Annotated in this window: 57 protein-coding genes, 1 tRNA gene and 1 pseudogene (1 of these 59 running past the window's edge); 39 read left to right on the top strand and 20 right to left on the bottom strand. The window is 43.0% G+C overall.

Going from position 1 to position 57,671, the window contains the following annotated elements:
- Positions 1-172, bottom strand: partial view of a helix-turn-helix domain-containing protein gene (locus LPW36_RS04930; RefSeq protein WP_230608325.1) — the 5' portion only. It extends 86 nt beyond the left edge of the window; 172 of the gene's 258 nt are visible here — the first part of the coding sequence; it begins with the start codon at positions 170-172; its stop codon lies off the left edge, out of view.
- A gap of 605 nt (positions 173-777) precedes the next feature.
- Between LPW36_RS04930 and LPW36_RS04925 the strand changes: the two genes are divergently transcribed.
- Both LPW36_RS04925 and LPW36_RS04920 read left to right on the top strand, forming a co-directional pair.
- On the top strand, positions 778-1,158 hold the full coding sequence (locus tag LPW36_RS04925) for a DNA-binding protein (RefSeq protein WP_230608324.1): 381 nt from the start codon (positions 778-780) through the stop codon (positions 1,156-1,158).
- A gap of 28 nt (positions 1,159-1,186) precedes the next feature.
- Positions 1,187-1,510, top strand: a complete 324-nt coding sequence (locus LPW36_RS04920) for a DNA-binding protein (protein WP_230608323.1) — start codon at positions 1,187-1,189, stop codon at positions 1,508-1,510.
- A gap of 105 nt (positions 1,511-1,615) precedes the next feature.
- Here LPW36_RS04920 and ispB read toward each other — a convergent pair whose 3' ends face one another.
- Entirely contained in the window at positions 1,616-2,587 is a 972-nt protein-coding gene (ispB, locus tag LPW36_RS04915; protein ID WP_230608322.1) for an octaprenyl diphosphate synthase, read from the bottom strand.
- A 271-nt stretch (positions 2,588-2,858) separates the two neighbouring features.
- On the opposite strand from ispB, the gene rplU reads away from it, so the two are divergent.
- From rplU to amyA, 5 genes are all read left to right on the top strand, one after another.
- Entirely contained in the window at positions 2,859-3,170 is a 312-nt protein-coding gene (gene rplU, locus LPW36_RS04910; RefSeq protein ID WP_130590252.1) for a 50S ribosomal protein L21, read from the top strand.
- A gap of 19 nt (positions 3,171-3,189) precedes the next feature.
- Positions 3,190-3,447, top strand: coding sequence for a 50S ribosomal protein L27 (gene rpmA, locus LPW36_RS04905; protein ID WP_230608321.1), 258 nt, complete (start codon positions 3,190-3,192; stop codon positions 3,445-3,447).
- Between the two features lie 202 nt (positions 3,448-3,649).
- Positions 3,650-4,612: a DMT family transporter gene (locus tag LPW36_RS04900; RefSeq protein ID WP_230608320.1), complete on the top strand. Its 963-nt coding sequence runs from the start codon at positions 3,650-3,652 to the stop codon at positions 4,610-4,612.
- A gap of 86 nt (positions 4,613-4,698) precedes the next feature.
- A complete protein-coding gene (gene cgtA / locus LPW36_RS04895) occupies positions 4,699-5,880 on the top strand; it encodes an Obg family GTPase CgtA (protein WP_230608319.1) in 1,182 nt (393 codons plus the stop codon).
- A 146-nt stretch (positions 5,881-6,026) separates the two neighbouring features.
- Complete coding sequence (gene amyA / locus LPW36_RS04890) at positions 6,027-7,523, top strand: alpha-amylase (RefSeq protein WP_230608318.1); 1,497 nt, start codon at positions 6,027-6,029, stop codon at positions 7,521-7,523.
- Positions 7,524-7,577: 54 nt separating this feature from the next.
- On the opposite strand, the gene dacB is transcribed toward amyA, so the two are convergent.
- Positions 7,578-9,017, bottom strand: coding sequence for a serine-type D-Ala-D-Ala carboxypeptidase (dacB, locus tag LPW36_RS04885; RefSeq protein WP_230608317.1), 1,440 nt, complete (start codon positions 9,015-9,017; stop codon positions 7,578-7,580).
- Positions 9,018-9,395: 378 nt separating this feature from the next.
- Between dacB and greA the strand changes: the two genes are divergently transcribed.
- On the top strand, positions 9,396-9,872 hold the full coding sequence (greA, locus tag LPW36_RS04880; protein ID WP_230608316.1) for a transcription elongation factor GreA: 477 nt from the start codon (positions 9,396-9,398) through the stop codon (positions 9,870-9,872).
- A gap of 86 nt (positions 9,873-9,958) precedes the next feature.
- Here the strand turns inward: greA and yhbY are convergent, their stop codons facing one another.
- Complete coding sequence (yhbY, locus tag LPW36_RS04875; protein ID WP_130590258.1) at positions 9,959-10,252, bottom strand: ribosome assembly RNA-binding protein YhbY; 294 nt, start codon at positions 10,250-10,252, stop codon at positions 9,959-9,961.
- 115 nt (positions 10,253-10,367) lie between these two features.
- Here yhbY and rlmE point away from each other — a divergent pair, with 115 nt between their 5' ends.
- The 15 genes from rlmE to LPW36_RS04800 all read left to right on the top strand — a co-directional run bounded on the left by rlmE (position 10,368) and on the right by LPW36_RS04800 (position 23,218).
- Positions 10,368-10,997 (top strand): 23S rRNA (uridine(2552)-2'-O)-methyltransferase RlmE, encoded by a 630-nt coding sequence (gene rlmE / locus LPW36_RS04870; protein ID WP_130590259.1) that lies wholly within the window; start codon positions 10,368-10,370, stop codon positions 10,995-10,997.
- Positions 10,998-11,044: 47 nt separating this feature from the next.
- Positions 11,045-12,997 carry an ATP-dependent zinc metalloprotease FtsH gene (gene ftsH, locus LPW36_RS04865; protein WP_168189577.1) on the top strand — a complete coding sequence of 651 codons (1,953 nt, stop codon included), beginning with the start codon at positions 11,045-11,047 and terminating at the stop codon, positions 12,995-12,997.
- A gap of 191 nt (positions 12,998-13,188) precedes the next feature.
- Positions 13,189-14,136, top strand: a complete 948-nt coding sequence (locus LPW36_RS04860; protein WP_230608315.1) for a hypothetical protein — start codon at positions 13,189-13,191, stop codon at positions 14,134-14,136.
- Positions 14,137-14,299: 163 nt separating this feature from the next.
- Positions 14,300-15,133, top strand: coding sequence for a dihydropteroate synthase (folP, locus tag LPW36_RS04855; protein ID WP_108901286.1), 834 nt, complete (start codon positions 14,300-14,302; stop codon positions 15,131-15,133).
- A gap of 7 nt (positions 15,134-15,140) precedes the next feature.
- Positions 15,141-16,481, top strand: a complete 1,341-nt coding sequence (gene glmM, locus LPW36_RS04850; protein ID WP_230608314.1) for a phosphoglucosamine mutase — start codon at positions 15,141-15,143, stop codon at positions 16,479-16,481.
- A gap of 96 nt (positions 16,482-16,577) precedes the next feature.
- A complete protein-coding gene (locus tag LPW36_RS04845; protein ID WP_230608313.1) occupies positions 16,578-17,306 on the top strand; it encodes a glycoside hydrolase family 25 protein in 729 nt (242 codons plus the stop codon).
- 98 nt (positions 17,307-17,404) lie between these two features.
- Positions 17,405-18,229: a hypothetical protein gene (locus LPW36_RS04840; RefSeq protein WP_230608312.1), complete on the top strand. Its 825-nt coding sequence runs from the start codon at positions 17,405-17,407 to the stop codon at positions 18,227-18,229.
- A 281-nt stretch (positions 18,230-18,510) separates the two neighbouring features.
- A complete protein-coding gene (gene secG / locus LPW36_RS04835) occupies positions 18,511-18,840 on the top strand; it encodes a preprotein translocase subunit SecG (protein ID WP_130590265.1) in 330 nt (109 codons plus the stop codon).
- Between the two features lie 51 nt (positions 18,841-18,891).
- Positions 18,892-18,978, top strand: a tRNA-Leu gene (locus LPW36_RS04830).
- Between the two features lie 178 nt (positions 18,979-19,156).
- Positions 19,157-20,455: a tyrosine-type recombinase/integrase gene (locus tag LPW36_RS04825; RefSeq protein WP_230608311.1), complete on the top strand. Its 1,299-nt coding sequence runs from the start codon at positions 19,157-19,159 to the stop codon at positions 20,453-20,455.
- A 157-nt stretch (positions 20,456-20,612) separates the two neighbouring features.
- Positions 20,613-21,626, top strand: a complete 1,014-nt coding sequence (locus tag LPW36_RS04820) for a hypothetical protein (protein WP_230608310.1) — start codon at positions 20,613-20,615, stop codon at positions 21,624-21,626.
- Between the two features lie 213 nt (positions 21,627-21,839).
- Positions 21,840-22,037: a helix-turn-helix transcriptional regulator gene (locus tag LPW36_RS04815; protein ID WP_230608309.1), complete on the top strand. Its 198-nt coding sequence runs from the start codon at positions 21,840-21,842 to the stop codon at positions 22,035-22,037.
- Complete coding sequence (locus LPW36_RS04810) at positions 22,037-22,450, top strand: hypothetical protein (protein ID WP_230608308.1); 414 nt, start codon at positions 22,037-22,039, stop codon at positions 22,448-22,450. Before LPW36_RS04815 ends, LPW36_RS04810 begins: the two co-directional genes overlap by 1 nt.
- Positions 22,451-22,463: 13 nt before the next feature.
- Positions 22,464-23,033 (top strand): hypothetical protein, encoded by a 570-nt coding sequence (locus LPW36_RS04805; RefSeq protein WP_230608307.1) that lies wholly within the window; start codon positions 22,464-22,466, stop codon positions 23,031-23,033.
- Positions 23,030-23,218, top strand: coding sequence for a DUF4222 domain-containing protein (locus tag LPW36_RS04800; protein ID WP_230608371.1), 189 nt, complete (start codon positions 23,030-23,032; stop codon positions 23,216-23,218). The genes LPW36_RS04805 and LPW36_RS04800 overlap by 4 nt, the downstream gene beginning before the upstream one ends.
- A gap of 171 nt (positions 23,219-23,389) precedes the next feature.
- Here the strand turns inward: LPW36_RS04800 and LPW36_RS04795 are convergent, their stop codons facing one another.
- On the bottom strand, positions 23,390-23,563 hold the full coding sequence (locus tag LPW36_RS04795; protein WP_230608306.1) for a YlcI/YnfO family protein: 174 nt from the start codon (positions 23,561-23,563) through the stop codon (positions 23,390-23,392).
- Positions 23,564-23,755: 192 nt separating this feature from the next.
- Between LPW36_RS04795 and LPW36_RS04790 the strand changes: the two genes are divergently transcribed.
- From LPW36_RS04790 to LPW36_RS04765, 6 genes are read left to right on the top strand one after another with little or no spacing between them, the layout of a single operon-like run.
- On the top strand, positions 23,756-23,947 hold the full coding sequence (locus tag LPW36_RS04790; protein ID WP_230608305.1) for a hypothetical protein: 192 nt from the start codon (positions 23,756-23,758) through the stop codon (positions 23,945-23,947).
- Entirely contained in the window at positions 23,940-24,128 is a 189-nt protein-coding gene (locus LPW36_RS04785; RefSeq protein ID WP_230608304.1) for a hypothetical protein, read from the top strand. Before LPW36_RS04790 ends, LPW36_RS04785 begins: the two co-directional genes overlap by 8 nt.
- A complete protein-coding gene (locus tag LPW36_RS04780) occupies positions 24,121-24,405 on the top strand; it encodes a hypothetical protein (protein WP_230608303.1) in 285 nt (94 codons plus the stop codon). The genes LPW36_RS04785 and LPW36_RS04780 overlap by 8 nt, the downstream gene beginning before the upstream one ends.
- Positions 24,395-24,580: a hypothetical protein gene (locus tag LPW36_RS04775; RefSeq protein WP_230608302.1), complete on the top strand. Its 186-nt coding sequence runs from the start codon at positions 24,395-24,397 to the stop codon at positions 24,578-24,580. The genes LPW36_RS04780 and LPW36_RS04775 overlap by 11 nt, the downstream gene beginning before the upstream one ends.
- 50 nt (positions 24,581-24,630) lie before the next feature.
- Positions 24,631-24,978, top strand: a complete 348-nt coding sequence (locus LPW36_RS04770; protein ID WP_230608301.1) for a hypothetical protein — start codon at positions 24,631-24,633, stop codon at positions 24,976-24,978.
- The gene (locus tag LPW36_RS04765; protein WP_230608300.1) at positions 24,971-27,703 is read left to right on the top strand and encodes a TOPRIM and DUF927 domain-containing protein; all 2,733 of its coding nucleotides are present in this window, start codon (positions 24,971-24,973) and stop codon (positions 27,701-27,703) included. The genes LPW36_RS04770 and LPW36_RS04765 overlap by 8 nt, the downstream gene beginning before the upstream one ends.
- 535 nt (positions 27,704-28,238) lie before the next feature.
- On the opposite strand, the gene LPW36_RS04760 is transcribed toward LPW36_RS04765, so the two are convergent.
- On the bottom strand, positions 28,239-28,547 hold the full coding sequence (locus LPW36_RS04760; RefSeq protein ID WP_230608299.1) for a hypothetical protein: 309 nt from the start codon (positions 28,545-28,547) through the stop codon (positions 28,239-28,241).
- Between the two features lie 76 nt (positions 28,548-28,623).
- Complete coding sequence (locus LPW36_RS17835) at positions 28,624-29,187, bottom strand: BRO-N domain-containing protein (protein ID WP_338085963.1); 564 nt, start codon at positions 29,185-29,187, stop codon at positions 28,624-28,626.
- A gap of 636 nt (positions 29,188-29,823) precedes the next feature.
- Here LPW36_RS17835 and LPW36_RS04750 point away from each other — a divergent pair.
- Together LPW36_RS04750 and LPW36_RS04745 are read left to right on the top strand one after the other, a co-directional pair.
- Complete coding sequence (locus tag LPW36_RS04750) at positions 29,824-30,390, top strand: hypothetical protein (RefSeq protein WP_230608298.1); 567 nt, start codon at positions 29,824-29,826, stop codon at positions 30,388-30,390.
- A gap of 7 nt (positions 30,391-30,397) precedes the next feature.
- On the top strand, positions 30,398-30,586 hold the full coding sequence (locus LPW36_RS04745) for a hypothetical protein (protein ID WP_230608297.1): 189 nt from the start codon (positions 30,398-30,400) through the stop codon (positions 30,584-30,586).
- A 124-nt stretch (positions 30,587-30,710) separates the two neighbouring features.
- Here the strand turns inward: LPW36_RS04745 and LPW36_RS04740 are convergent, their stop codons facing one another.
- A complete protein-coding gene (locus LPW36_RS04740; protein WP_230608296.1) occupies positions 30,711-31,187 on the bottom strand; it encodes a chondroitinase family protein in 477 nt (158 codons plus the stop codon).
- Between the two features lie 263 nt (positions 31,188-31,450).
- Here LPW36_RS04740 and LPW36_RS04735 point away from each other — a divergent pair, with 263 nt between their 5' ends.
- The 4 genes from LPW36_RS04735 to LPW36_RS04720 all read left to right on the top strand — a co-directional run bounded on the left by LPW36_RS04735 (position 31,451) and on the right by LPW36_RS04720 (position 35,677).
- A complete protein-coding gene (locus tag LPW36_RS04735; RefSeq protein WP_230608295.1) occupies positions 31,451-32,665 on the top strand; it encodes an anaerobic sulfatase maturase in 1,215 nt (404 codons plus the stop codon).
- Positions 32,666-33,199: 534 nt separating this feature from the next.
- On the top strand, positions 33,200-34,054 hold the full coding sequence (locus LPW36_RS04730; RefSeq protein WP_230608294.1) for a tagatose bisphosphate family class II aldolase: 855 nt from the start codon (positions 33,200-33,202) through the stop codon (positions 34,052-34,054).
- Positions 34,055-34,157: 103 nt separating this feature from the next.
- Positions 34,158-34,736, top strand: a complete 579-nt coding sequence (locus LPW36_RS04725) for a DJ-1/PfpI family protein (RefSeq protein WP_230608293.1) — start codon at positions 34,158-34,160, stop codon at positions 34,734-34,736.
- Positions 34,737-34,777: 41 nt separating this feature from the next.
- Positions 34,778-35,677 (top strand): polysaccharide lyase family 8 super-sandwich domain-containing protein, encoded by a 900-nt coding sequence (locus tag LPW36_RS04720; protein WP_230608292.1) that lies wholly within the window; start codon positions 34,778-34,780, stop codon positions 35,675-35,677.
- 86 nt (positions 35,678-35,763) lie between these two features.
- Here LPW36_RS04720 and LPW36_RS04715 read toward each other — a convergent pair whose 3' ends face one another.
- The 9 genes from LPW36_RS04715 to agaR form a co-directional block, all read right to left on the bottom strand.
- Positions 35,764-36,834 (bottom strand): glycoside hydrolase family 88/105 protein, encoded by a 1,071-nt coding sequence (locus LPW36_RS04715; protein ID WP_230608291.1) that lies wholly within the window; start codon positions 36,832-36,834, stop codon positions 35,764-35,766.
- Positions 36,835-36,875: 41 nt separating this feature from the next.
- Complete coding sequence (gene nagA / locus LPW36_RS04710) at positions 36,876-38,066, bottom strand: N-acetylglucosamine-6-phosphate deacetylase (protein ID WP_230608370.1); 1,191 nt, start codon at positions 38,064-38,066, stop codon at positions 36,876-36,878.
- Positions 38,067-38,069: 3 nt separating this feature from the next.
- A complete protein-coding gene (agaF, locus tag LPW36_RS04705) occupies positions 38,070-38,513 on the bottom strand; it encodes a PTS galactosamine/N-acetylgalactosamine transporter subunit IIA (protein WP_230608290.1) in 444 nt (147 codons plus the stop codon).
- 179 nt (positions 38,514-38,692) lie between these two features.
- Complete coding sequence (locus tag LPW36_RS04700; protein ID WP_230608289.1) at positions 38,693-39,577, bottom strand: PTS system mannose/fructose/sorbose family transporter subunit IID; 885 nt, start codon at positions 39,575-39,577, stop codon at positions 38,693-38,695.
- A complete protein-coding gene (gene agaW / locus LPW36_RS04695; protein ID WP_230608288.1) occupies positions 39,567-40,337 on the bottom strand; it encodes a PTS N-acetylgalactosamine transporter subunit IIC in 771 nt (256 codons plus the stop codon). Before agaW ends, LPW36_RS04700 begins: the two co-directional genes overlap by 11 nt.
- A gap of 42 nt (positions 40,338-40,379) precedes the next feature.
- Positions 40,380-40,880, bottom strand: a complete 501-nt coding sequence (gene agaV, locus LPW36_RS04690) for a PTS N-acetylgalactosamine transporter subunit IIB (RefSeq protein ID WP_230608287.1) — start codon at positions 40,878-40,880, stop codon at positions 40,380-40,382.
- Positions 40,881-40,892: 12 nt separating this feature from the next.
- A complete protein-coding gene (locus LPW36_RS04685) occupies positions 40,893-42,056 on the bottom strand; it encodes an SIS domain-containing protein (RefSeq protein ID WP_230608286.1) in 1,164 nt (387 codons plus the stop codon).
- A gap of 10 nt (positions 42,057-42,066) precedes the next feature.
- On the bottom strand, positions 42,067-43,353 hold the full coding sequence (kbaZ, locus tag LPW36_RS04680) for a tagatose-bisphosphate aldolase subunit KbaZ (RefSeq protein WP_230608285.1): 1,287 nt from the start codon (positions 43,351-43,353) through the stop codon (positions 42,067-42,069).
- Positions 43,354-43,423: 70 nt separating this feature from the next.
- Positions 43,424-44,212, bottom strand: a complete 789-nt coding sequence (agaR, locus tag LPW36_RS04675) for a transcriptional repressor AgaR (RefSeq protein WP_230608284.1) — start codon at positions 44,210-44,212, stop codon at positions 43,424-43,426.
- Between the two features lie 447 nt (positions 44,213-44,659).
- Here agaR and LPW36_RS04670 point away from each other — a divergent pair, with 447 nt between their 5' ends.
- Together LPW36_RS04670 and LPW36_RS04665 are read left to right on the top strand one after the other, a co-directional pair.
- Complete coding sequence (locus LPW36_RS04670) at positions 44,660-46,225, top strand: sulfatase family protein (RefSeq protein ID WP_230608283.1); 1,566 nt, start codon at positions 44,660-44,662, stop codon at positions 46,223-46,225.
- Positions 46,226-46,264: 39 nt separating this feature from the next.
- Positions 46,265-46,978 (top strand): oligogalacturonate-specific porin KdgM family protein, encoded by a 714-nt coding sequence (locus LPW36_RS04665; protein WP_230608282.1) that lies wholly within the window; start codon positions 46,265-46,267, stop codon positions 46,976-46,978.
- 135 nt (positions 46,979-47,113) lie between these two features.
- On the opposite strand, the pseudogene LPW36_RS17945 reads toward LPW36_RS04665, so the two are convergent.
- A pseudogene (locus tag LPW36_RS17945) lies at positions 47,114-47,329 on the bottom strand (integrase core domain-containing protein); the annotation flags it as partial.
- Positions 47,330-47,397: 68 nt separating this feature from the next.
- Positions 47,398-47,544 (bottom strand): transposase, encoded by a 147-nt coding sequence (locus LPW36_RS17940; protein ID WP_420844721.1) that lies wholly within the window; start codon positions 47,542-47,544, stop codon positions 47,398-47,400.
- Between the two features lie 579 nt (positions 47,545-48,123).
- Between LPW36_RS17940 and LPW36_RS04655 the strand changes: the two genes are divergently transcribed.
- Positions 48,124-54,300 (top strand): Ig-like domain-containing protein, encoded by a 6,177-nt coding sequence (locus tag LPW36_RS04655; RefSeq protein WP_230608281.1) that lies wholly within the window; start codon positions 48,124-48,126, stop codon positions 54,298-54,300.
- A 218-nt stretch (positions 54,301-54,518) separates the two neighbouring features.
- Here LPW36_RS04655 and LPW36_RS04650 read toward each other — a convergent pair whose 3' ends face one another.
- Entirely contained in the window at positions 54,519-57,488 is a 2,970-nt protein-coding gene (locus LPW36_RS04650; RefSeq protein WP_230608280.1) for an autotransporter outer membrane beta-barrel domain-containing protein, read from the bottom strand.
- Between the two features lie 107 nt (positions 57,489-57,595).
- On the opposite strand from LPW36_RS04650, the gene LPW36_RS04645 reads away from it, so the two are divergent.
- On the top strand, positions 57,596-57,671 hold a 76-nt coding region (locus LPW36_RS04645; protein WP_338085967.1), incomplete at its 3' end, for an IS1 family transposase.

Raw genomic sequence — 57,671 nt, 5'->3', positions numbered from 1 at the left:
CCAATGCATCTGCGATGAGCCTTTCTCCCTTGGGCCATGGACGGACAAGAGCATTGGCTAAAGTAGATGAACTTAGACCAGATTGGCGTGATAAAGCTGCTAATGTTGTGCCTCTTTTACGTAAGGCGGCAATGATATCTGCAGAATGCCAATCTTCTTTCCTTGAAATCATTCAACGTCTCCTTTTAAAGTCAGTATAAACTTGTTGTTTATAATGGGATGGATTACACAATATCTCTTGACGATATTGATTTTTTAATAAAATTAATGTCAACAAATTTCTCAATATAATTCAAATGATTTATTTTTATTGAACGGGGAATATTTTATTATGATTGGCGGGGCGCATGATTTAGTGACTTGTTTTTTAACATAATTAAACCTGAACTTTTTTTATTTTCTTAACTTGTTTATTAAAAATAATTTATTGATTCAATTAAATTGTTTTTAAATAAGACTGTTATGTCTTTTACGGTCACAAATATCATAAAAACACCATTTTTTAAAATATTTCGTTTATTATCAGTTTGTTGAAAAAATGAAAGCAACGCATAAGATGCATGTTTGCAACGCATGTTTTCGTATTAAAATACAAAGCCCAACATTAAATAAACTATTCTTTTATTTAATCAACTAACATAAACTACTTACTAGTTTATATACTCTGATTGAGATTTATCAGAGATATGGATTTGTTTACTTCTTTATTGTTTTTTTCAGGAGAGTAAGAAGTAACTGGGACCAGTAGGAATATTGGAATAAAGGGATGGTTTTTTTATGAAAAAAGAATGGTTTTCAACAAGTGAGTTAACCGGAATAGCTGGGCTACCCTCAACCATTCAGGGAATTAATCAAAAAGCACGCCGTGAGCAATGGAAAAGTCGTAAACGCACCGGCGTACAGGGTAAGGCTCTTGAGTACCACATTGATAGCATTCCGGATAAAGTCAGGATTGTGCTTCGTAGCCATGAGGAAGGCGCGAAGTATAGTGCAATGGTTAATGATCCTTTTGCCATTTGGGTGACTGCCTACAACCAACTGACGCCGACCGAACGTGAAAGAATTATCTCTTTGATTGTTCGTCATGGAATTTCAGGGTTAATGGATAAAGTGAATATGTATACCGTTGAGCCTGTTGAAGTAGAAGAAGTTTGCTGAGTTAGCACTTTTGATATTAGGTGGCGCAATGAAGAAAGAATGGTTTTCGACCAGAGAATTGGCTGGCGTAGCTGGATTACCTGGCACCATTCAGGGTATTAATCAAAAAGCCCATCGGGAGAAGTGGGAAAGCCGTAAACGCACGGGCGTTCAGGGCAAAGCTTTGGAGTATCATATCAATAGTGTCCCTGAAAAGGTTCAAATTGCATTGCAGGCTAAAGAGAATGGAATGCAATTTGATGCTATGGCAAATGATTCCTTAGCGATCTGGATAAGTGCGTTTCACCAGTTAACGCAAACAGAGCGGGAGATTATTATCTCTCTGATCATGAGGCAGGTATCGCTGGATTAATGGCGAAAGTTAATTTGGATAATGGCAGTGATGATGCCCCGCAGAGCTGATATAACCAACCGGTTAAATCAGCTCTGTGAATCGTTGAGGTTATCTGGTGTTAAATCAGGTGTCCCGGTGTACGGACAGGCGAGCCAAAGATTCCAGCGCTGTTTTATAAGGTGTATCCGGCAAGCAGGCTAAGGCAGCAATGGCTTTATCAGCTTCTTCTTCAGCACGTTGTTGCGTATAAGTCAGCGAACCACACTGGTTCATCGTCTCCAACACTGATTCTAATAAATGACGTCCATTTCCCTGTTCAATGGCTTCACGAATTTGAGCTGCACTTTCGGTTGGTCCATTGCGCATAGCGTGAAGTAACGGCAATGTTGGTTTGCCTTCGTTCAGATCGTCTCCCAGGCTTTTGCCCAGTTTTGAGCCGTCCGCGCTGTAATCCAGCAGATCATCAATCAACTGGAATGCGGTACCAATATAACGTCCGTAGTCCTGTAGTGCCTTTTCCTGTTCTGGCGTTGCGCCTGCCAGTATTGCTGAAGCCTGAGCTGCGGCCTCAAAAAGCCGTGCAGTTTTGCTGTAAATCACCAGCATATAGTTTTCTTCGGTAATATCAGGATCGTTACAGTTCATCAATTGCATGACTTCGCCTTCAGCAATGACGTTAGTCGCTGATGACATCAACTTTAAAATTTCTAATGAACCAAGGCTGGTCATCATTTGAAAAGAACGGGTATAGATGAAATCGCCGACTAATACGCTGGCAGCATTACCAAATGCCGCATTGGCCGTAGCTTTCCCTCTGCGAAGATCGGATTCATCAACCACATCATCATGAAGCAAGGTTGCGGTATGAATGAACTCAATTAAAGCCGCAGAAGTGATATGCCCATCCCCCTGATAACCCAACGCGCGAGCAGCGAGAACGGCAATCATAGGACGAATGCGCTTCCCACCACCACCGATAATGTAATGCCCGAGTTGATTGATTAACACAACGTCGGAATCTAACTGGGCTAGTATTGCGGCATTGACTGCAGCCATGTCCTTTTCTGCTAACTGGGTGATTTTTTCAATATTCATAGCGTCAATTGTAATATTATGATTTTGATAGTAAGAGCCATCCACTAGCGCAGCAAAATGAACGCAGGGTCGGGGAGATTGTACTCGAAAAATAGCATAGATGAATGCCATTAAAAGTGCTTATTTATTTTCTTCTAATTCTTCTCTTATTCTGAGCTTGTAAACGGTAAGTTTTTTGCGTAGAATTCGCGCCCTATTATGAATATTTTATAGCGCACTCTAATAACACTATATTTAGCTGGAAGTGAGTGTGCGGAAATGCGGAGTTAATATGTACGCGGTTTTCCAAAGTGGTGGTAAACAACACCGAGTAAGCGAAGGTCAAACTGTTCGCTTGGAAAAGCTGGACATCGCAACTGGTGAAACTATTGAGTTTGATCAGGTGATGATGATTGCTAATGGTGATGACGTTAAAATCGGCGTTCCATTTGTAGATGGCAGCAAAATTAAAGCAGAAGTTGTGGCGCACGGTCGTGGCGATAAAGTTAAAATCGTTAAGTTCCGTCGTCGTAAACACTACCGTAAGCAGCAGGGCCACCGTCAGTGGTTTACTGATGTTAAAATCACTGGTATCAGCGCTTAAGGTTTAGGAGAGCGGATAAATGGCACATAAAAAGGCTGGCGGTTCCTCACGAAATGGCCGCGATTCTGAAAGTAAACGTTTGGGCGTAAAACGTTTCGGCGGTGAATCAATTCTGGCAGGTAACATTCTGGTTCGTCAACGTGGTACTAAATTCCACGCGGGTACCAATGTTGGTTGTGGTCGCGACCACACCCTGTTTGCTTTAATTGACGGTAAAGTCAAATTTGAAGTAAAAGGCCCAAATAATCGTAAATTTATAAGCATCGTTGCTGAATAATTTTTCGATAGCTAAATCGATCCAAGCCCTGCAATGATTATTGCGGGGCTTTTTATTTTCAAAATGTGTTACTTTATACAGGCAGCTAAAGTAGCTGGTGAGGATTTGGTTAGCTAAAGCGCCGTACCTGATAGATTATCAAGCGTCCATCGGTTAGATACAGTTAAGAGCAGAAGTGCTGCTCTGGAGCCTCCGGAAAGAAATGTCGCAAGTTAAGCAGAGTATGGCATTAGGCATAACATTTGCCCTGATCACCGCCGTGTTATGGGGTGTAGTGCCTATCGCGATGAAACAAGTTCTTCCGGTAATGATGCCTTATACCCTGGTATGGTATCGCTTCTCAATTTCAGCACTGGGATTAGGGCTAATATTAGCGATGCAGCGAAAGTTGCCTCGTTTAAGTCTGTTTCGTCGTCCCCGCTGGTTGGTGTTGCTGTTAATAGCAGCGGTAGGGTTGGCTGCTAACTTTGTTTTCTTTAGCTCGGCGTTACAGTATTTGAGTCCGACTGCTTCGCAGGTAATAGGCCAGCTTTCCCCGGTTGGGATGCTGTTTGCCAGCGTACTTATTCTTAAAGAGAATATGCGGGTCACTCAGATTATTGGTGCCGCTATGCTGATTGTGGGTTTGATACTGTTTTTTAATACTAACCTGATTGAGATTTTTACCCGCCTGACGGATTACACCCGGGGAGTTTTATTAGGCGTGTGCGCATCTCTGGTTTGGGTGAGTTATGGTGTTGCGCAAAAGGTATTACAGCGGAGGCTATCGGCCTCTCAGATTCTGTTTTTACTCTATGTGTTAAGCACTATTTTTGTGACTCCGTTGGCGGATCCGGCGGAGATTTATCAACTGAATAGTTGGCAACTAGCCTGTTTAGCCTTTTGTGGCTTAAACACGCTGGTTGCTTATGGTGCGCTGGGCGAGGCGATGGCGCGCTGGCAAGTGGCTCAGGTGAGTGCATTGATCACCCTGACGCCGCTGTTTACTTTATTATTTTCTGATTTATTAGCGTTGATGTGGCCGGATATGTTCTCCAGCACCGTGCTAAATATACTTGGATATAGCGGCGCATTCATTGTAGTAATGGGCGCCATGTTTTCCGCTGCGGGTCATCGATTATTTCCCCGGCGGTCAGAGAAAAACTCCGGTTTACCCCTGAAATAATACATTTTTTATCTATCAGACAAGCACAGGCTTGTTGATGGGAAAGTGTGTGGATAAACCAAACTGATAAATTACGGAGACAGTGAATGAAATTCGTTGATGAAGCCGTCATTCGCGTTGAAGCTGGCGATGGTGGTAATGGTTGTGTCAGTTTCCGCCGCGAAAAATATATACCTAAAGGCGGACCAGACGGCGGCGACGGCGGCGACGGCGGCGACGTTTTCATGATAGCTGATGAAAACCTGAACACCTTGATTGATTATCGCTTTGAAAAATCATTTCGTGCCGAGCGCGGGCAAAATGGTCAAAGCAAGGCCTGTACCGGCCGCAGAGGTTCCGACATCACCATTAAAGTGCCTGTCGGTACACGTATTCTGGATCAGGGAACGGGAGAAGTGCTGGGTGATTTAACGCGTCATGGGCAAAAACTGATGGTAGCCAAAGGGGGGTTCCATGGGTTAGGGAACCTGCGTTTTAAATCTTCGGTGAACCGTACTCCGCGTCAAAAAACCAGCGGTACGCCGGGTGATAAGCGTGAGCTATTGCTGGAACTGCTGCTGTTAGCTGACGTAGGAATGTTAGGGTTACCTAATGCCGGTAAATCGACGTTTATTCGAGCGGTTTCTGCTGCCAAGCCGAAAGTGGCTGATTATCCGTTTACCACGCTGGTACCTAGTCTGGGCGTTGTACGTATGGATAGCGAACAGAGCTTTGTGGTGGCAGATATCCCCGGTTTGATTGAAGGTGCTTCCGATGGTGCCGGTTTAGGCATTCGTTTTCTTAAGCATCTTGAGCGTTGTCGGGTATTGTTACACCTGATTGATATTGCTCCCATCGATGAGTCAGACCCGGTAGAAAATGCTCACGTTATTGTCAATGAACTGAATCAGTACAGCGAAAATCTGGCGGATAAACCGCGTTGGTTAGTGTTCAATAAAGTGGACCTGGTTGACGAAGAAGAAGCACAGCAAAGAGCTAAAACTATTGCGGATGCATTAGGTTGGGAAGGTAAATATTATCTGATCTCTGCTGCGAATCGCGAAGGCACTACGGCACTTTGTTGGGATGTCATGTCATTCCTGAATGCACATCCTAAAACAATGGCTATCGAAGAGAAATCGCCGGAGAAAGTCGAGTTTATGTGGGATGACTATCATCGTACTCAGTTGGAAGAACCAAAACCTCATGTAGATGACGAGGAAGACTGGGATGACGACGATTGGGATGAAGAAGACGATGATGGTGTTGAAATCGTTTATGAACGCTGATTAATCTTCTGCTAAACCTATAAAGGCTGCCTGTTACGGCGGCCTTTTTTACATCTGAACTAAAATTGTCTATGGTTTAAACAGCCGTTTGCTAAATCGATTCTATGATTTGGCCGTTGTTTTATCAGTCGGAGAATCGGACAGCCATGAAGAAAGCGACCATATTGCAGTTTTTCCACTGGTATTATCCAGATGGTGGCAAATTGTGGCCAGAAGCGACGGAGCGGGCATCCGCGCTGGCAGAGATGGGAATTACAGCCGTATGGTTGCCTCCGCCTTATAAAGGGGCTTCCGGTGGTTATTCGGTTGGTTATGACAGCTATGACCTGTTCGATTTAGGTGAGTTTGAACAGAAGGGAAGTCGTGCAACCAAATACGGTGATAAAGAGGAACTGCTCAAGGCGGTTAATACGCTGAAAGAAAATGGGCTGGAAGTGTATCTTGATGTGGTGTTAAACCATAAAATCGGCGCTGATGAAACTGAACAGATACAGGTTTCCCGGGTGGATCCTGACGATCGAAATATTATCTCTTCTGAAGTGATAGAAGCGCGCGCCTATACCCGTTTTACCTTTCCCGGCAGAAAAAATACCTACTCAGAATACATATGGGATTTCCACAGTTTTAACGGCGTGGACTACCTTGAGGAGCCCAGAGAAGAGGGAATCTTCAAAATTGTTAATGATTACACTGACGATGGATGGGGCGATGAGGTCGACAGTGAAAACGGTAACTATGACTACCTGATGGGTGCCAATATTGAATTTCGTAATCCGGCGGTGATGGAAGAACTTAAACGCTGGGTAACCTGGCTGATGGAAACCGTTCCCAGCGATGGTTTCAGATTAGATGCGGTTAAGCATATTCCCGCATGGTTCTTTAAGCAGTGGCTGGACCATGCACGCGGAACGGTTCAGCGGGATTTATTTACCGTAGCGGAGTACTGGTCTCACGATCTGGCAACATTGCAGAACTATCTGGAACTGGTTGACGATAAGCTGATGCTGTTTGATGCCCCACTGCATCTTAATTTTCATCATGCATCGCAGCAGGGGAAGGCTTTCGATCTCAGTAAAATCTTTGTTGATACGCTCACTGAAGCGGATGCAGAACATTCAGTCACTTTGGTTGCTAACCATGATACCCAGCCTTTACAGGCGCTGGAAACGCCGGTTGAGCCATGGTTTAAGCCATTAGCCTATTGTTTAATTTTATTGCGGGAACAGGGGGTACCTTGCATTTTCTATCCTGACCTGTTTGGTGCCAGTTACCGGGATAAAGGTCATGATGGCAAAATGTGCCGGATTGAGATGCCTGCAATTCGCGAAATTCCTCTGTTGATTCGCGCCCGCCAGCGTTTCGCCAATGGCCAACAGACGGATTATTTTGATGCTCCGGACTGTATTGCATTTGTCCGTGAAGGGACGGCTGAAGAGCCGGGCTGTATCGTAGTGCTGTCAAATAGTGCTGAAAACAGTAAATCAATAGAACTGGGTGAGAAATTAGCCAATAAACAGTATCAGGATTATCTCGGCATTCGACAGGAGATTGTAGTCACTGATGAGCAGGGAAAGGCCGTATTTCCGGTTAATGCCAGTAGCGTTAGCGTTTGGGTATTAAAAGAGTTTATGGGAAAAGAGTGAAGCAATCCGCCTGCTTGTGATTCAGGCAGGCGGGTTTAGCGTGATAAAAATTGGCTAGTTGCTATTGTACAGATCCCGATATAGCGTACTTTCAAAGTTTGCCAGTGTGGCTTTGCGGCCGGAACGATCTTGTGGTGACATGGCATAACTGGAAAGGAACTGAACAAAAGCGACTTTTTCTCCATTGGCGGTAGTCATAAACCCGGCCAGATTATAAACACCCTGTAATGCCCCCGTTTTGGCTGACACTTTACCTTCCAAACCTGCATCTTTAAAACCGCTGCGTGCGCGTAACGTTCCATCCTGCCCTGCGGTTGGTAGCATAGAAATAAAATCCAGTTGCTTATCATTACGGGCAATGTACTGCAAAATTTGCATCATGGTATCTGCTGAAATCAGATTATGGCGTGACAAACCAGAGCCGTCCGCAATCACCGTGTTGCCAATATCAATACCGGCCTGTTGGCGCAATACCAGCCGAACCGCGCTGGAGCCAGAACGCCAGGTACCCGGTAAATCGTATTGTTTATTACCCATAGTACGGAAAACCGTATCGGCAATCATATTGTCTGAGCTTTTCAGCATCACTTTTAGCAGGTCATGTAGCGGCGCGGACTGATTTTGGGCTAATACTTTACCTGAACCAGCGCGAGTGGTTTGGTAGCGAATTGCGTTACCAATCTGAATACCCGCTTGTCTTAGCTCATTCTTCACGATTTGAGCCGCATATTCATTACCGTCCTGAACGGCAAATGACAAAGTAACCGGCTTGTCCTGATGAGTGAGACAGCCGGTCAGGGTATAACGCAGGTTTTCACCGGCAGTAACGTCAAATTCACAGAAGCGAGCATTTGGCGAGTTTCTTGAATAAGAACGCACCTGACTGCTGACCTGTACCGGGAAGTAAGAAGCAACCTGCACTGTCGCTATACCGCCTTCCTGTTTGGACGTTTGTAATGCGACAGAGAAGCAGTTTTTATCAATAATGGCGGCCGATGGTGGAGCACTGAAGCACTGAGTCATATCATTCCATGACCATCCGGGCGCTTTGTCATGGCTGGCAAATACCGAGGTATCTATTACCAGACTGCCTGATACCTGACGGATCCCCTGTTGTTTAAGGGACTGAATCATTGAACGCACTTGTTGGCTTTTCAGCGTTGGATCGCCGCTAAAACGAACAATCAGATCGCCATTTAACATGCCATTACTGACTGAACCCGAACCTTCAATGGTGGTGGTGAAACGGTAATCCGCACCTAACTGCAACAGTGCCGCCAGCGCAGTGACAACTTTTTGTGTACTGGCCGGTAGCGTTAGCTGTTTGTCCTGATAATCGATTGAAGGGGTGGATGCACCAACTTTCTGTACCATCAAAGAAAGATTGGCACCTTCAGGTAATAGCTGAGTGTATTGTTCTATTTGTTGCGTGGCTTGTGCACCAGTAATAACCAGTGAACAGGCGATTCCGCTGAAAACATTCAATAAGCGCATAGTGAAAAATGACCTGCTTTTCTGCATGAAAAAATGATTACCCAACGCTGTTTGATATCAATAAATCAGTAATACGCTCAGGGCAAACGTCTGTTTAATGAGTAGTATATCATTATTTGAACGGCTAATTTATTCACTTGTTATTATCGCCAGTTTATCGATCTCCGTCGGGAGAATAAAAGTAAACGATGACCCCAATGCAACTCTAAGGTAAAATAGCACTTATCTATGACATCTTGTTTGGTCTGGCTAAGTTATTCCGGACCGGGCGTTTTTTGCTTATAAAAGCAGTGGGAGTCACCGACTGCTATAGGTTGATTATTATATAAATCACTGATTATTTGAGAGTGACAGGTGATTTGAGAGGGATACATAAGTATGCGACAAATTCCGATGACGTTACTGGGCGCAGAAAGGCTGCGTGAAGAGCTGGAACATTTAAAAGGTGTACGTCGACCAAAAATTATTGCTGATATCGCTGAAGCAAGAGCACACGGTGACCTGAAAGAGAATGCTGAATATCATGCAGCGCGTGAACAGCAAGGTTTCTGTGAAGGGCGCATTCAGGAAATTGAAGCTAAACTGTCTAATGCACAAGTGATTGATATTACCAAGATGCCTTACACCGGCCGGGTGATTTTTGGTGCGACAGTTAAAGTGATGAATCTGGAAACAGAAGAAGAGGTTGTCTATCGTATCGTAGGCGATGATGAAGCAGATTTTAAACAAAACCTGATCTCTATTAACTCGCCGATGGCCCGTGGTCTGATTGGTAAAGAAGCCGACGATGTCGTAGTGATTAAAGCACCGGGTGGTGATATCGAGTTTGAAATTCTGAACGTCGAATATCTTTAATCATCAGCCAGATTTACACCGGTCGTTATTTGACCGAGTGTAAAGAAATGAAAAAAGGCGACAATTATCACCTTTTTTCATCAAACTTAACGTGGCAGGCTGATTTTTTTGTCTTTACTGGCTCGATAGAGCACTAAAACACTACCGATCACCTGCACATTGTTAGCGCCAGTTTCACGAGCGATCGCGTCTGCAATCAATTGTTTAGTTTCACGATCTTCCGTTGATATCTTTACTTTGATGAGTTCATGATGCTCTAAAGCATGCTCAACTTCAGCGAGAACGCCTTCAGTGAGACCGCTTGCACCTACCATGACAACCGGCTTTAACGGGTGCGCTAAGCCTTTAAGGTGCTGTTTTTGCTTATTAGATAGATTCATTTTCTTTACGTCAGTTTGGGGTTGGGGGTTGAAAACGGTGTATTCTACCGCCATCTGATAGTTATCACCAAGGTTTGGTGTAAAACCTGATATTAAGTTATGGTTGGAATACCACATGGGTAATAAAAAGCGTTCAGCCAGTTCAACGCGCTGGTTACAAGAACACTTTAATGACAAATATGTACAACAGGCGCAGAAAAAGGGGCTACGTTCCCGCGCATGGTTTAAACTGGATGAAATACAGCAAGCAGATAAACTGTTTAAACCGGGTATGACTGTTGTTGATTTAGGAGCTGCTCCGGGCGGCTGGTCGCAATATGTTGTGACACAAATTGGTAACATAGGTAGAGTAATTGCGTGTGATATTTTACCAATGGATCCAATTGCCGGGGTCGATTTCCTTCAGGGCGACTTTCGTGATGAGATGGTGCTAAAGGCTTTGCTTGAACGTGTCGGTGACAGTAAAGTTCAGGTAGTTATGTCTGATATGGCGCCAAATATGAGCGGTACTCCTGCCGTTGATATTCCCCGGGCGATGTATCTGGTTGAATTGGCGTTAGACATGTGTAAAGACGTGCTGGCACCAGGTGGAAGTTTTGTGGTTAAGGTCTTTCAGGGGGATGGATTTGATGAGTATTTACGAGAAATCCGGGCCCTGTTTAAAACAGTGAAGATCCGTAAGCCCGATGCTTCACGATCTCGTTCACGTGAAGTATACATTGTAGCGACTGGGCGCAAACTATAGTACCCTAACGCGTATTGTTAACACCATTGTAATATGAGGTTAATTCCTTGAGTGATATGGCAAAGAACCTAATTCTCTGGTTAGTCATCGCCGTTGTACTGATGACCGTATTTCAGAGTTTCGGGCCTAGTGAGTCGGGTGGACGCCGAATTGATTATTCGACGTTCATGACGCAGGTTAGTAATAATCAGGTCAGCGAAGCTCGGATAAGTGGACGCGAAATACAGTATAAAACGCAGCCAGATAACGCGTCTCATACAACATATATGCCAACAGAAGATCCGCTGCTGCTGAGTCTTCTGCTGAAAAATAATGTTAAAACCGTTGGTGAACCACCAGAACAACCAGGATTCCTGCAACAGGTCTTTATTTCCTGGTTCCCAATGTTGTTGTTGATTGGCGTATGGATCTTCTTTATGCGTCAGATGCAAGGCGGTGGTGGTAAAGGTGCGATGTCCTTTGGTAAGAGCAAGGCACGCATGCTAACGGAAGAGCAAATTAAAACCACTTTCGCTGACGTTGCCGGTTGTGATGAAGCGAAAGAAGATGTTAGTGAGTTAGTGGAATTCCTGAGAGATCCGAGCCGCTTCCAGAAACTGGGCGGTAAGATTCCGAAAGGTATTTTGATGGTGGGGCCTCCGGGTACCGGTAAAACCTTACTGGCAAAAGCGATTGCCGGTGAGGCGAAAGTGCCATTCTTTACTATCTCGGGTTCTGACTTCGTTGAAATGTTTGTGGGTGTGGGTGCTTCCCGTGTTCGTGATATGTTCGAACAGGCGAAGAAAGCTGCACCTTGTATTATCTTCATCGATGAGATCGATGCGGTAGGTCGTCAGCGTGGGGCTGGTTTAGGCGGTGGTCACGACGAACGTGAACAGACGCTGAACCAAATGCTGGTTGAGATGGATGGTTTTGAAGGCAACGAAGGCGTTATCGTCATTGCTGCAACCAACCGTCCAGACGTTCTGGACCCTGCATTACTGCGTCCGGGCCGTTTCGACCGTCAGGTTGTTGTTGGCCTGCCAGATGTTCGTGGTCGTGCACAGATTCTGAAAGTGCATATGCGCCGCGTGCCGGTATCTCCGGATGTAGACGAGTCTGTAATTGCCCGTGGTACTCCAGGATTCTCCGGTGCTGATTTGGCTAACCTGGTTAACGAAGCCGCTCTGTTTGCTGCACGTACTAACAAACGCGTGGTATCGATGGTTGAGTTTGAAAAAGCCAAAGATAAGATCATGATGGGTGCTGAACGTCGCTCTTTAGTGATGACCGAAGAGCAGAAAGAGTCTACGGCATACCATGAAGCAGGACATGCGATTATTGGTCGCTTAGTGCCGGAACACGATCCGGTACATAAAGTTACCATTATTCCTCGTGGTCGTGCGCTGGGCGTGACGTTCTTCTTACCGGAAGGCGATGCCATCAGTGAAAACCGCCAGAAGCTGGAAAGCCGTATTTCAACGCTGTATGGCGGTCGTTTAGCTGAAGAATTGATTTATGGGCCGGCAAAAGTCTCTACCGGTGCTTCTAACGATATTAAAGTTGCTACCTCTATCGCCCGTAACATGGTGACTCAGTGGGGCTTCTCTGAGAAGTTAGGGCCTCTGTTGTATGCAGAAGAAGAAGGCGAGGTTTTCTTAGGTCGTTCAGTATCGAAAACCAAACATATGTCTGATGAAACTGCACGTATTATCGACCAGGAAGTTAAGCTGCTGATTGAACGTAACTATCAGCGTGCAAGAGAAATCCTGGAAGCCAATATGGACATCATGCATGCGATGAAAGATGCGCTGATGAAGTATGAAACTATCGATGCGCCACAAATTGATGATTTGATGGCTCGCCGTGAAGTTCGTGCTCCGGCGGGTTGGGATGATGCGCAGAGCGGTGGAACTAAACCACCGGCCAGCAATACTCAGCCACCCGTAACGCCAGAAGAGAAACCTGCATCACCAGAATTCAGCAAGACTGATGAACCAAGTGATAAACCAGCGGTTTAATCTGTGTAAATAAATGCTAACGGCTCCCAAACGGGGGCCGTTTTTTTTATCTCAAAAATATTAATCCAGAATACAACATCTCTTTTGATGTGTGCTATTGTCTGGTGCTTTCTCAGTGGTTTGAACACACCTTTGGCTGCTGCGGTGCTATTCAAGGGATAGTTTTGATTTTATGGAGTGAAATGATAACGATGAAGATGTTTCGATTAATAGCAACGGTATTATTGACCGGCTGCACTTTTTTAAGTGCGGCTCAGGCGGCAGAACGTATTCCAGGCACCTCAGTCTCTATTGAACCACCTGCTGGTTTTTCATTGTCCAAACAGTTTACCGGATATATGAATGAAGTTGTCGGCGCGTCTATTATGGTCAATGAGATGCCAGCCCCTCTGGAAGAGATTAAACACTCGTTTATTCCTGACCTGATGAAAACTGAAGGTGTTCGTCTGCTGGGAACTGAAGAAGCTGTCAGTCACGAGCATAAAGTCTGGTTATATAAAATTGGTCAAACCGCGAATAATCAACAATTCAATAAATGGATATTACTTCAGGGAGACAGTAAGCGCTCGCTGATGTTAGTGGGTACTTATCCCGCAGCTGAAGAAGCGAAACTGGGTGATGCCATTAAGCGTTCGCTGATCGGCATGGAGCTGGCGCAGGGAGAAGAAGGCAAACTGAATCTGGATGCGCTGGGCTATTCTATACAGGAATCCGATAATCTTAAGATTGTTCGCCGGGTTAATAACATGCTGATATTAAGCCTGCCTGGCGATGCGGCTCCAGCTCCGGCGGCGGCAGGTGTTCAACCGATGATGGTCATCGCTTCGTCATACAGTAAGGCTGCGATTGGCGATCTGGTGGCTTTCAGCGAAAAGCACATGATGAATACGGCTTCTCTGATTGAAATTGCGGTGCAGAAAGAGAGTATTAAATTGGTTGATATAAACGGTCATCATGGTGTTGAGCTATTGGCTAATGCAGAAAATGCAAAGAATCATGAGCCAATGAAGGTCTATCAACTGATCGTTGAATCTGATGGCACTTATTATGTGATTAAGGGGCTGGTTAAGGCCGAACAAAGTGAACAATATTTACCTGAGTTCAGAAAGATCGCTGAGAGCCTAAAAATTACCGGTTAACTATTTTCATTTCCCAGGGCAGGGAGTTGGAACGGAATGTTCATCCCTGCCTCTGTTCTGGTATATTCTAATCGCCTTATTAAATTTGTAAGTATCTGCTCACTTATCCCAGAGCAGGTATCCGCACGACAGTCATGTCTTATTAAGTCTTAAGGAATTCATCATGAAGTTAGAAAGTAGGGGATTAACGTTAGATCTCAATTACCCTCAGGTGATGGGAATTCTCAACGTAACGCCTGACTCCTTTTCTGACGGAGGTCGTTACCGCCAGATAGAAAACGCTCTGCGTCATGCCAATGAGATGATTCAGGCAGGGGCAACCATTATTGATATTGGCGGTGAGTCTACACGCCCCGGCGCAGACGAAGTTCCAACGGATGAAGAGCTTGAGCGAGTTATTCCGGTTGCGGAAGCCATAGCAAAAAATTTTGAAGTATGGGTATCTGTAGATACTTATAAGCCCGAAGTTATGAGAGAATCTCACCGGGTTGGCGTTCATCTGATTAATGATATCCGGGCACTGCAAGAGCCGGGGGCGTTAGAAGTTGCAATAGAGTCCGGACTGCCCGTATGTCTGATGCATATGCAGGGTATGCCCAGAACCATGCAACATGAACCCCAATATACTAATGTGGTGTCTGAAGTTGATGCTTTCTTTACTGAGCACATTACCCGCTGTGTTAACGCCGGTATGGACAGAGAGAAGATATTGCTCGATCCGGGATTCGGCTTTGGCAAGAACTTGAGGCACAATTACCAGTTATTAGCCCATCTGTCAGATTTTCACCATTTTGGCCTTCCACTTCTGGTTGGAATGTCTAGGAAGTCGATGGTTGGGCAATTATTAAACGTTCCACCCGAGCAGCGGGTTATTGGCAGCATAGCCTGTGCAACAATCGCCGCGATGCAGGGGGCACAAATTATTCGTGTTCACGACGTAAAAGAAACCGCTGAAGCAATGCGAATTGTTGAGGCAACACTTTCTGCAAAGGAATAAAGATAACATGAGCGGCGATCGTAAATATTTTGGTACAGATGGCATTCGGGGCAAAGTAGGTGATCATCCAATTACGCCAGAGTTTGTGCTTAAGCTTGGTTGGGCGGCCGGTAAAGTTTTAGCCCGCCACGGTTCGCGTAAAATCATTATCGGTAAAGATACGCGTATTTCTGGCTATATGCTGGAGTCTGCTCTGGAGGCGGGCCTGGCTGCGGCGGGGCTTTCTGCTTCGTTTACCGGCCCAATGCCAACACCGGCAGTCGCTTATCTGACCCGCACTTTCCGTGCGGAAGCGGGTATTGTTATTTCTGCTTCTCATAACCCTTATTACGATAACGGCATCAAGTTCTTCTCTATTGACGGTACAAAGCTACCGGACGAAGTGGAAGAAGCTATCGAAGCCGAAATGGAAAAGCCACTGACTTGTGTTGAGTCAGCTGAATTGGGTAAAGCCAGCCGTATTAATGATGCCGCCGGTCGTTATATTGAGTTCTGCAAAGGTGGATTCCCGAGCGAGCTTAGCCTGAGTGAATTAAAGATCGTGGTCGATTGTGCGAATGGCGCTACTTATCATATCGCTCCAAGCGTACTACGTGAGTTAGGCGCTAATGTCATTACTATTGGCTGCGATCCTGATGGTATGAACATTAATGAGAAATGTGGTGCGACGGATGTTCGTCTGCTGCAAGAGCGTGTCGTGGCTGAAAAAGCGCATCTTGGCATCGCATTTGATGGTGACGGCGATCGCGTGATTATGGTTGACCATCAGGGCAATAAAGTCGATGGCGATCAGATCATGTATATCATCGCCCGCGAATCCTTACGTCAGGGTCAGCTTAAAGGCGGCGCCGTTGGTACACTGATGAGTAACATTGGTCTGGAACTGGCATTAAAACAGCTGGGTATTCCATTTACCAGAGCGAAAGTGGGCGACCGCTACGTGCTGGAAAAGATGCTGGAGCTTGGCTGGACCATCGGTGCTGAAAACTCAGGTCACGTTATCCTGTTAGATAAGACAACCACCGGAGACGGTATTGTTGCAGCACTGCAGGTACTGGCAGCTATGGCCCGTAACCATATGTCTCTGCACGATCTATGCAGCGGTATGAAACTGTTGCCTCAGGTTCTGGTTAACGTTCGTTTTGTTGGTCAACATGACCCTCTGGCGAATGAAACTGTGATGCAGGTGACTGCCGAGGTAGAAAAAGAGCTGGAAGGTCGTGGTCGTGTGCTGTTACGCAAATCAGGAACCGAACCATTAATTCGCGTGATGGTTGAAGGGGAAAATGACGAAGAGGTTCTGCGATTGGCTAACCGTATCGCAGATGCAGTGAAAGCTGCGGGTTAATCTGTATTCAGATATGAGTTACAACAAAGGGCGGAAATATTTCCGCCCTTTGTTTAACTATGAACAGGCAATGGTAAGCAAGGAAGTGGTACATCCATGTATAAGCTAATCAGGAAAGCACTCATTATATTCTCCGGCTTAATGATTGCCGGATTGCTGCTGATATACGGATTGTACAGTGGTTATATCAGATTCAATTACCCATCGCTTTCTGAATACCCGGTTCAGGGCATTGATGTATCTCACCATCAGAATGAAATTAACTGGCAGCAGGTAGACAGAGAAAGGGTTCGCTTCGTTTTTATTAAAGCAACGGAAGGCGGTGATTTTAAAGACAAGTCTTTTGCTGTTAACTGGCAACGCGCAGGTGAACAAGGGTTTGTGGTAGGGGCTTATCACTTTTTTACCTTTTGCAGATCGGGTCAAGATCAGGCGCTAAATTTTATTGAAACCGTGCCCAAAGTGGCTAATACCTTACCTCCGGTCATTGATTTGGAATATGGTGGTAATTGCCAGTTAACCATAGAAAAACAGCAGGTACTGGCGGAAATAGCAGTACTTATTGAGCGACTGGAAACGTTTTATCAGAAGAAACCCATTTTATATGTCACTCAGGAATTCTTTGATGATTTTCTCGTAGGGCAATTTGAACAGAGCCCACTTTGGATTAGAAACATATACCGCCGTCCGGTTTTGAAAGATCAACGCCCCTGGCTGTTCTGGCAATATGCAAACCGTGGTCGCTTAGAGGGAATTGAAACCGTTGTCGATCTCAACACGTTCCATGGAACAAAAGAAGAGTTTGAAACACTCATTAAGAATTGAAATTAATTGATTTACATAATTTATAGTTATTGTTAGAAACTATTTTTCGATGATAGAATCCTGCGCAACGGAATAACAACAACAACCGCAGGGTAGCAATGATGACAACGCGCTTTTTTATCACTGGTTCTTTAATCGCGATAGTCGCATTTATCCTCTCTCCTTTTTCTTATGCCTTAAATTCCTATAACAGTTTAACTGCGGAAGAGAATGCTATCTTCTCTGCAAATTTGGTGTTAACCGAGAACGCTAGCCACTCTATATTTCCTCCTGATTATCGGGTGAAAAAGTTAGAAGAAGTCACCCATCAAAATGGTGAATGGGTAAGCACCAGTTGGATTGATTATGATATTTCAGGCAATCTGACGGCTTTTGAGCGACACGAAAAAAATCGACGCGGTGAGTCCGTAACCAAAATCTATAAGAACAAAGAAGGGCACTGGATAAAGTGCATTAAATGGCTGATGGATGGTAAAGAGTCTGATATAGGTAAAGTTATTATCCGCTATTTGAGCGACAGACAGGGAAGAATTGTTCGCAGTGAATTAATGAATAGCGAATGGGGTCGTGAGTATGTCTATAATGATAATGCTCAACTGAGTGAAGTCGTTGAAAAACAAAACACGGGATACGATAGTGGTAAAAAGTATACGGTTAAAAAGTACTATTATAATTCAAAGGGATTTTTAGCCCGCAGGGACTTTAAAGCCAGCCGAAATAATTTTGTTTCTACCTACTACTTTGACTATAACGATAAATATATTTTGCAACGTATTGTGAGTGAGGTTACTGCTTATTCGACCCAAAAGCGTCGGGCTGAAAAGTATTACACTGACTACGACCAAAACTACAATTGGTTACAGGCGGAGTGGGGCACTGAGGATAATAAATTTATCCAGAACCGCACTATCGTATACTACTAGACAGAATTATTGCTGTTCCCGGTGCTCAGGGTAAAACCTGTGAAATGTTGCCATCCGGAATGGTATTGTTTAACAAACCGATGCAAATATCCGATCGGGTGTTGGTTTTTTCTGCAAATACGCATTGACTGTGAAAATGCACTTGCACCTCTTTCTGGCTTTAGTTAGTATTCACACCCGCTCCGGTCGGGTATAATAAGTGACATCATTCAACATGAATTACTCCGATAACGGGTTAAAGCTTTAGCACGGGATTATCCCGCAAGGATAAAGGCAAGAATATGTACGAAGCGCTTCTTATTGTTTTCCTGTTGGTAGCCATCGGTCTGATTGGCCTGATCATGCTGCAACAAGGTAAAGGTGCTGATATGGGCGCCTCTTTTGGTGCCGGTGCATCTGCGACTTTATTTGGTTCCGGCGGTTCAGGTAACTTCATGACCCGAACCACAGCAATTTTGGCCGCGCTGTTTTTTGTTATCAGCCTGGCGCTGGGTAACCTGAGCACACATCAGGACAAAAAAGTCGGTGAATGGGATGATCTGAGTACCCCGGTAAAAACTGAGCCAGCTAAACCAGCTCCTCAGACCCCAAGCAGCGACATCCCTCGCTAAGGGATAAAGAGTAATAAATGGCAGGGTTGCCCTGTCATTTTGTAATGTAGTGCCGAGGTGGTGGAATTGGTAGACACGCTACCTTGAGGTGGTAGTGCCCGATTGGGCTTACGGGTTCAAGTCCCGTCCTCGGTACCAATATCAAATAAAGAGACGTCTACGGACGTCTTTTTTTATGCCTGAAATCCAGTAATTACGGGCTTTCTCTGTCTATTGAGGTGCTTTGACGTCTATTGCCATATACATCTGAATGACGGTATATTTGACGGTATCTCCGGTTAGGTAAAAAAATATACCGTCAAAAAGGGGCGTATGCATGGCATTGACTGACGTTAAGGCAAGGACAACTAAAGCAACTGATAAGCCACAGAAGTTAGCTGATGGTGGTGGTATGTATTTGCTCGTTAACCCCAGCGGTTCTAAATATTGGCGTTTCGATTATCGGTATGAGGGTAAGAGGAAAACTTTAGCTATAGGTGTTTACCCCGATGTGTCATTGGCTGATGCGAGAAAACGAAGAGATTCAGCCAGAGAGTTATTGGCGGCAGGTATTGACCCAAGCGAGAAGAAAAGAACTGATAAAATTGAATCAGGCGTGACTTTTGAGTGTGTAGCTAAACAATGGCACTCTTATACTGCGAATAAAACTAAGAAATGGGGAAAGGACACCGCGAGGATTACGTTAAATCGGCTTGAAAATCATATATTCCCCCATATTGGTAATCAGATAATATCAAAGTTAGCCGCCCCTTATTTATTAGCTCCGCTTAGGTGTGTTGAGGAAAGGGATAATCTTGATATGGCAGGGCGTTTAAAGCAGAGCGTAACTGCCATAATGCGCTACGCCGTCCAGAATGGAATCATTACTCATAATCCCGCCAATGATTTAAGTGGCGCGTTGGCTACCAGACCAGCCAAACACTATCCTGCCCTACCATCAAATAGAATCCACGACCTGTTAAGCAGAATTGATAACTATCAGCAAGGGCGTGAACTGACCAAGCTAGCGATAAAACTTAACCTATTGGTATTTATTCGCTCTAGCGAGTTGCGGTTTGCTCGTTGGAAAGAGATAGATTTTGCTAATTCATGCTGGATTATTCCGGCAGAGAGAGAAGAAATAGCGGGCGTTAAGTTTTCACACCGAGGCTCAAAAATGCGGACTGACCATTTAGTGCCGCTGAGTAAGCAGTCGATCCAGATATTAAGACAGATACAGGAAATTAGCGGTGAGCATGAATTAATTTTTATTGGTGACCGTTATCCTGACAAACCTATGTCGGAAGGAACGATTAATAAAGCCTTGCGGAATATGGGCTATGACACCAAAACAGAAGTTTGCGGGCATGGTTTTCGAGGTATGGCATCCAGTGCGCTGTATGAGTCTGCTTTATGGGCAGAGGATGCGATAGAACGTCAGATGAGCCATATGGAGCGTAAGAAAGTTAAGGGTGCATATACAGAGAATGCTAAATTCATTGAGCAGCGTAACGCGATGATTCAGTGGTGGGCTGATTATCTGGATGCAAACAGGGAACAGCCAATTACACCGCATGACTTTGCTCATACTAATAACGGAAATGTGATACACGGCTCATTTGGTAAACGAGCTTAAACTGGATGAATAGACAGTGGTAAACTATAGTAGACGTTGATTTATGCATATAATGAATTGAAAGAACAAGGTTATGCCTAGGCTCGCTACCGAAAATCAGTACACCTCTACTGACTGGCATAATCTCTACTGAATAATAGAGGGCGTGAGGTGGCGTGTGGATAATATATTATCAGAAAGCTGGTTTTCGAAAAATGATTTTACAGTGGAAGAGGCTGCGTTATTGTTGGTTAATGAGGACCCATTAGATATTGAAAGAATAGATAATCTGAAACATATGAATTTTGAAAAATGGAAGGCGGCTATGAATTATCTTAGCCAAATGATGATGGATATACGCAGAGGCAAATTACAGACTACTTATCTTATAGTTTTGAACATGAATGAAAACGGTAAAGTAATTGGTGATGAGATAGGATGTGATGTAAATCGCCATAAACCGATGGCGAAGAACTTAACAAGTATCGATCTTGATTCTTTTTATCAATGGGCTATAGCATACCAAATATCTAATGTTAGCTTTTTTCAATTAAGAATGCCTGATGAAGATAAACTTATGTCTGCATGGGATTTTATATCTTCATTTGAATCAAGCATTAACGATACAGCAAAATCATTATGTAAGTTAATTAGGGATAATAATATATTCCTATATGAGGTTGATCCTGCTCATGGAGTCCATCCTTATTCATCTTCAAGACATAAAACAGCTTTTGAGGCATTAGGTCTTGTTGCTAGCGGAGTAGCTATTGCTTGGCGTGGATGTACTCAGGATCCCTTTTTTGAACGCGTACCATCTACGCTTTGGTACTCAGATGAAGGCATTAAATTTGCCTATGAGCGTATAAGATTTGATAAATACCAAATTGAGCAAAACCTAACCATGCATTCTGAGTATGAAAACACAGTATCTTGGTCTGAATTTGCAGGTAAAGAAACCTCGTTAATGTTTATTGCTGGTCTGGCGATAGCTTTAGAAAAATCATCACCAGGATTTAAGCATGGCTGTAAAATGAATAAAAGTGCCATTGCTAATGCCGCAATAAAAGCTATCAATGATTATGGAATCGGGACAGAGATAAACCCGAAGACATTAACGAATCTCATTAATGTAGCTTTGAAAAATCATGTTCCTAATTTGAACTCACCCTCCCAAGGAGAAAGTAAATAATTTAATGACAACTTCTAAAAGTTACATCACAACGCCAATGGCTTCTAAATGGTATAAAAAACAACCAAATTAGCAGACAAAAACTTCCAAAACGGCAAAAGTGGCTCTTCCAACTATTTGCATCCAACTTCCACATGTAACCATTTAAATTTGCTGAAATATCCCTGTTATCTCAACGTCCATCCGCGACAATAAACAGAAACAGGGGAATACATGTCACAGTCACTTATTCGCTTATCAGAAGTTCAACGCCGTACGGGTTATAGCAAGGCGTGGATTTATCGCCTTATCAGCCAAAAACGCTTCCCTCAATCTGTAAAGATTGGCACTCGTTCCATTGCGTTTATTGAAAGTGAAATAAACGAATGGATTAATCAACGAATCGCTGAATCACGCGGGGAGGCTGCATAATGAAAAACCGCCCGTTACAGGCGGCTAATCAGAACATCAACGCCTCTGATAATACTGCCATCCATGAGTTAAAACCAGCACCTAAAAAACACCGCGCCCGACTGTATATGCTGCGAACAGGTATTAATGGTTTCACTGAAAATGAAATCCTGTATTACTGCCGGTTATCATCTGGCCGGAATTATGCCACTGAGTTAGAACGCCGTTGTGCTATTCGTCTGGAGCGGTTAGAAGAACGTAACCCTGATGGTATAGGTTCACACTACCGCTACCGACTGGTAAGCCGTGATGACGCTCAAAGAGTGATTAATCTGATTAATGCCAGAGCGACTACAGCCGGTTATTCCGCATTAACCCAGGGCGAAATAAACGATATTCTGAGCTTATATCCTGACGACAATCTAGCCGCCTAAAAGGTATTCAAATATGACAATTAAAAAATCTGGCAATAGCCGGAACGGATACCCCTATGCCCAAAACTCGGGGCGCGATATTCCAGCTATGAATGATGATGGTTATTTATTGGCATTAAATCGCGCCGGGGCATGGAAAGAATATACCCGTCGAAATAACGGTAATTCATTATCCACATTTGCTGTTCAGGTATGTCCGAATAAACGCAAAGCCTTACCCTTGTCGATTAAAAATGATGCTGAATTTAGCCGGTTTATGACTCGTTTAGGCTATATCCAGATTCGTACTCGTAAGATTACCGGATATAAAAAATCATTCTGGCTATATCGTTCATCTGGTAAGGAGTTAGCAGCAGATAAGGGGGTATGTCCACAAATATCCTCACCCTGCAAGGCTCACAGCGTAGTTGTGCAGGTATCATCTATACCTCAAAAAGCCTTTAAGCTGGTGGCTTTAGATGGTAAATGGCTCCACGTCTACGATGACCATGTGTGCTTCCTAACCAAAAAACGCATTCGGGTTGATGGTAAGCAGGTTCAGGGGTACACCGCGAGAGGGTTAACCGTGGAGGTGATGGCATAAGCTGCATACCTATAGTTAATCAGTGTTATACCGATAAACACGGACATCTTGTAACGGTCAGAAGTGTAGTTAATAGCCGCGTGTCATTCATCCGTGAGGGATATGAATTTCCCTGCGTCCAGTCAGTGGAAAGATTCAGTGAGGAATTTACTATCTGGAAGGAGACTGATGATGTTAAGCGCTAATCCTTTATTAAAGCCAAAGAAGGTTATTCCGACATCGTTACGTGAGATACGGGAAGATTTTATTGGGGTCACTACGCGAGAAACAATTGAATTTTCGGACACCTTAGGAGGTGGGTTTCTTGAGTCCATAAAAAAGGGTAACACTGTGAATATTACCCTTTTGGATGATGCTTATTCTTTAGGTTTTTTGCGTTGTCGGCGTTTAATTTCACCTTGCATTGCGGTGGTAATAAATTGTCCTGTACTTTCACCTTCTTCTTTCACCTGCTCCATACCTTCAACTATCTCATGTGGGATTCGTACTGATGTTTTTTGCGATTTATTATTTACGCTACCTGTTGCCATTACTAGACCTCTATTAAATAGGTGTCCGACATTATACATGAAAATAAATCAATTTAAAGTATTGAGGTGTCCACCACTTGGCGCTATAGTGTCCGTCACCAAGGTAATCTATGCTACCTTGAAAATAGCGAAACCCCGCAGTGCGTCAACACATACGGGGCTTCTAACCGCAACGTTAATGAGGCTAACGCTATGGCTGATATACAGCATACCCAAACTCAACCTAAATTTACATTCCTTATTGGTTCAGGCCGTCAACGCCTGTCTGACCTTCACCCACTTCAGATTATCTCTGTCACGGCTGCTAATGAGAAGGAAGCTCGTTCTCTGGCTGGATATCCTTCGCTGGTGTTTGTTTCTCGTCAGGAGGTTCGTCATGCATAACCTCATTGATAAGACTCCGCTAACATCTGAAGAGCTGGCCTCCCAGTGTGTAGCTCTGACTCACGCAGCATTGTTTACTGATGAAGTAGTAATCAGGGAAGCCCTTCTGTTCATTCTGCTGGAAAAGACCAGCGTACTTTATGAAATGTTGCCTGAGCCTGTAGAGGTGAATCATGCGTAACCTGCCAATCATCATCGATCAGGCTATTTCGACAACAGAAAAGCGTTGTATTAGTGATATGAGAGAATCGGAAAAAGTCACTTACTACGCTGAAACAGCAAATAAGTACGCCATCCAACTTCGGGAACTTTACCATGAACTACTTCATGCCCCCTTGCGCCGTGCTGATTTAGCAACTGCTGGGCGTATGTCTGGACTAATCACTGAGCTTAATACGATGACTAGTCTGGTAAAGAACAGGATTGAGAAGATTGAGGTGGTGAAAGATGAAAAATAGCACTTTGAGCATTACTGAAGTAGCTGTGCTTGCCGATGAGCTTCAGTCTTTATTAGGCGTTCTGTATGTGCATGATGACACAGAGCCGGACTTAAAAAACTGTATCGGTATTGCGTGGAATATCGGTTGTCGGGTTGCCACATGGCTGGAAGAGGAGGGCGCGAAAGGTGAATAATTATCACACTGAGTTAGTGTTTTTCAGCACCAGACTGGAGGTAATACACCATGCGTAATAATGAGTTAATTAAAGCGCAAGTTAAGCGCATGGCAAAGGCTATTTATCAGTATGAGGTTAGTAAAGGCAACAGTCTTGTTAATGTTCCAACCGGCAAAGATAAATTCGTTTGTATGGATATTGGAGACGGAGGACTGCCAGAGCTGGTTTATAGCTACCTAATTGAACCCATTTATCAGGAAGCTGAATTAGCGTCGGAATCTTGGGTAGCTGTCGCTATGCGTATGATATCCCTGTCCCTGAATGGCGGAAGTCTTTCTGATTTTGGTGTTAGTCTTTGGGGTGACATGCTTAATGATATTTCCGCGACTCTAATTCAGGGAGATATCCATGCGTAGTATTGACCTTATTCGCGAAGTAAGTACATCTGCTGCTGGGCGTTGGATATCTATTCTGGATGGGTTAGGTATTACTGTTCCTAATAGCGCAAGTACACACTCGGCTTGTCCGGCATGTGGTGGTAAAGACCGATTTCGGTTTGATGATAATGGGCGAGGTTCCCATATCTGTAATCAGTGTGGCGCGGGTGACGGTTTGGATTTGGTAGCCAAAGTATTCAATACGGATACTATTGAAGCGGCTAAATCCGTTGCTGATATATTGGGCATTGATTACCGGACATCTGAACAGGAGAAATCCACTAGTCAGACAATAAAGTCATCAAAAGCTGAATTGGAGCACCGCAAACAAGAGCAATCTGAATTAAACGCTAATGAGCAGACTAAAAGGCGAGAACGCTTTACAGCACGTTACAAAGAGCTGGAAGCGAAAACCGTTGAAGGAACATCGAACTACCTGACCAACAAGGGATTAACTGGCTTCACCATGCCATTGCTGTCTGACGGTGGTTTGCTCATTCCGCTGGTGGATGCGGGTGGTGTTGTCACTGGCGCACAAACTATTGCTCCTACGGGTGAAAAGCGGTTATTAGCCGACAGCATCAAGAAAGGCAGTTACTACCCCGTGAATGCGCCTGAGAGCGTTTTTACGGTGATTATTGCTGAGGGAGTCGCTACTGCCCTGTCTGTTCATCTGATACACCCTGATGCGCTTACTGTAGCGGCAATAGATGCGGGGAATCTGATATATGTTGCCAGAAACTTCCGCGACCAATACGCGCGAGCTAAAATTATCATTGCTGCTGATAATGATATTAAGCCCGACGAACCTAACACCGGTAAAGAGAAAGCAGAACAGGCGGCAAAATCCGTAGCTGGATGGGTAGCCTTGCCACCAACAGAGCATAAGGCCGACTGGGATGACTACCGGCAACAAAACGGCTTAGAGTGTGCTACAGATGCGTTTAATGCGTCCCTGTATCAATGTAACTCTGAATCACCAGCGGCAAAACCAATCCCGATTGTGGCTAAACGTGACCCATTAAAGCCCTATGCTGATATTCGTCATGGTGGTTTGTATTGGGTTGAACCAAAAACCGACAGAGATACCGGTGAGCCGATAGAGCGTGAAAGCTGGCTATGTGAACCGCTGACTATTGCGGGTATTGGTGAAGATGATAACGAGCGCTACCTGATTCTGAAATGGACACCTGAAGGTGGTCAGACGGAACGGACAGAAGCGCTCCCTATGCGTGATATTGGCGAGCGTGATGGATGGTCTAAATTGCGTGCTGGTGGTTTGTCTATCACTGCTAAAAACGGATTACGCGCTATTCTCGCTGATTATCTTCAGCGCAATGGTTCTCGTGATATGTGGGCAATTGTCAGTGCTACAGGCTGGCAGAGTGGCGCATACATTATGCCGGATGGTTCTGTTATTGGTTCACCGACTAAACCGGTGTTATTTCATGGGCGTTCTGCTGCCGCTAAAGGCTATGGGGTGAAAGGAACCGCAGATAGCTGGCAGGATAATGTTGCTCTATTGGCTAAGGGGAATCCTTCCATGATGTTAGGCATTGCCTGTGCGTTTGCTGCTCCATTAATTGGCCTTGTTGGTGCTGATGGATTCGGAGTTCACCTGTTCGGCGGCTCATCAGCAGGTAAGACAACTACCGGTAACGCAGCCACTAGCGTCTACGGTGAACCTGAAGGGTTAAAACTAACGTGGTATTCCACCGCATTAGGGCTGGTGAATGAGGCTGCTGCTCATAACGATGGTTTTATGCCGCTGGACGAAATCGGACAAGGGAGTAATCGCAAGGCCGTTGCTGATGCCGCTTATGCACTGTTTAACGGCGTGGGTAAGATTCAGGGGGCTAAAGAAGGTGGCAACCGTGATGTTAAGCGCTGGCGAGCTATGGCCTTCAGTACCGGTGAGATTGACCTTGAGAGCTATATCCGTGCTGATGGCGGTAAGGTTAATGCCGGTCAACTGGTCAGGCTGTTAAATGTCCCGATTACCAAGGCTACAGAATTTCACGGGTATGCTGACGGTAAGGCTCATGCTGATGCTATGCGGAACGCCTGTCAAAATCATTATGGTGCTGTAGGCCGTGAGTGGATAAAGTACCTTGCCAGCCAGAAAGAAGCAGCAGCCGAGGCAGTAAGAGCCGCAGAACGTCGGTGGTTATCACTATTGCCTGCGGAGGCCAGTGAACAGGTTCGTCGTGTATCGTCCCGTTTTGCTGTTCTGGAAGCCGCATTGATTTTATCCCGGCACCTAACTGGCTGGAATGAGCAGGAAATCCGTGATGCTCTACAGTACAGCTTTAATGCATGGGTAAATGAATTCGGTATGCAAAACCGAGAGTCCCGATTATGGATAGAGCAGGCTGAATCATTTTTACAGCGTTTTGGTTATAGTCGTTACTTGCCACATCCTAACCCTGATCCACGTGACTTGCCGATTAAAGACCTTGCCGGTTATCGGGTAAAGAACCGAATGAGTGAAGAGATTGTCTTTCATACATGGCCTGCCGTGTTCAAAGATGAGATTGCTTCAGGTGCTAACCATATCGCTTTTGCTCAGGTTTTAGCTGATGCAGGTATGCTGGACAAGCCTAAAAAAGGTATAGCCAAAAAGACGCTGGTGATTGATGGAAGTCAGCCACATTTTATTGTTCTGCGTTACCAGCCAGATACCGATGATGAGAGTGAAGAGTAACTGTGATGTAAATCACATGCACTTTTCTCACGTGCGAGAAAAACAGGTCGGTTTTTTATGTATGGTTATGTAAATATTTTTATTTATTAATATGTTATGATGATACAAAAAGTGCTAAAAAACCGACCTCAAACCGACTTTGCCCTTAAAAAACCGACCTTGTAACAAATCATTTTTTTCTGGCAGGATGAGAAAACCGACCTTAGAAAGAAAAAAACCGACCTTGAAATTACCAAAGTCGGTTTTTTTATTTCTTATAACTATATGATAAAAAAGAGACTTCACACAAAAAACCGAAAAACCGACCAAACCGACCTGTTTTTTCTTATATATGCAAAAAAGTGGAAAAATAATTATAAGTAAAGCTAATGATGCCTGTAATTAATAGGTAAGGAAGGACATATTAACATGCTTAATTTATTGATATACATTGGCAGTGAGACACCGGGCAGGCATCAATACCAACAAACCATAGTTTCTTATCATAGGCAACGTGATATGTCGGAAGTGAAGTAAAACCTACCTAATACAACGACTATTGAGACATTCTATTCATGGTGTTGTAATTATTAATTGCCTTCTCACAAAGAGCTGTAAACTCCGGAATGGTCATTCCAAGCCTAGCAACTTCAGTAGCGCCAAACCGGTTAATGAATTCATCACCACCGGGCATTTGTGTTGCCGTTTGGAAATCCGCCATTTGCTTATAGGCTGCGCACGTTCCTGCAAACCGAGCATTGACTATCGCGTCATTAAAAGCCTTCATATCTGATTCTTCCTGACTAGAATCAGCCAGAACACTGAAAGATACTAATAATAAAGAACTAACAATTAGTAATTTCATTCATCAAATCGCCAATATTTAATCAGTTCCAGTAGTTTAGCATCCATGCTAATCGTTAAATATCCCAAGTATAATATTATCTGGACAGTCGTTTATTCACGCTTTTCTCTAGCCGATTAATGAATATAAAGCTATCAGTAAAACGAGCCGATAACCGGCCTAGAATCGGCGACTCCATGAATCTGAGTGCAGGGCATAGTTGGTTCTGCCAAACATCGCTAATCGTGTTGAAGTGTTTAATAATCGTATGTAAGTTCTGTAGGTCTATCTCTTCCTGAGAAGGTTGGATTATTTTTTGTTGTACAGTTCCAATTTCCTTATCGAGAATATCCAATACCCACTTTCTGAATTCTTTTGCGACCGGCGTTCTGGCAAACATGGCGATGAGGTGAGCACCGCGAAGAGAGAATACCCTGACATCTTTGCTTGAGTTTCCACCACCAAAACCCTTGACCTTCAATTTGAGCGTCAAGGTCATATTGTCGTTAAATTCATCTGAATTGCGGTGATATAATTGCGTGATGGCATTAGTCGTTTCCATTCCAAGGGCTGACGCAATTTCGGTTCCCCGTAGCCAGATTTGTTGGTTATGGCAGGTTATAGTGAGTCTTGTACCATTGAAGAGCAGATCGTTACACATGATGCTTACCTCATTTTGATAGATGTATTACACCACCTTCTACGCAAATCTTAAGGCGCTGAAATGACGGGTCAGCAGTAGGTAGTTTCCACTGCTATTGAGAAACGGCGGGAACATGATTCGGTAACCTTATGACTGGTTAGGCATTGATAATTTTTAGTGCGCAAAAAGAAGTACGCAGAAAGGTACGCAGCGAAAGCAGAAGGTTGCTTATGTGTTCCATCTGTACAGTAAGGTAGCAATTTGAAGTAGTAGTAACCTGATAAAACCTGATATTCAAAACTACAAATGAAAGCAGAATTGGTATGTAAACCAACCCATAATCTATGTCACACCGAGTATGTAGGATATAAGACATTAATATATGGTTTTGTGGGGTAGAGCCCAATCAGAGTAGTTTTTATACACGTTGTAGGGAGTTTTCACATTGCGCACGAAATTATGTCCCCCCGAAAAAAAACGAAACCCGAAGAATTGCGCAAGCCGTCCTGCAAGCCGCAATACACAGGGTTTATTCAGATTGTCAGTGGTGCGCAATCACTATAAAAGACATATAATTTCGTATTCAATTTTTGCGCATAATGCGTAATAGTGCGTAAAAACGAAACCGATAACTGCGCAATCGGAGGTTATCAGATGCGAGAACAGACCCGGCAATACACAACTTCGTTGCCCCGTTTCAGGCTTTCACACCTGAAAACCATTAAGCAGATGTTTGAAAGTGGCTTACCAGCATTACAATGGGATACTAACGCAGGGAAAATCCTTCTCACAACCGAGAACGGCAATATTACGGCAACGATAGGCGGGCGAACGCTATCGCTAAGAACGACTATCACCCAAGCTGGTTATGGTTGGCGAGAATGGTATTTGTGCCCTCATTGCTCTTCCAGGGTGGCAGACCTCTTTGTTGGCAAGAAGGATATTGCCTGTCGTAAATGCTGGAAACTTCACTATGCCAGCCAGAGTGAAAACCAAATTGACCGGATGCGTCGAAATATTATCAAACAGCGGGTAGCTATATGGGGTGGCTATCCACCAGCAAGTAACCTTTTTGAACGGGTGACCTATTTTCCGAAACCTAAAGGTATGAGGTGGGAAACGTTTGAGCGGAAGCGAAATAAGTTAATACAGGATGAGGCTCACTACTGGCTGGCTTTCCTTCCGATAGTAGATAAAATTTGTGGTTCAATAACTCGGTAATAAATCTATGTTAGACCACCAAACAGTAGAGTTAACGTTAATTGAGGTAGCTAATCAGCAGGGTTTAACTTTGGATGGTAAAGACCTGTTAGATATTCGAACGAGAGTGGCAGCAACGCTGGCAGCTAAAGAACGTCATCGCCAAAGAATGAAAGCACCAGCCTACCAGTGGAAGAAACCAGATCCGCACAGATGAGAAAGCATGTTTTAGTTATATCAGGTTAGGAAAGATTTAGCTGATTGACTGCGAGTAAATATTAATCAAAAAATAGAGTCACAAAATCATTTGACGGTATATATGACGGTATGTTTTTGGTCGTTTACATAATCACTTGATCAAACAAAATTGTTCCAGTGATATCAGGAACTGAGATAGTTAAATACTGCATTCCCTCAACGGCTTTTCCTTCCATATCGCGAAAAGGTACTGCTATCCCTCGCCACCCCACAAAATTTAACTTAATATTAAAACTGCAATTAACAGACTCTTCCCGACCAAAATTGAATGTTATTTCTTCATTATTAGGTTCTGAGCAATAGATCCAAGTTAGAAATGTAAATGGAGTTATTGGATCATCGCTATCTAAAAAACCAATATCCTGACTAAAAATCAACCCTGCATACGGCTTAAAAGACCAGGCTAATGATTGTGTTCCGTCACGAGAATGTTCATTTGTTATAAATAAAGCAGAGTCATCTGTAGTCGTAATCGTCTCTGGTACGCCTTTCTCAAAAAAATACATATAACCACCAGGTTCCAGATTATCTATTAATCGTTCATTAATATCAGGCTGCATATGGGTTACCTTATTTAATTTAAGTGGATGATATATTTGTGTCTTCTATTGTCATGACTTCAAGATAAAAAAGATGAGTAACAATACTAATGCATGAAAATTTGACTCTGTTATGTTACGGCCAACCATAAAGAAGATATACGAAAGCAATTTTACATTACAAATGCTTTCTATTTGTGTGAATAAAGTCACCAAATGCTTTCATTGTATTTTGTATATTATGTTTATCGTTAAGTATTAAATGAGATAAATCGATTAACACTATGGCTAAATCCCACCTTCAACCGACTCAATTTCACATGATGGCAAAACCTGTTAGTTACCGCTGTAACTTAAAATGTGATTACTGTTTTTATTTAAGTAAAGAAGGCATGATGGCGGAGCACTCATCAGAACGGATGAGTGATAGCATGTTAAAACGTTATGTACGTGACTATATTAGTTCACAGGATACAAAAGAAATCGATTTTGCCTGGCAAGGCGGCGAACCGACCCTTGCCGGGCTGGATTTTTATCGACAAGTCGTTAAATATCAAAAGATGTTTGCTGAAGGAAAAAATATTTCTAATAGTTTTCAAACTAATGCTGTTGCCATTAATCGACAATGGGCAGAATTCTTTTATGAAAACAATTTTCTTATCGGTGTTTCCATTGATGGTATACCAGAAATCCACGATCGATATCGAGTATCAGTTAATGGTCAACCGACTTTTGAACGAATTAAACATAGCATTGACTTGTTGAAAGAATATCAAATCAATTTTAATACGTTAACAGTTGTTAACGATCGCAATTGGAATAAAGGGAAAGAAACCTATTTAGCGTTGAAAGCCCTTGGTTCTGAATTTATTCAATTTATCCCTATTGTTGAAATTGATGCTCAACAAGGAGAACGATACTCACCAGACAAAGATGCGCGTATGGCACCTTTTTCTGTTCCTGCCCATGGTTATGGTCAGTTTATGACAGATGTATTTAATGAGTGGATAAAAAAAGATGTTGGTAAAGTATTTGTGCGTATGTTTGATAGCTTGTTAGCAATGTGGTTAGGCTATCCCAGCCCCTTATGCATCCTTTCCAAAGAATGCGGCCAGGCATTAGTCATTGAAGCCAATGGCGATATTTATTCTTGTGATCATTATGTTTATCCTGCAAATAAATTAGGTAATATTGCGAAAACACAACTCAGTAAACTTGCCACCAGTAAACAACAACGTAGATTTGGTAATGCTAAATATGGCTGTCTTACTAATCTGTGTCACTGCTGTGAATTTCATGGACTCTGTTACGGTGGCTGCCCTAAACATCGGATATTAACAATCGAAGGAGAAAAACATAAACAAAACTATCTATGCTCTTCCTATAAACATATATTTGAGTACACAGCACCTGCTATGCATATGATGGTAGAAGAGATACAGCGAGGCGGTATTGCCGCTCATGCGGTTTCACGATTACTCAAGCTCTATTCTCATTGATGACCAATATATTTGGTCTGAAATATAAATAAGACAGAGTGGGTATTACAATCTCACTATTATAATTGATTCCCCTCAATCACTAATATTAAATCCATTCAATAGCAACATTCAGTTGTAAATAATTACAGTAGACCGATAAGTAACTTCTAATTAAATATATTTATATTTTGGGATTACAAAATAAAGCTTTGCAATACTCAAAGAGAATCGACGCATCGCTACGCATTCAGAAAACAGCAAGAATACTACCAGAGCATACTAAAGCTGGGAGCAATCAGATTATTTTTGAAGCGGTTGTCAGGTTAAGAGGTACACTCCACTCTCATCTTAAAATAAGCCGGTGTGATTATGTCATGAGAACCAACAACGACATACATATCATGGATAGAAACACACAAATAACTTTCAAATGATTTCGATTTACTTTCAATTGACTTCAAAAACCTCTAATTATGTGATCAAATTCTATTTATTTGGATTTTGTTTCGATTATTATTTCATTTGAAATAAAATAAAAGAAGAGGTTTTGCGATGTTCCTTGTATCTACCAAAGAAATGCTTTTACAAGCACAAGCGGGTAGCTATGCAGTCCCTGCGTTTAATATTCACAATCTTGAAACTATACAGGCAGTTGTTGAAACAGCCTCTGAAATGAATTCTCCCGTCATTTTAGCCGGAACGCCTGGAACATTTAGCTATGCAGGTACCGGATATCTAATCAGTATCTGTAATGAAGCTGCCCGACACTACAAAAGCACAATAGCCTTACATCTGGATCACCATGAATCGTTTAATGACATCCGTAATAAAGTGGAAGCAGGTATCAAATCTGCGATGATCGATGCTTCACATTTAAGCTTTGAAAAGAATATCGCTTTAGTAAAAGAAGTCGTGCAATGCTGCCATCGTTGGGATTGTTCCGTCGAAGCCGAATTGGGAATATTAAGTGGTCAGGAAGATGACTTAATTGTGAAAAGTAAAGATGCTTTATATACTGACCCGGAAGCTGCCGTACAGTTTATTCAAGCGACCAATATAGATTCTCTGGCGATTGCAATTGGCACTGCCCACGGAATCTATACAGAAAAACCACAGTTAGATTTTAAGCGGTTAGATGCTATTCGCAGCAAAACCGATACACCTTTGGTTTTACATGGGGCATCAGACCTACCTGATGCTGATGTTCGTCGCTGTATCCAATTAGGTATTACTAAGGTTAATGTTGCAACCGAATTAAAAATAGCCTTTTCTGACGCCGTGAAAAAATATTTTAATGCGCATCCTGAAGCTAACGATCCACGCCATTATATCATCCCGGGAAAAGAAGCAATGAAACGAATCATTCAAAATAAAATACGACTCTGTGGTAGTGAAGGCAGATTGTAATAGGATTTTTAATGATGTCTTTACTAATCTGGTTTCATTACGTAGTTATTTATTAAAACCTATCCTATATAGGGTAGTACAATCATAACAAGTGAATTAATTTATGAAAAAACGAGTTGCTGTACTATTAGCTGATGGCTTTGAAGAAGGTGAGGCTATTATATTTATTGACATCATGCGACGTTTAGATATTTATGTAGATGTACTCTCCTGCATGGATACAACTATATTAACAACCTATTTTGGTACCCATATATCCGCCGACGATACTTTAATAAATAAAGCTCATCTGATCTACGATGCAGTCATGATGCCCGGAGGACCAAAAGGAACAGACAATCTATCAGCCAATTCTGATGTTATTACATTTATCAAAAAACATATCGCTACTGGAAAATACATTTGCGCACTCTGTTCTTCCAGTGCCAAAGTTTTAGCTGCACATGGCCTACTGGAGGGGCGTAATTATACAACAGGAGGTGGCCTGGAGAATAAATTTCAGGATGGTAATTTTATTGATAAGAAAGTGGTTGTTGATAATAATTTCATCAGTGGAAAAGGACTGGGAGTGAGCTTCGAATTTGCTTTTACAGTTGCTAAGCATTTATTAGCCGATGACCAAGATAAAGTTAACAGGCAAGTTGACCATATCTATTTCGAGCATTGGCCGCTTTCAAATTAATATCAAAAAGTACGTGGTACTAAAACGGGTGTACTTACAGTATGTTGGCTGTAAAATTACATGGTCATGCTAAGTATGAACAGCAAAATTTCTATGCCTGTAAATCATATTTTATTTTTGATAACAGGGTCGTCGCATTGGGGACTGGGATATCTAATGATGATTCTGAACATGAGACTGCAACTACTTTATTTCAGCATACAGTTCCTGATAGTGAAGTAGTTGAGGTTAATGGTGAACAGATAAACCAAACGGGTACAGATGTGTCATTTAAAGAAGCTACCACTTTTATGGACCCTGCGGGAAATCGTTACTTTATACCTGATGGATATAACATCCGTTTTCTTTATGATGAACAAGAGTCAAATAGCCAGTCTGATGCTGCTCCAACGAAGGGAATATTTGCAACTGCATTAATAGAACACGGCATATCCCCTCAAAACCAATCTTATGAATATGCTATTGTCATAGAGGCTGGCGATAGCAATATACCAGAATATACAGTTGTGCAGGCAGATACAAATTCGCATATTGTGTTAGATAATGCGACGGGAAAAGAAGGTTATGCTTTTTTCGAGCCTGTTGAAGGATTAGAACATACCCTGATTATTGCAAGTGATTCTCCTTGTATGGCTTTGGCTCACAAAGCTAGCATGACAAAAGCTTATTTAAGTATTGTTAATCCAGATTTAGCCTTGTATGCAGGGCAAGATTCTGACCAAATTGATGAGAATGGGCAACAAGTTGAAGTGAGTATTTATAGCCGACCATGGCGCTATAATTTATCAATGGAGCAAACGGTTAGTATTATTGTAGCAGGCAACTGGCAACTGGATGGTGACTATTTGGATGTTACTGTTGAAAGTGACGGTGTAAATACACAACTTACAGTGACTACTATTGATGCGAAACCAGTGTTAATCACTCTTGTTTCGATGTAATTGTAATAGACTTTCTTTATGACCAGTCCTGGCATAAAAGTGTCAACATATGCCAGGACTAGTCAGAGTAGCAGAAATAAAAAGAATTATTTTGTCAAAGCTATCATTTCAGTGGCTGCCAGAAGAAAGGCGCCTGCGCCATAATCCATATTATGATCAAAACTGACATCCCGAGGATTAAAAGCTGGGAGCTGTACCCAGCCAAGCATACCATTGTCATGAATAGCGGTTTGCAGTGCGGCCCAGGCTTTTTCAATAATGGGTAGATAAACTTCCTTATCCAGCTCTTCATGATGGACTCCCCATGCTAATCCGTAGCAAAACAGCGCTGTAGCGCTACTTTCTGGTGCGGAAAAACTTTTTGGATCAAGTAAACTGGAACGCCAAAAACCATCTGGCTGTTGATATTTTATGATTTCTGAAGCTAATGTTTTAAACATAGTTAAATAGCGTGAACGGTCTGCAAACGTTTCTGGCATATGGTTCAATATTCGGGGAATAGCTGCCAGAACCCAGCCAATGCCGCGACTCCAAAATACTTTTTGTCCGTTAGCTTCCCTCAATTCACTGCCTTGGTTGTTTGGAATATAACGATAATCTCGATAAAAGAGATTTGTTTCGGGATCTTGTAGGTGCTCTACTGAATCCCACCAGGCGGTATTCATATAATTAAGATAGCGTTTATCCCCTGTTTCTTGCGACAGCGCAGCAAAGACAGGTGGAGCCATAAATAGAGAATCACACCACCACCAATCTTTTCTCCCTGCTTCGGGATTATCAAGCATAATATTTAATGCTGCTATTGTTGGTTCTAATGCTTCAGGGTGACCAATCAAAGGATACACATCCAGATAAGATTGGCAGCACACAATGTCATCAGCGAAGCGCGGCGTTGGGCCAGTTCTGAATCCAGTATGTAGAGTGTAATTCATAGCCCCTTGTAGGTAATCATTATCACCCGTTGCTTTCCAGGCTGTAGTAACGGTTGCCCAGAAAACACCACGCTCCCAATCAGTATCTTTAATAAACCGGGTTTTTCCTGTACGTCGAATAACGCTACGAGTTTGGTTGGCGGCTTGCCAGCGATATACTCGCTTCATCGTATCAAGAATCTGTTGCTTATCAGCAGAAAGGTGGAGCAGATTAATAGTTGCCATTATTCAATTCTCATAATTATTCATTTTTTTAGAATTTCACGCTATATCAAAATGTTCTGGTAGATACAGGTATGTCTGTTAACGTTATTGGTAAAAACCCATTCACCTTTGATTATTGTGTCTTGAATGTGCAAATTGTCATCCATCACAGTTAAGCTGGCGTCCATTCCTGCTTGAATACTGCCAAGTCGATGACTTAAGTTCAGATAATGAGCGGGTACAAAAGTGGCCATTTGCACTGCCTCCCAGAGAGGGACGCCTGCAAATTGCACCATGTTACGAATGGCAAGGTCCATACTACATGTGCTACCTGCCAGTGAGCCTTCAACAGTACGAGCCTGACCATTAATGACATTGACAGTTTGTATACCTAGCTGATACTTACCATCGCTTAGACCGCCAGCACGCATACAATCTGTAATAAGTGCAATTCCTTGATAGCCTGCCATACGGTAAGATAGTTGCATCATGGCAGGATGAACATGGACTCCATCAGCAATTAGTTCTGCCAGCATATTGTGATAAAGAATGGCACCACAACAACCAGGTTCACGATGATGCAAACCACGCATCCCATTGAATAGATGCACACCACAATCAGCACCATGCTGGAAAGCTTCGGTGACTTTCTCAAACGAAGCATCGGTGTGAGCTACTGATGTCTTTATCTTATGTTCAGCCAACCAATCGAATGCTTTCATTGCACCTTCAATCTCGGGTGCTATTGCAACTCTTAAAAGCGTATTTGCTGCGTGGTCTAAGATGTCTTCTAAATGATCAATTGATGGTGATATTAGATAGTTTGTTGGGTGGGAACCTCGATGAGCTTCAGAAAAATAGGGGCCTTCCAGAAAGCTACCTAGCAGTTCTGCTCCTATTTGTTGTGGCATTTCAATAAATTCACGGATGTTTTTTAAAGCGCACAAAATATCATTCATTGGAGCAGTAACAGTAGTACCAACCCAGGCAACGACCCCGGTTTCTGGCAATGCAGAAGCGATAGTTTGCAATGCTTTTATGGTTCCATCCATAACATCTGAGCCTGCCCGACCATGCATATGTAAATCGATAAAACCAGGCATTAATATGCTATGTTCAAGCCGGATAACTTCACAATTAGTGGGAATATTTTGGCTGACATGCTCAATTTTTCCATCAGCAATGGTTACAACACTTTTTTCTACAATACCCTGAGGAGTAAGAACACGATCGGCAAATAGTGCATAGCGCATCATTTATAATCCGTTTTTATTACCGGTTTCATGCTCAGCCTGGAGAGCTGCTTCAAATTGTTTACGCATGTCCTGTAAAGAGAATGCTCCAATTTCCAGTAGAGCTTCAACCAACTCACTCAATGAACATTCTTCACGTTCAAAGGCTGCATTAGTGATCATGGGGAGATTAACACCACTAAGTAGCTCCGTTTTCGGGGTGTCCATTATGATATTCAAGGCTCGGTTAGCGGGAGAACCCCCTGGAATATCAGTCAGGAATAAAACACCATCACCGCTATCTACTTCTGCTACGGCTTGACGTAAAAGGATTTCTAATTGGTCCGTAGATAATGTTTCTGTGAAATCGATGAATACCATTTGTTTTTGCTCACCAGCGATAGCTTGCATTGCTGATTGCATACCTGAAGCGAAGTGAATATGTCCCGAAACAACAATACCAATCATGAAAGTGACTCCTGTAGTAAGTGAGAAATTTTTCTACTTAATTTGTCATATTTACTATATTGAGAATTATCGTGGCGTTAGTTTTTTTGAACTCGAATCGCTGATATTAATCAGTGATTCGAGTTCCCTGCCTGGTAACCTTAATGTAACTTCAAATTATTTTGAGACAGTTAAATGAGTTAAAGAAGACCTAATAGATGACCGATAACACCAGAAGCCAATGTGGTGAATATTAAAACCGGAGGTTTTGCCCAGAATCCCGTGCCTCTCACCATTTTGAGCATCAAAAACACCAGAGCGAGTGGTAAAAGGTTAGGCATGATTTTGTCAAATAAGGCACTTTGCAGTTCGACAGTTTTACCTCCTAATTCCAACGAAGCTGTAGTTTGTACTTTAATGAAGGTGGCCGATAGTGCTCCTATGACAAAGATTCCCATAATATTTGCAGCCTTGGCTAATTTCTCTGTGGCATCACTCATACTGACCATAGCAGCAGTACCAGCCTTGTAGCCCATAAAAATTAGGCCAAAATAGACAAAGAAATGAACTAACTGGTATAAAATAAAAAAAACAAATGGGCCGGCAATTGAACCTTCCATAGCGATTGATGCACCTAATGCCAGAGTTAAAGGCATTAATGTCATATGATCTATCGCATCGCCGATACCACCTGTTGGCCCCATACCTGCTACTTTCATGACGTTTACAGTAGATGGTTTTTCTTTATTTTCCTCCATGGCAATAGCTGTACCAAGTAGGAACGTAAACAGTTTCGGGCTGGCATTAAAAAACTGCAGATGGTTTTTTAATGACGTGGCGAGGTCACGCTTATTATTTCCATGGATCTTTTTTAGTGCAGGAATGATAGAATAAGCAAACCCTCCTGCCTGCATGCGTTCAAAGTTAAAGTTACCTTCCATAAACAAACCACGAATAGAGCACTTCCAAAGATCGCGTTTCGTGATGATTTTACGGGGTGTGGTATCTTCATAGGCATCAATGTTATCAATCAGGTTTTCAGATGCCTTTGTGGTTGAAGTGTCCTTTGTGATATCAGATGCCATCTTCAAATTCCTCTTTTTGTTTGTTGTTACTATTATTACTATCAGTGCCGAAAAAGAAGTACAGTGCGGCAATAGAGGCTCCAATAATAGCGACAGCCATAATTGGAAGTTTCAGGTATGTTGTTGTGACGAAACCTATGAAGAACACTCCGGCAACTTCTTTTGACCACATTATTTTTAGTAACATAGCAAAGCCAATTGCAGGAACCATTTTTGCCCCTATGCCAAGACCTTCGAGTAGGGCTTTCGGCGCATTTTGGTCTATCCATGCAGAAGCATGCTCACCAAAGTAGACAGTAATAAAGGCAACTAAAGCGTACAGCAATGCCCGGAGACTAATTGTCGTAATGAGTAGTCGGTCGATTCCTTCTGGGTTGCCTTGTTCAGCATATTTGTCTGCAATGCCCATAGTAAAAGAGGTTAACGCAAAGAAACCAATAACTAACATTTGCATCAGTACGGCAATAGGCATACCAATACCCATTGCCACAGAAGGTGATTGGCCCGTCATGATAGCAAAGGAAACCGCGGCAATAGTCCCCAGTGTCACATCAGGTGGTTGAGCGCCAGCATTTGGCACCAGGCCTAACCAGGCTAATTCGAGTGTTGCTCCGGCGATTAAACCAGTTTGCATATCACCCATAATTAATCCGACAACTGGACCAGTAATAAGTGGACGATGAATGTTTAATGCCACATCGTATTTATCGATGCCGCAAAAGAAAGCCCAAATAGCGACCATCAAAGCTTCAAATAACATATATATTCCTTTTAGAGTTATATGCGGTTGATAACGAAGTGGTTATTCGTTTGTAGCAGCAAGCTCAAGTACGTTTACAGGAGTTTGATCCGGTGTGTTTTGCACTGTACAAGTTACTCCGAGTTTTTCCATTCGTTCAAATGCATCAATGTCTTTTGCATCAATGGATACGGTTTTTGAAATTTGGCGTTTTCCTTCATGAAAATGCATATTGCCAACATTGCAATGAGTAATTGGTACGCCACCTTCAACTAAACGGGCAACATCAGTAGGAGAATTGCACAAAATGAATATTTTTTGTGCCGATGAAGCGTTATGAATGACATCAATCGTTTTTTGAATAGAAAAAAAACGCACCGCATATTCGCCTCCGGCAGAAGCTTTCATACCTGCTTGCATAAACGCAGCATTAGGTCCCTCAGCAGAATCATCGTTGGCAACGAGGATTAAATTTGCTTCAGTATGTTTACCCCATGTAATGCGGATTTGCCCGTGGAGCAGACGTTCATCAATACGAGTCCAGACAATGTTAGGAGTAGTCATAATCTCTACCTCTTAATTATTAAATTTATAAATAGTTACGCCTTGTACTACGCGGTTTACTTCTCCGGTTGGACAGGGATTATCAGGGGTATTACTCAACATTAAAGACTTATGAAAAGCATAAAGTTGAGCGAATAAGATATAAGGAAATAAGAGGTCTACGTCTGTTGCGGATTCCATGCCCGGGACTTGCCAGAACTCACCCTTTGTCACTGTTTCATCCAATTGGGCAGTAATCGCAATGATCCGAGCAGCAATATTATTATGCCGTAGCTCTTGTAGGAGATCTAAATCATACCGTCGGGTGTAAGGGTTATTTGAAATAAATACGATAATCATAGTATTGCTATTTACTATAGATTTTGGGCCATGACGAAACCCCAGAGGTGATTCATAACCAGCAATAACTTGACCGGCAGTTAATTCAAGAAGTTTTAAGGCAGATTCCTGAGCTAAACCTCGTAGCCCCCCGCTACCTAAATAAATAACCCGGTCAATATGTTGATTAGCTATTCTATTTATTTCAGAATTGAATTCTGTAATTATAGTTTCACTACACTTATACATACGTTCAATATCTTGCTTTATAGGGTAACCGGTCGAAAATATAGTTAAAGCGGACAACATCATAGAAGTAAAACTTGATGTCATAGCGAAACTTTTATCATTTGTCTCTTCTGGCATCAGTAAAGCCAAGGCCCGATGATTTCTCAGGCTTCTTTGGTAAAGTTGGCCCTCAATATTACAAGTCAATACCAGATGGTAACAGTCACTAACGTACTGATCTGCCAGCGCTATAGTAGCTAAACTTTCTGGGCTATTGCCAGAGCGGCCAAAGGAAACGATTAAAGTAGGAATGTTTTTATTGAGATATTGATCTGGGTTAGAGACTAAATCTGTTGTAGCAATAGAATCTATGCGTTTGTTTGTAAGCTGCCTTAATGTGGGGGCGATTGAGTGCCCAATAAATGCAGAGGTTCCTGCTCCTGTCATGATAATACGTAAATCAGGTTTGGCAAAAATAGGAGTGAGAAAAGTCTGTATTTTATCCAGCGATTTTCCTATTGCCGTATGGCTTTTTAACCAGCAAGATGGTTGCTGAGTAATTTCTCTTGCCGTTAATATAGCCTGAGAATGCTTAAGTTCTTCAGCTGTGTAGCCTAAATAATGGCTCATAATATTTCCTTTAATATTGATTAAGTTTGCAAGCTTTGGCATAGCTTTGAAGGACTTTGCGAATTTTATCTAAAACCAACGCTTTAGGTTCGGGCGCTAATTTATTTTCGCGTACAGCATGAAATTGTTCAGGCATATATTGGCTTAACAAAGGAAGAGGAATATTAGAACGTGATAAGTTACTAAATAACTTTTCTTGAGCATTATGAATAGTTTTATCTGGCCAATAATAACGAATACGATCGCTGAAACTATATGATCGAGCAAAACGCTGTTGTTGCTCATTACCATGGTAATACTTTTGCCAATACTCAGGTGATTCACACATTTGTTTTTCAATCTTTTCCATTAGAAGAGAACAATATGCTTTGGGAGTAATGGTTTCTTCGATCGAACATAAATCAAAGAGCGCTTCTCGCATGGCAAAAGTGAGAGCAGGGCCTACTTTCAGAATAGCAAAGTGATCGCGAACCAACGCATGATAAGCAAGGTCTGTTTGATAATCTGTTGAGTGAGCCTCGAATACCAGATTAGGGTAGTTTTTGACAACGTGGCTGAGTGCTATGGCTTTTTCTGGTTGATAATCAATGACACCAGTGTGATCGAATTCTACTCCAGGTTGTACAACTAAACCAATAACTCGCTCCCAACAGTCAGAAATGTTTGCTCTTTCAAATGCTTCTTTATGGCACTTTATGGTGTTGTGAGCAGCTTCTGGAGAAGTTATTTCTAACTCATTGAGCTCTTCAGTTGCGCCTCCTGGTGTAGGAACTTCTGTCCCGATAATGTATACGATATCTTTTGCATCTAACATTTCGAGTGCAATTTTTTCTGCAATAAGAACGAGACGAGCAGCTCGTTCAGCAACGACTTTATCAGTAAGAGGAACCGGATCATCTGCGCAGGACATGCTGCAATCAAGATGAATTTTTTTGAAGCCAGCTGCAACATAAGCGGCAATAAGGTCATCGGCATTTTTCATTGCTTCATTGGCTGGAAGATGTTGCCAACGATTTGGTCCAAGATGGTCGCCACCTAAAATAAGTTTATCGATGGGGAAATCTAATGACTTCGCTATATTAAGAACGAAATGGCGAAAATCTCCTGGAGTCATGCCGGTATAACCACCAAATTGGTCAACCTGATTTGAAGTGGCTTCGATCAGTAGAAGTGAATTATCGCTTAATGCTTGAGCAAGAGCAGCTTCAATAACTAGCGGGTGTGCGGAACAAACGGAATAAATACCGTTATTTTCACCCGCTTTATGGCGTTTGACGAGATCTAAAAGAGGGCCCATTAACATACTCCACAATCAACATCTGTAATGTAATTATGGAGCTATACCCTTTATATTTAAGGTATTACGGCTACTTCTCTTTTTCTTTATCTACGATGATAACTTCGACTTTCATATCCTTAAGACTTTGTAAATAATCTTCAGGGATATTAGAATCCGTCACCAAAATATCAATATCACCAAATTCTCGAATAATATGACAACTGCGTTTTCCAAACTTACTGGAATCAGCCACAGCTATCACTTGCCCGGAAATTTCACACATTAAACGGTTAAGGCTTGCTTCCGGTTCGCTGTGTGTAGTGATACCAACACGTAAATCAATGCCATCCACGCCTAAAAATACTTTATCAAAACGATAGTTTTTTAAGCTGCTTTCAGCTTGTGATCCTGAAAAAGAGAGTGCATTCTTACGAAGCACACCGCCTGACATCAATACCTCTATGCCGGGTACTGATGCCAACTCCATCGCCACATCCAGACCATTGGTCATAACAACTACATTATCCAGTGATTTAGACTTCAAACTGGCAGCGATTTCTCGCGTAGTCGTTCCCGAATCCAGAATAACTGTGTCACCACACTCTATCAGCTTGGCTGCTTCATGACCGATCCGTGCTTTTATTCCGGCATTTTGGCGCCGTTTTTCATGGACGGAAAGTTCTGCAATTACTCCAATATTTGGAATGGCTGCACCATGAGAGCGCACAACATAGCCATTTTTTTCCAAAAAACTGAGATCACTCCGAATAGTGACACTAGAGACACTAAACATGGCAGCAAGATCTTCGACCCGTGATTTACCTTCTTGGTTGACCACGTTAACGATTTCCATACGCCTTTCAACAGCGCTTTTCACTTACCTTGCCTCCTTACGAAATCAAGCTTTATCTTTCGTTTGATTTCGATTGTAGGTTACACTAAAAGAAAAAGACCTCAATGCGAAAAATTGAAACTTTTGATCTCTTTCACATATATTTAAATCAGATCTCAATGATTACGGTATGTTACGTATATGGCTATATCATATAGTTCGAAAGATAATTTGCCAAATAATAATGAGATACGTAGCTTTTTTAGCAAAAAAAGGTTTCGTTTTTATCAAAATTTTTTATTTGTACGTTTCGTACTGAGTGTACATTTTATTTTTTGTGATCTTTAACACAATCAATTGACTTTCGATTGCTTATTATTGAAAGTGAATGAATATAAATTATATTAATATGAAAGAAAAAGAAAATTCATTGCTTAATGATTTCATTCATTAGTTCTTTAACTTCAATCATTTTTTTTCAGGAGTAGAAAAATGTCATTGACTCGTCGAAACCTATTAAAAGGAATAGCTGCATCTGGAGCCGTTGCAGCAACAACGGCTGCTACTGGGGGGATTACCTCCAGCCAGGCAGCTAATCCAACAGTATCGCCTCACGATAACATAGAAAAAAAGCCAAACCTGTTGATTATATTCCCTGATGAAATGAGAGCTCAAGCTCAAGGTTTTATGGGGCAAGATGCGACCATGACCCCAAATATTGATAAGTTTGCAAAGCAAAGTGTCGTATTTCGACAAGCTGTTGCTAACTATCCACTTTGCACTCCATTTCGCGGCATGCTGATGACAGGTCAATACCCATATCGTAGCGGCCTGCAAGGTAATAGTCACGCAGGAATGCCGGGGGCTTTTGGCGGTGGGGATTTTGGAATAGAGCTGAAAAAGAGCGCGATAACTTGGTCTGACTTACTTAAAAAGCAAGGATATAGCATGGGCTATATTGGTAAGTGGCATATGGACGTGCCCGAAGCTCCCTATATTCCAGGTTACAACAATCCAATGGAAAACCGTTATTGGAATGATTGGACACCACCAGAGAAAAGACATGGTTTCGATTTTTGGTATAGCTATGGTACTTACGATTTACATATGGCACCAATATATTGGACTAATGACACACCAAGGGATAAACCCATAACAATCAATCAGTGGAGTCCTGAGCATGAAGCTGATATTGCTATCAAGTATTTACGTAATGAAAACGGTAAATATCGTGATAACAATAAGCCATTTACATTAGTTGTCTCCATGAACCCGCCGCATTCACCTTATGATCAAGTTCCGCAAAAGTATCTGGATCGCTTTAAAGGGAAAAACTCTGAAACATTAAATACTCGACCTAATGTTAAATGGGATAAAGAGTACCAGGAAGGGTACGGGCCTAAATACTTTAAAGAGTATATGGCAATGGTCAATGGTGTGGATGAACAATTTGGTCGCATTATTGATGAACTTGAACGGTTGAAATTATCTGAAGACACACTGGTAGTTTTCTTCTCCGACCATGGTTGTTGCATGGGCTCAAACGGGCATCCAACGAAGAACGTACACTACGAAGAATCTATGCGTGTGCCAATGATATTCCGTTGGCCAGGGAAAATTGCGCCACGTCAAGACGATATTCTTTTCTCTGCACCGGATATTTATCCAACAATATTAGGTTTACTGGGAATGGACTATTTAATTCCAGATACCGTCGAAGGCACTAACTTCGCAAAAACAGTGCTAATTGGTAAAGGGGATAAACGGCCTACTTCGCAATTGTATATTTTTATGCCTTATGGTGGGCAATCTTATGGGCGCCGGGGAGTCCGGACGGATCGCTATACATTAGTTGTTGATCGTAAAGTCGGTAAACCTCTGAATTATGTACTACACGATAATAAAAATGACCCCTATCAGATGAAAAATATTGCTGAGGAAAATATGGCACTGGTTAATCAGCTTATTAAGGCTGAACTACTCCCATGGTTAGAACATACAGGTGACCCCTGGAGACCAACAGAAGTACCTGTAAGTGCGATGAAATCTTATACATAACTACTGATTTTAATAAATAATTTGAAAATAAGGATCATTATGAATAATTTAATTAGATTTATTGCAATATCTGCATGTCTTTTGACCTCAAGTTTAGTTATGGCTAACGATTATAAAACTACAGTAGAGTATCGTCATGACTATCGTGATGGTGTTAAAAAACATGGGGACCGTTTCAAAGTATTTTTAGATACGGGACAGAATATTGGTTTTGAACTTGATGCCCGTTATAACAATAAAGATGACAAAGTATATGACTCTATGACCATGAATGGTTCTGAAGTGATGGCATTTTATTATGATAAGCTTAATGCTAATACAACCTGGTTGGCGGGAACATCATTAGACTTTACATCGGATGGATTAGTTTATATCCCTTTTGTACGTTTAAATTATCAATTTGATAATGGTATTCGACTGCAAGGACGTTATAAGTGGAAGATCTGGGATTATGATATGGTTGGTCTCAATGGGTCAACATACTGTTCTAAGATACAACAGTTTGATACCTTCCTTGGCTATAAATTTAGTGATTGGGATGTCCGATATCAATTTGATCTTTTTCGCGAAATGGAAAGTAATGGCTTACCACTATATAACAACAATAAATGGGACTATCAGCATAATGTTGTTTTAACATATTCTATCAATAAAAATTGGCGTCCATTTGTGGAAGTTGGAAATATTAAAGAAAAACGTTTTACTAGCGAGCGACAAACGCGTTACCGTGTAGGGATAAAATATACCTGGTAAGTTTTTTTCGCTAAATTAAAGCCAGTGTAGCATGCTGGCTTTAATTATTTTGGTTGACCCGCTACTAAAAGTACTGACAAATTTTTTCGCAATGGTAAGGGGTTAGCCTTGTCCACTCCCCTATATTTAGAATAGTCAGTAATTAGAGTTTTCCAGTTGCTTCCGATAAGCTGTTGGTGGCATATTTTTTGAGCTTTCATGTGTTCTTTCATCGTTATAGTCTTGTTGCCAAAACCAGGCCATTTCTCGTACCTGGCTTAATGGATCAAACAAATAGGCATTTAAAAATTCGCGATGAAAAGAGTCATCAAATCGCTCAATAAAACCATTCTGTGTGGGTTTTCCAGACTGACATCAACAAACATCTTTTTCAATTTAGTATTTTCTTTTTCAGGTTGTTTCATTTTTATATCAGTTAGTTACATGTCACTGTATTTTGATTTACAGTAATAATGGGTTGCACTACTAATACCATTTTGACGGCAAATATCATCCACTTTCATGCCTGAATCAGCAAGTTTTAAGATATTAACGATTTGGGCCTCAGTAAAACGGATCATTTTCATAAATACTCCTGCAATTAAATAAGACAGAAAGCCTAATTATGACTGTTTCAGTTTAAGGGGAGTGAACAGTTAGTCACTATAAAATAATCAAATACATAGCAATTATTTTTCATTTTCATATATGAAAGTGGTGATTTTTTCTAAAAAAAGAGGATTTATTATTGTTAGTAAATATTGGTAACTTAATCTGGTGGATGGGTATAGCTCTCTTGATATGAGTTTGAATCTATATTTTATTTAATGATTTGATATTTATAATTTAATCATTTTCTGGATGTTAATCATTTTGTGTCTATGTTTTAAAAATATGAGATTATATGAAAATCTATATTTATCATCATATTGAATCTCATAGCTATAGAGTGATAGATAATCAAGTAAGAGTTGAATTATTTTTCTTTTCATTGATTTTTTTAATGAAATTGTTTTTATTTTGTTTTTTTTCAATTTGTGTATTTTATCAGATCTATTTGTGTTCTCTTAGCGCAATGGAATTATTTTTAACTCATACCATAATTTATCTCATTAAGCGTGGGTGAATTGTTTCTACCTGCTGGTATTTATATTTTGGGGAATGGTATGGATAACGCTAATAATTCAAATGCTTCAAGAAATAATGAAATTAACATCTTATCCAGAAAGGGCGGAAGCTTTATTTCTTCGGTTACAATTGTTTCAGGAACTCAGACTGTAACGCTGACCGAACCATCGATAATCAATATTCATGGTATGGCGACAACGGTTGTTCGCTATGAGCGGCAAGGTAATGATCTTATTATACATATGATGGATGGCTCCATCGTAATATGTAAAGATTACTTTTCTGAAGTTAATGGAACACATAGTGAATTAGTTTTTACTGATGATTCACAAAGTGTTGTACATGTTACATTTCCGGAAAGTCAGGATGCTGGTGTACTTATCCCTGAATATCAAACGATGGAAGACATTTCTCCTCTTTACCTGGTTGAGAGTAATTCAGGCTCTTTCCTGCCATTGGGATTAGGTGCTTTAGCAATACTGGGTACAGGTATTGCTATTGCCAGCAGCAACAGCAAAGGGCTATTTCATTATGATTCTTCTGATGGTCCTCAACCCACAATCCCCCCTGTACCAACGATTTCCCCACTTTTTGGTAATAATCTGTTAAATCTTGTTGAGAGCCAAAGTGGACAGACGATAAATGGCACAACAGGTATTACAGGTACCGGACAAAGTGTAACTGTGACGATTGCTGGAAATAATTATGTGGCAAATGTTGATGATAATGGCTACTGGAGTCTGACTCTTTCGCCATCCATATTGGCTTCTCTGGCACAAGGAGAACAGTCTGTATCGGTAGTAGCAACCAATAGTGCTGGTCAGACAGGAACAATTTCAACCACTTTTTTAGTCGATACCATTCCACCTGTGGTGACTGTTGATTCCGTCACCTCGGATAATATTATTAATTTGAATGAGTCTCATGGCTCTATCTTCATTACCGGGACATCGGAGCCCGGCGTTTTTATTCTGGTAACCTATAATAATCAGCAATATACAACCACGGTTGATGCGCAGGGCGTCTGGAGTATAGAACTACCGCCAGATACGTTAAGTGGTATGAGTAATGGAATTTATACATTAACGGCTGTTGCGACGGATTCAGCTGAAAACAGTGCCAGCGCAAGCCAGTCTGTGACTATGGCACTTGTACCTCCAACCCCTACACTAAATGTCCCTTTTAATGACGATATTCTGAATAACAACGATGTTCATCAAACCCAACACCTGAGCGGTGTAACCCATTCCTATGGGGAGAATCAGGTAGTCGTGGTGAATATTGGTGGTTTGAACGTTGACCAGCATACCGTAACGCAGCGAGACAGCAACGGTAAATGGTCAATACTGGTTGCCCCTGAAGCCGGTGGCCATACTTATGTCGCTCAGGTTGATGTTAACGGTAACTGGGAATTAGATTTACCTCCGGAAGTTCTGCAACAACTTAATAATGGCACTATCACCATTACGGTTGCGGCTGCGGATGGACTGGGGAATTATGGTATTGCGCCTCAACAAGATTTCTATGTGGATACGATCCCCCCCGTTCTGACGTTGGATCCGGTAGCAATCGACAATATCATTAGCGGCCCGGAAAGTCTCAATCCTCTCGTCATAACAGGAAGTTACAGCGATTTGGAGACCGGGCAGCCTATCACTTTGGTGTTAAACAACATTACTTACACAACGATTGCTGATGGTAGCGGTTTGTGGAGCATAGAAATTCCATCAGCAGATTTGAGAGCGCTTTCTCAAGGAGAGATAGAGATCATATTAAGCGCTAACGATGCGGCGAATAACAACAGTACGCAAACCTGGCCAATCACGGTAGACACACAAATATTTCTGACGGTAGCCCCGGTAGCGGGGGATGATATTATCAATGCCGTTGAAGCGAGTTCTCCGGTGGTGGTCAGCGGAACAGCTGATGCTGCTGATAGCGGTAGGACCGTTACGGTTACTCTGGAAGGTATAAATTATACCACCACGGTACAAACTGGTGGCTCCTGGAGCCTGTCCATTCCGTCGGCGGATATTACTGTGTTGGCGGATGGTTCCTATAACCTGAGTGTCAATCTGACGGACGCGGCGGGTAACAGTATTACCGTAAACCATTCCATTACTTTAACGGCTGCAGCAGCCGATCTGCCTACCCTGACGTTAGATCCGGTCTCCGGGGATGGCTTCCTCAATGCGGCGGAGGCCACCTCCCCCCATGTGGAGGAGGGACAGATAGTCACTCTGACCCTGAATGGTATCAACTACAGCGCCACCGTGGCGGCCGACGGCAGCTGGAGCACCACGGTGCCGGTGGCGGATTTGGACAACATTGTGGACGGTAGCTATCAGGTCACCGCCGCGGTCAGCGATATGGCTGGCAACCCGGCCTCAGATAACCAGCCGCTGGTATTAATTACCGACAGCACCAACTTACCAACACTCAGTGTTGCTCCGGTCACAGCGGACGATATTATTTCGGCCAACGAGAGTTTGGGTAATGTACAGGTCATTGGCAGTAGCACGAATCTGCAGAGTGGCCAGATAGTCACGGTGACAATTAATGATCACAATTACTTTGCTGTGGTAGGTGATGGCGGTGACTGGGGAGTGACAGTACCGGCAGCAGACATACGGGCGTTGTCGCAGGGCAGCGTCCCCCTCACCGCCAGCACACAGGACATTGCCGGTAACCCGGCGTCGGTCACCGACAGCTTTACCGTGGATACGGTAGTACACCTGACCGTGGGCGTGGTGGCGGGGGATGATATTATTAACGCCGCCGAAGCCGCAGCGCCGGTGGTGGTCAGCGGCACCGCCGACGTAGCCGACAGCGGTCAGACGGTGACGGTGACCCTGGAAGGCACCGACTACACCGCCACGGTGCAGAGCGACGGCAGCTGGAGCTTGTCCATCCCGTCGGCGGATCTGACTGCGCTGGCGGACGGACCCTATACCCTGAGCGCCAGCCTGACGGATACGGCGGGCAACAGCATCACCGTGGACCACGCCATTACCCTGTCCGCCGGGGCGGCCAACCTGCCGACCCTGACCTTAGATCCGGTCTCCGGAGATGGTTACCTCAATGCGGCGGAGGCCACCGCACCGCTGACCTTAAGCGGCACCTCCACCCACGTGGAGCAGGGACAGACAGTCACCCTGACCCTGAACGGCATCAGCTACAGTGCCACCGTGGCGGCGGACGGCAGCTGGAGCACCACGGTGCCGGTGGCGGATTTGGACAACATTGTGGACGGTAGCTATCAGGTCACCGCCGTGGTCAGCGATACCGCCGGTAACCCGGCGTCGGATAACCAGCCGCTGGTATTAATCACCGACAGCACCAATTTACCGACCCTCAGTGTTGACCCGGTGACGGCGGACGATATTGTCTCCGCCACCGAAAGCCAGAGTGACTTAACCATTACCGGCAGCAGCACCCACCTTCAGGTGGGGCAGAGCGTGACGGTCACCATTAACAACATTGATTACACCGGTACCGTCGGCAGCGGGGGTACCTGGAGTATCATTATCCCTACAGCGGATGCTCAGAATTTACCTCAAGGTAGTGTGGCAATAGCCATGAGTGCTGAAGATGTTGCTGGTAATCCGGCAACATCTTCAGGTAGTTTCACCGTGGATACCGTGGTGAATTTAACCGTTAATACTGTGGCAGGTGATAACATTATTAACGCTCTTGAAGTCGAAGCACCACTAGTAATCAGCGGTACTGCTGATGTTGTTGATAACGGTCAGATTGTTACCGTTACTCTGGAGGGGACCAGCTATACCACCACGGTGCAGACCGATGGTTCATGGAGTCTTTCCATCCCATCAGCGAATGTTAGTGTTCTGGCGGATAGAAGTTACACGATAAGCGCCAGCCTGACTGACGCTGTAGGTAATACTATTTCGGTGGAACATGATATTACGCTGGATGTACGCACTAACTTTCCGACTATGACTATTGATGCGTTTACTGGTGATAACTACATTAACGCGCAAGAATTCACTCAGCCGATGACAGTCACGGGAACTACGCATAACGTTGAAGAAGGCCAACTGGTCACTATTAACCTTAATGGTCAGAATTATTCAGGAACAGTACAGAAGGATGGAACCTGGAGTCTGGTGGTTCCCGCGGAGGATATCGGTGCTTTATTGAATCAGAACTATACGGTAACGGGCAGCGTTTCGAATGTGGTTGGTAACTCGATCATTATTCATGGTGGGTTGACGGTAGATACCCAAATTGAGCTGACCGTTAATACTGTTGCCGGTGACGATATTATCGATAATAGCGAAGCGGCCTCGCCCGTGACCATCAGCGGAACAGCATCGGCAGATGATGTGAATATGATCGTAGTGGTAACACTTAATGGGATGGGGTATACCACCACGATACAAGTCGGTGGTACCTGGAGTGTTAATATACCGGCAGAAGATATTCAGGCCCTTCCCGATGGCCCTTATACTCTGACTGCCGCCTATACCGACCAGGCCTCAAATAGTATTTCTGTCGATCACAATATTACTATTGATGCATCAGCGCCCCTGACTCTGACCATTAATGACATTAGTGATAACAACTATATAAATTCCACTGAAATTAATCAGGATTTAGTGATTAGTGGTACTTCTACAGGTGTGGCGGCGGGTCGGACGGTAACAGTTACGTTCAACGAGCTAAACTATACTGCGACCGTTCAATCAGACGGCAGTTGGAGTCTGACGGTTCCTGCACTCGATGTGGGGGCAACTCCGGATAATGTTTATGTTGTCTCGGCAAACGTAACTAATAGCAGTGGTACTGAAGTCACCGCAGAACATGTCGTTATTGTAGATACCTATATCGCCTTAACGATTGAACCGATAACCGGAGATGACATTATTAATGCCGCGGAGCTTGCCGGGCCAGTAAGAATATTTGGTATTGCCTCCGGAGATGATGTCAGTTCAATTATTACCCTGACCATGGGTTCTTTTACCTATACCATTAATCCAAATCTTAGTGGTGCATGGAGTTTTAATATTCCGGCGGCTGATTTACAGACTCTTGGTAACGGCAGCTTTACGCTACATGCCACTATGGGGGATTTATCCGGTAATAGCATAGCGATTGATCATCAGTTTTCTATTAATACCAGTACTCCCGCATTAGCTATCAATCCTATTACCGGAGATGATTATATTAATGCACTGGAAATCAATTCACCTATAAACGTTACGGGAACTTCGGTAGGAATAGAGGCGGGTCAGACAGTCACTATTACATTAAATGGCGTTTCTTATACGGCTGTTGTAGGGGGCGATGGTACCTGGGGGACCAGTATTCCGGCTGGGGATATACAAACCTTGCCTGATAATACTTATTCGGTAACGGGGTCGGTGAGCTCGCTCGGCGGTATTGAAGCTGATACCAGCTGGGTACTAACTTTTATGACTGAAACCGTTAATCACCCAACATTGAGTATTAACTCGGTGACGGCAGATAACATCCTTAGCGCAAGTGAAATGACTACGGATTTGATTATTACGGGAAGCAGTACCAATATCCATCCGGGACTGAATATTCTGGTCACGCTAAACGGTGATACTTATTCAGGGCAGGCAGGTAGTAATGGTAGCTGGCAGATAGCGGTGCCGGTTGCGGCGCTGGAAGCATTACCACAAGGCTCAATGGCGCTTGAGGTAACGGCACAAGATATAGCAGGAAATTCTGTCACACAGAATGGTAATTTTACTGTTGATACCGGAGCTGCGAGGTTATCAACCCTGTTCTCGCTGATGACCACAGAACAGAATATTGATAGCTATCAATCCCATGATGATCCTAAAGTGACCGATGAAAATATGACCACGAGCGTTACTGGTATAAATAGTCTGGCATTTAATAATCCACTTATCGATCTGATTGAGCCAGCACAGAACAGTTCTCAAACAAATCATTCGGTTAATAATGCCAATCCGGAAGGGTTACAAAGTCACCTGAGTGAAAGTTCTGAAGACAAAGGTGGTCAGCATAGTGCTCTTCTGATCTCTACTGAAGATGAAGATAGTGGATATATCACGTTATTTAATACGCCAGAGGAAATCAGAAATGCCAGTGCTCAACCGGTTCAAGTTCAACATGCTGTAGAGAGTCAACCTTTTGATGTATACCATAATGTATCACTGGGGTTAGAACATACTTTAGTGCAGGAAAATATCTATATGTAAGCAGGTTTATTGATATCTGGGTAGGCGTTCTATTGGCAATTAACCAGAATAATACCCGTTATGGTTATTGCTTCTGCGTATATACAAAAAGAGGACACAATATGTGTCCTCTTGCTTTGTTGATAAGATCTGAATACGCAATTCAGGGAAAACTATCAGAAGCTATATTTAATTCCGAATATTGCCTGAGTATCGCTATAGCCCTCACCACCGATTTGCTAGCCTGCGCTACCCCACACATTCAGCTTTTCGCTTAAATGAGCTTCTAAACCAACCTTAACTTCCCCATTATTGCGGGTTCCGGCCTGGTAGTCGGATATACCATTCATTGCTACACCAAAGTTTTTACTGTTATAGATCCAATTGGCTTCTACAAACGGCTGGAATACGCGACCAGTATTATCGTCGATTTCGCTATGGCCCTGGCGATAGGCGCGTAAGCCTAAGCGGGTTGACAGATTATCTCCGTTGCCGGTGACTTTAGTGCCGTTTGCTTCATCGTGTTTATCCGCATGGATACCCATCCATGTCACCTGAGCTTTTGGCTGTAACCAGTAGCTTACGCGTTCACTTTGGCCCATCTTAAAGCTATAGCCAGTTTCCAGTGAGGCTAACCAGCCTTTAGAGTCATAGTTCTCTTGTGCCAGGCCGTCGCCCTGAACGGTATTATCAAACCAGGCATACTGTACCCAGCTATCAACATAGAGTCCGGACTTGTCTGTCTGATTGGCATACCAGGTGCCATACAGACCCAATGCATAACCATCCACTTTATTTTTGGAACGATAAGCACTGTATTTGGCATCGGTATTACCATGAGAGTAACCATAGCCAGCCATAACGCCTAAGTTAAGACGATCGAGACCGTCGGTGCTCCACTGAGCTACATCGCCACCGATTTGTACGACATAGCGGTTGGTTTGGGTTTTTGCCTGTCCGGACTGAGTACGGCTGCGGTTGTGGCCACCTTCTTGACGTAACCACATACTGGTGACTTTGGTTTCGCCAGTTAAGTAATCCGTATACTGAGTTTCACCTAACCGATCGTGTAAATGGGACAGGAACATGGTGTTAGCCGCTGCCAGGTTAGCAATGTAGGCACCACTTTCCGGACGCATAACCTTGATGCCGCCGTCGCTTCCGCCATTACCTTCTTCCGGCTGTTCCGGGGTTGGTGTTTCTGGTTCAGTAGGTGGTTCAGGTGTTTCCGGTTCAGTTGGCGGCTGTGGAATATAATTCACCAGATACCAATTATTTCCCGATTTTGCTACATCATACTCATAGGCACCGGCAACAATACGGCCACCTTTGACAAAGGCATCATCTGTTGAGCCCTGAGTCGTAATAATTTCAATACCGTTAACGGTTTCTGCTCCAGTTCCTCCGGCATTGTTGATCATGACATAGGTCAAACCGGATGCCTGACCTTCAATAATAACTTTATCGGTTTCTGAATCATCACCGCCTAAAACGGTATCCAGCACTAATGAACCACCATTACCCACATAATTATGTGAAATGGTCAGGCGTGTGTTGGTCAGAGCACTGGTTCCACTCAGGGAGACCGTTCCCGCATTATTCATTGAATCGATGGTTTGATCGTAATCGTTCAGATTCAACAAACCATTTTGCCGGACATCATGGGATGAACTGGCGCTAAAGACGTCAGCTCTGCCCGCCTGTAGTTCACCGCCATAAAGAGTTGTCGAACCGGAATAGGTATTACTGACGTCTGTCAGTGTTTCATCAACCGGGTTCAGAATAGTCACACCGCTATAAACATTAACGTCGCCCAGGCCCTGAACGCTACTCTCCATTGGCGTATCGAAAATATAGTCAGTGTTGCTATGGTTAAAGTTAACGCTTCCCTGACCTTCGCCAAACAGAACTTTGCTGACGTTCAGATAACCGGTTTCACTGACGGTGTCGCCCAACAGTGAGCCAACATAGAGCGATCCAGTGGAATTGCTGTTTTTAGCTATAGATAGCAAACCTTGTTCACCAGCCACCTGATGGTCATAGTAGGAACCGGTTGTAGGATCATATGCAGTAAATTCATACATCTGGGTTGCATTGACGGTACCCAGATTTTTAACTACTAAAGTACCCTGACCAGAGTAGCCAACATTAATCTCACCAACGATAGATTCAGCATTAATATCTTCATGATCATCAATACCGTCACCATCGTAATCAGAGAAGGATTTTTTGCCCATGGTGCCAGCGACATTCAACGAACCGTTATCTACAGTGACAAAACCAGTACCGCCATTATGGCCGATAACGAATGCCGCTTTTTCTGGTGTCAGCGTATCTATCGTCGTCGTATCATAACTTTCGTAATATCCGACAGCATTGATATAGGCTTCATCACTGATAAATACTTGTCCAATACTGTTTTCTCCGGAACCAACAATAGTACCGGTATGCAGAGCTGCGCGGCTGGTTGCCGTTCCATCGCTATTTTTGCCACTGACAATCAGCGTACCCTGACCACCGTTGTATCCAACAATAGCCTGTGCTGTGCCAATATTTTCCTCGTCAAAAATTTCACTATCAGAAGGAAGATAGGCTGAATATCCTCCACCCAGTAATTTGCCACCACTTAATATTGAAACTTGTCCGGATGAGTTTGTGCCATCGCCAATAAACAGCTTTGAATCAGCCGTAATTCCGAAGCCGGTACCAATTACATTTAACTTGCCATCTCCACCGTCAGAACCAACGGTGATGTCCTCTTTGGTCTCTATGGAATGAGAGTTTGGATTTTGGTGGGCCAGAGTTTTACCGGAGCTGAGTAGCGTTACTTCGCCGACGCTATTGGTGCCATTGCCAATAATGATTTCACTGTTAGTCTGGCTCCAGACTAAATAATCGGGTGCCTTTTCAAAGATGATAGAGGCATTTCCACCAGCATTGCCAACAATATATCTTTCGGCACTACCTACCGGGCTGGGGTTAAACCAACTCCAGCTATCAATTGGGGCGTGAATTGTCCGATCGGTATTACCGATAATAATGGTTGACTTTTCACTATCATCATAGTCGATATTCCAGCTCCCATCGGCGTGATAGTCAGTGCCGGTATTGTTCCATTCGGCTGAAAAATAGGCACTACTGGTAGCTGGGTAGATTGATAATGCTGTCATCACTAAGATAGCGATGTCCGTTTTTTTGATTTTTTTCATCCCTGATGCTCTCCACAACGATAGAAAAACTTACTCAAGTGACCTGGTGAAAAATGGGTCGTGACGCATATTTAGTGTTGTGGTATTCTTCGCCCTTTGGATGATTGATGGCAAAGATTGATGTAGTTTGTCCCCGCTGTTCTGAAACGAGTGATGTGATCCGAAACGGTCATTCCACCTCCG

This window comes from Limnobaculum eriocheiris, assembly GCF_021010575.1.
GTDB lineage: Bacteria > Pseudomonadota > Gammaproteobacteria > Enterobacterales > Enterobacteriaceae > Limnobaculum > Limnobaculum eriocheiris.
Note: the sequence above shows the minus strand (reverse complement) of the source record. Positions and strands in the feature narration are given on the sequence as shown.

Coding starts and splice junctions, on each gene's coding strand:
- LPW36_RS04925 (WP_230608324.1), top strand. CDS start 778: ATGAAAAAAGAATGGTTTTCAACAAGTGAGTTAACCGGAATAGCTGGG.
- LPW36_RS04920 (WP_230608323.1), top strand. CDS start 1,187: ATGAAGAAAGAATGGTTTTCGACCAGAGAATTGGCTGGCGTAGCTGGA.
- ispB (WP_230608322.1), bottom strand. CDS start 2,587: ATGAATATTGAAAAAATCACCCAGTTAGCAGAAAAGGACATGGCTGCA.
- rplU (WP_130590252.1), top strand. CDS start 2,859: ATGTACGCGGTTTTCCAAAGTGGTGGTAAACAACACCGAGTAAGCGAA.
- rpmA (WP_230608321.1), top strand. CDS start 3,190: ATGGCACATAAAAAGGCTGGCGGTTCCTCACGAAATGGCCGCGATTCT.
- LPW36_RS04900 (WP_230608320.1), top strand. CDS start 3,650: ATGTCGCAAGTTAAGCAGAGTATGGCATTAGGCATAACATTTGCCCTG.
- cgtA (WP_230608319.1), top strand. CDS start 4,699: ATGAAATTCGTTGATGAAGCCGTCATTCGCGTTGAAGCTGGCGATGGT.
- amyA (WP_230608318.1), top strand. CDS start 6,027: ATGAAGAAAGCGACCATATTGCAGTTTTTCCACTGGTATTATCCAGAT.
- dacB (WP_230608317.1), bottom strand. CDS start 9,017: ATGCGCTTATTGAATGTTTTCAGCGGAATCGCCTGTTCACTGGTTATT.
- greA (WP_230608316.1), top strand. CDS start 9,396: ATGCGACAAATTCCGATGACGTTACTGGGCGCAGAAAGGCTGCGTGAA.
- yhbY (WP_130590258.1), bottom strand. CDS start 10,252: ATGAATCTATCTAATAAGCAAAAACAGCACCTTAAAGGCTTAGCGCAC.
- rlmE (WP_130590259.1), top strand. CDS start 10,368: ATGGGTAATAAAAAGCGTTCAGCCAGTTCAACGCGCTGGTTACAAGAA.
- LPW36_RS04860 (WP_230608315.1), top strand. CDS start 13,189: ATGAAGATGTTTCGATTAATAGCAACGGTATTATTGACCGGCTGCACT.
- folP (WP_108901286.1), top strand. CDS start 14,300: ATGAAGTTAGAAAGTAGGGGATTAACGTTAGATCTCAATTACCCTCAG.
- glmM (WP_230608314.1), top strand. CDS start 15,141: ATGAGCGGCGATCGTAAATATTTTGGTACAGATGGCATTCGGGGCAAA.
- LPW36_RS04845 (WP_230608313.1), top strand. CDS start 16,578: ATGTATAAGCTAATCAGGAAAGCACTCATTATATTCTCCGGCTTAATG.
- LPW36_RS04840 (WP_230608312.1), top strand. CDS start 17,405: ATGATGACAACGCGCTTTTTTATCACTGGTTCTTTAATCGCGATAGTC.
- secG (WP_130590265.1), top strand. CDS start 18,511: ATGTACGAAGCGCTTCTTATTGTTTTCCTGTTGGTAGCCATCGGTCTG.
- LPW36_RS04825 (WP_230608311.1), top strand. CDS start 19,157: ATGGCATTGACTGACGTTAAGGCAAGGACAACTAAAGCAACTGATAAG.
- LPW36_RS04815 (WP_230608309.1), top strand. CDS start 21,840: ATGTCACAGTCACTTATTCGCTTATCAGAAGTTCAACGCCGTACGGGT.
- LPW36_RS04810 (WP_230608308.1), top strand. CDS start 22,037: ATGAAAAACCGCCCGTTACAGGCGGCTAATCAGAACATCAACGCCTCT.
- LPW36_RS04805 (WP_230608307.1), top strand. CDS start 22,464: ATGACAATTAAAAAATCTGGCAATAGCCGGAACGGATACCCCTATGCC.
- LPW36_RS04795 (WP_230608306.1), bottom strand. CDS start 23,563: ATGGCAACAGGTAGCGTAAATAATAAATCGCAAAAAACATCAGTACGA.
- LPW36_RS04790 (WP_230608305.1), top strand. CDS start 23,756: ATGGCTGATATACAGCATACCCAAACTCAACCTAAATTTACATTCCTT.
- LPW36_RS04785 (WP_230608304.1), top strand. CDS start 23,940: ATGCATAACCTCATTGATAAGACTCCGCTAACATCTGAAGAGCTGGCC.
- LPW36_RS04780 (WP_230608303.1), top strand. CDS start 24,121: ATGCGTAACCTGCCAATCATCATCGATCAGGCTATTTCGACAACAGAA.
- LPW36_RS04775 (WP_230608302.1), top strand. CDS start 24,395: ATGAAAAATAGCACTTTGAGCATTACTGAAGTAGCTGTGCTTGCCGAT.
- LPW36_RS04770 (WP_230608301.1), top strand. CDS start 24,631: ATGCGTAATAATGAGTTAATTAAAGCGCAAGTTAAGCGCATGGCAAAG.
- LPW36_RS04765 (WP_230608300.1), top strand. CDS start 24,971: ATGCGTAGTATTGACCTTATTCGCGAAGTAAGTACATCTGCTGCTGGG.
- LPW36_RS04760 (WP_230608299.1), bottom strand. CDS start 28,547: ATGAAATTACTAATTGTTAGTTCTTTATTATTAGTATCTTTCAGTGTT.
- LPW36_RS17835 (WP_338085963.1), bottom strand. CDS start 29,187: ATGTGTAACGATCTGCTCTTCAATGGTACAAGACTCACTATAACCTGC.
- LPW36_RS04750 (WP_230608298.1), top strand. CDS start 29,824: ATGCGAGAACAGACCCGGCAATACACAACTTCGTTGCCCCGTTTCAGG.
- LPW36_RS04745 (WP_230608297.1), top strand. CDS start 30,398: ATGTTAGACCACCAAACAGTAGAGTTAACGTTAATTGAGGTAGCTAAT.
- LPW36_RS04740 (WP_230608296.1), bottom strand. CDS start 31,187: ATGCAGCCTGATATTAATGAACGATTAATAGATAATCTGGAACCTGGT.
- LPW36_RS04735 (WP_230608295.1), top strand. CDS start 31,451: ATGGCTAAATCCCACCTTCAACCGACTCAATTTCACATGATGGCAAAA.
- LPW36_RS04730 (WP_230608294.1), top strand. CDS start 33,200: ATGTTCCTTGTATCTACCAAAGAAATGCTTTTACAAGCACAAGCGGGT.
- LPW36_RS04725 (WP_230608293.1), top strand. CDS start 34,158: ATGAAAAAACGAGTTGCTGTACTATTAGCTGATGGCTTTGAAGAAGGT.
- LPW36_RS04720 (WP_230608292.1), top strand. CDS start 34,778: ATGTTGGCTGTAAAATTACATGGTCATGCTAAGTATGAACAGCAAAAT.
- LPW36_RS04715 (WP_230608291.1), bottom strand. CDS start 36,834: ATGGCAACTATTAATCTGCTCCACCTTTCTGCTGATAAGCAACAGATT.
- nagA (WP_230608370.1), bottom strand. CDS start 38,066: ATGCGCTATGCACTATTTGCCGATCGTGTTCTTACTCCTCAGGGTATT.
- agaF (WP_230608290.1), bottom strand. CDS start 38,513: ATGATTGGTATTGTTGTTTCGGGACATATTCACTTCGCTTCAGGTATG.
- LPW36_RS04700 (WP_230608289.1), bottom strand. CDS start 39,577: ATGGCATCTGATATCACAAAGGACACTTCAACCACAAAGGCATCTGAA.
- agaW (WP_230608288.1), bottom strand. CDS start 40,337: ATGTTATTTGAAGCTTTGATGGTCGCTATTTGGGCTTTCTTTTGCGGC.
- agaV (WP_230608287.1), bottom strand. CDS start 40,880: ATGACTACTCCTAACATTGTCTGGACTCGTATTGATGAACGTCTGCTC.
- LPW36_RS04685 (WP_230608286.1), bottom strand. CDS start 42,056: ATGAGCCATTATTTAGGCTACACAGCTGAAGAACTTAAGCATTCTCAG.
- kbaZ (WP_230608285.1), bottom strand. CDS start 43,353: ATGGGCCCTCTTTTAGATCTCGTCAAACGCCATAAAGCGGGTGAAAAT.
- LPW36_RS04670 (WP_230608283.1), top strand. CDS start 44,660: ATGTCATTGACTCGTCGAAACCTATTAAAAGGAATAGCTGCATCTGGA.
- LPW36_RS04665 (WP_230608282.1), top strand. CDS start 46,265: ATGAATAATTTAATTAGATTTATTGCAATATCTGCATGTCTTTTGACC.
- LPW36_RS17940 (WP_420844721.1), bottom strand. CDS start 47,544: ATGAAAATGATCCGTTTTACTGAGGCCCAAATCGTTAATATCTTAAAA.
- LPW36_RS04655 (WP_230608281.1), top strand. CDS start 48,124: ATGGATAACGCTAATAATTCAAATGCTTCAAGAAATAATGAAATTAAC.
- LPW36_RS04650 (WP_230608280.1), bottom strand. CDS start 57,488: ATGAAAAAAATCAAAAAAACGGACATCGCTATCTTAGTGATGACAGCA.